A 50077-nucleotide genomic window follows, 5' to 3' on the forward strand; every position below is an offset into this window, starting at 1 on the left:
TGCAAAATAGCCAAATCGAAAAGTGAGGCGACCTTATCGGACATCGATTGGCACCGTCAGCCAGTACCATGTCAGAGCAGGAGGACCATCCTCTGACGAAATGGGAATATGACGCAAAAGGGCCGCATCAACGCGATGCGGCCCGCGAAAAACATTTCCCTGACAGAAATTTATTTACCGATCATGGAGAAAAATTCACGACGCGTATCAGGGTCATCCCGGAAAGAACCAAGCATACGGCTTGTGACCATCGAGACACCGGTTTTGTGAACCCCGCGCGTGCTCATGCACTGGTGATTGGCATCAATAACAACAGCAACACCCAGGGGATCAAGCTCTTCCTGAATGGTGTTGGCGATTTGCGAGGTCATTTTTTCCTGGATTTGCAAACGCTTGGCATAAACCTCGACCACACGGGCCAGTTTGGAAATACCGACAACACGCTTGCGCGGCAGATAGGCAACATGGGCAACCCCAATAATCGGCACCATGTGATGTTCGCAATAGGATTCAACGCGAATGTCGCGCAACAGGACAATTTCGTCATAGCCGTCGGTTTCTTCAAAGGTACGGCGTAATATTTCCGCCGGATCCTGCTGATAACCGGCAAAAAACTCGCCATAAGAGCGTACAACACGATCAGGCGTTCCCAGCAAACCTTCACGCTCCGGGTCATCTCCCGCCCAGCGCAGCAATGTCCTTACCGCTTCTTCAGCCTCTTCACGGCTGGGGCGGTTCACTGCCGTTTCCTCATTGCACATATTTGTTCCTCTTTATCTGTCCTGAACGGTTCTTTGCACCTGACCCTGGCAAAGGTTCCCTGTCTTTTTCAATCAGTTCAATGTCACGCTACTGTGCGGACTATCAAGTGAGAAAGCCGGAATTTCAATGTTAAACTGGTTTCCATCGCCGTCCTCCATCACATAATGCCCCACCATAAAACCACCTGGCGTCGAGAGCGGCGCACCGCTGGTATATTTGAAACTTTCCCCCGCCTCGATCACCGGCTGTTCGCCCACGACACCCTCACCATCGACGATTTGGGTCGTCCCGCGTGAATCGGTAATTTTCCAGTGTCGGCGCAGCAATTTTACCGCACGACTTCCCAAATTCTCGATCAGAACACGATAGGCCCAGACAAAACGATGCCGATCCGGGTCTGACTGTTCATCAAGAAAGCTCGGTGTCACCGACACTCTGATGTTATGTGTTACAGCCTTGTACATTCAGAACTCCAGACCGGATCACCCCGCAAAACGGATAATCCGGTTTTCCATTTTTCAGCATTTAGACAGTCACGGTTCAAATCGCTACCTTTCTAAACGCAAAGCGTCCAATATTTGTGCCATAAATCCTTAAAAAAGAAACGGCCCGCACATGGCGGGCCGAATGGATACCCTGTCAGGTTGTGCAATAGACTATACGTTCAACGCCGCGAACAGATCTTCTTTCAGATCATCAATATCTTCCAGCCCGACAGAAAGACGCAACATGCCCTCGGTAATGCCCATTGTCACCTTGTCTTCGGCCGGAACACGCTGGTGCGTTGTCGTCCAGGGATGGGTGGCAAGGCTTTTGGCATCGCCAAGATTGTTGGAAATATCAATAAGCTGAAGATTGTCGAGCAATGAAAAGGCAGCCGCTTTACCCCCGGCCAGTTCCAGTGCGATCAACCCGCCGCCACGTCCCGACATCTGCTTCATCGCCAGTTCATGCTGCGGATGGCTGGCAAGACCCGGATAGATCACATTGGAAATCTGCGGCTGTTCGGACAGGAAATTTGCCAGTTCTGTCGCATTGCGAATATGGGCATCCACGCGCAGGCTCAGGGTTTCAAGTCCCTTCAGCAAGGTCCAGGCATTAAACGGGCTCATGCTCGGCCCGGTATGACGCAAAAACTGGGTTAAATGGTTATCGTGCCATTCCTTGTCGTTAAACAGGATCGCCCCGCCCAGACACCGGCCCTGACCATCGATATGCTTGGTCGCCGAATAGACAACCACATCGGCACCGAGCTCAAACGGATGCTGCAAAATCGGTGTTGCAAAAACGTTATCGACAACAACCCTGGCACCGGCCTTGTGGGCCAGTTCGGAAACAAAGGCAATGTCGATCACTTCCAGTGTCGGATTGGACGGGGTTTCAAGAAAAACCGCATCGGCCGGTTTGGACAGCGCCTTTTCCCAGGCAGCATGGTCCGTGCCATCAACCAGTTCGGTTTCAACGCCAAAACGCGGCAACAGGGTGGTGAGAATAAATTCGCAAGAGCCAAAAAGGGCGCGTGAGCCCACAACACGCCCGCCTGCCTTGGTGCAGGCGGCCAGCGCATTCCAGACCGCCGACATGCCCGATGCGGTGGCGCGACAATGTTCTGCCCCTTCGAGCAGGGCAAGGCGTTCCTCGAACATGGCAACGGTGGGGTTGGCAAAACGCGAATAGACAAAACGTTCCGGCCCACTGCCATCAAACGAGGCTTCCGCCTCGGCAGCACTGTCATAGACATAGCCGGAATTCATGAAAATGGCTTCGGACGTTTCGTTAAAACCGCTGCGTTTGGTGCCACCGCGCACGGAACGGGTGGCAGGGCGCCATGTATCGGAAGCCTTTTTGTCGGTCGTCATCGTCTTGCTCCTGTGCCCGGCTGCGTTGCGTAAACCGGGCATAAAAAAACCCGACCGGCACATGATCAGGTCAGGGGGGCGATGCCATCCTGTCCTCTTTAGCGGTTTTTAACGTGGCCGCAAGCCGGTCAACAAATCCCACGCGCAGGCAGACTACGCCCGACACTTGCCAACGTCAAGACATCGGCAGGCGGAAAACCGCCCCAAAATACCCTTTGTTCGTTCAAGATCCTTTTTTTAAAGAACATTTTTATGGCATCGCGCCTGCCCGTAATGGCCGGGTCGACCAAGGGCCAAAACGCGATAATCCCCCTTCCATGCCCGAACAAAACCGCAAGTTTTCTTCACGCAATGGTGAAAGCAGTTCATGTGCCAAAGGGCAAATAAGGTTCTATTGTCAGAAAGATACGTGAGATGTTGTGAGACGGCTTTGCAACACACATCCTCAATATTGACGGCACATATCACCCCTGCCGAACGTTACATAATCAGAACCACCAACGAGCGCCTTGATGACAGCCAGTAACCGGCCCTTTTCAAACCGCACACCGCACAAAGGACGCCCTGCGGACACAGCGGAACGCGGATCATCGCGTTTTGCGCTGCACCGTCTGGTTCCGATCGGGGTTTTGATTGCCGGTCTGGTCATAGCCTATTGCCTGGGGGCAACCGATTTTCTGTCTTTTAAAACCCTGCATGTTCATCGCGACGAACTGGAAGGCCTGGTGGCGCAAAACCCGGTTTTAAGCGTTGCGGTCTTTATGCTGATTTATATTGTTGTTGTTGCCCTGTCGCTGCCTGCCGGGTCGATCCTGACAATTGTAGGCGGTTTTCTGTTCGGAGTGACAGCCGGCACCCTTTATGTTGTCACGGCCGCAACCCTTGGCGCGTTGATCGTTTATCTGGCCGCGCGATATGCGTTTTATGACTATATGCGCGCCAAAGCGGGAAATGCCCTTCGCAAAATGCAGGATGGCTTTGCCGAGGATGCCCTGTCCTATCTGATGGTGTTGCGCCTGGTCCCGCTTTTTCCGTTTTGGCTGGTTAATCTGGTCCCTGCTTTGCTGGGTGTAAAAATTCGCGCCTTTTTACTAGGCACGCTGATTGGCATTATCCCCGGTACATTTGTGTATGTGTCGATTGGCGATGGTTTGGGCGCGCTATTTGACCAGGGCAAAACACCGGATTTTGGCATTATCTTTGATCCGCGCATTTTAACCCCGATCATCGGGCTGGCGATATTGGCCCTGATCCCGGTTGCTTATAAAAAATACCGCAAACACAAGGCCGGAAGCCCGACATCATGACCAGCCATATTGACACCGACATTTGCATTATTGGTGGCGGATCGGCCGGGTTGTCTGTCGCGGCGGGGGCGGTGCAGATGGGCGCGCGCGTGGTTCTGGTTGAAAAGGGCCGCATGGGCGGCGACTGTCTTAATACCGGCTGTGTGCCCTCCAAGGCCTTGCTGGCCGCGGCACATCATGCCCATGCCATCACCCGCAGCCCCGAATTTGGCCTGCATACCAGCCCGCCCGACATTGATTTTGCCGCTGTGATGGCGCATGTGCGCGATGTGATTGCCGGTATTGCGCCCCATGACTCCGTCGAACGGTTTGAACGGCTGGGCTGCACCGTCATCAACGATCAGGCGCGCTTTACCGGCCCCAAAACTCTTGTTGCCGGGGGCACAACCGTGCGGGCGAAACGTTTTGTCATTGCCACAGGGTCACACGCCGCTATCCCGCCCATACCGGGGCTTCTGGATGTGCCGTTTCTGACCAATGAAACCATTTTTGACAATAATACCCGCCCCCGACACCTGATTATTGTCGGCGGCGGGCCGATTGGCATCGAAATGGCACAGGCCCATAAAAGACTGGGTGCCCGTGTGACCGTGACCGAACAGGGCCGGATCCTGCCCAAAGATGACCCGGAACTGGTGGCGATCGCCCGCCAGACGCTGGAAAATGAGGGCGTCAGCCTGTATGAAAACGCAATGGCAAAGCAGGTGGTGCGACATGGTACGGATTACCGCCTGACCATGATGCACAAGGGCGCGGAACTGACCCTTGAAGGCAGCCACCTGCTGATTGCCACCGGCCGCCACGCCAATATCGAGGATTTGGGCCTGGACGAGGCCGGGGTGGCGTGTCGCAATGGGGCAATACAGGTAGATGCCCGCCTGCGCACCAGCAACAAGCGCATTTTTGCCATTGGCGATGTCACGGGCGGCCTGCAATTTACCCATATGGCGTCCTATGATGCGGGCATTGTCATCCGCAATGCCCTGTTTCGCCTGCCTGCCAAAGTCAATTACCGCGCCGTACCGTGGGTGACATATATGGACCCGGAAATTGCCCAGGTCGGCCTGAACGAGGATGCCGCACGCAAAGCGCATGGCAATTGCATTCGCACCGCAAGCTGGCATTACGCGGACAATGACCGTGCCCGGACCGAACGGCGCACCGACGGACTGATCAAAATCGTCACCACCTCGTCCGGGCGCATTCTGGGGGCTGGCATTGCCGGGCCACAGGCAGGCGAACTGATTGGCCTGTGGTCGCTGGCGATTGACCGGAAACTGAAAATTGGTGCCGTGGCGGGCCATATTGCGCCCTACCCCACGCTGGGCGAAATTTCCAAGCGGGTGGCCGGGGCCTGGTACACGCCCAGCCTTTTTAGCAAAAAAACCCGTAAAATTGTGCGGTTCTTGCTGGCTTTGGGATAAACTGACAATTCCCGGTTTGCACCGGCAAACACGAACATGCAGCATGGTACGGCACATCGCGCCCCCACCGCCCACAACATGAAGCCGCCCTATGGACAGACCACATCTTCGTCTCCCCCCCTGGACCAAGTCGCTTTCGGCCCGGTTGCTGTTTTTGACGGTCGGTTTTGTGATGCTGGCCGAAATCTTCGTTTTTGCCCCGTCAGTCGCGCGCTTTCGTATTGACTGGCTGCGCGCCCATCTTGATTCGGCCTATCTGGCCGCCCTGGCGCTGGAAGCCACCCCCGACCTGATGGTGTCAAAGGACCTGGCCCGCGAATTACTGTCCAATGCCGGTGTCGAGGCGGTTGTCCTGCGTCGCGATGACCGCAAATTGCTGCTGCAACGTGACGATATGCCCGAAAAAGTCGATCACAATGTCGATCTCGGGCAGTTTTCCTTCGCCTCAGCCATCTCGGAAGCATTTGAAACCCTGATCCAGCCCAAAGACCGCATGTTGCGCGTGATGGGCATGCCGTCAATGGCACCGAATTTCAAAATTGAAATTCTGGTCCATGAAAGCAAACTGGCCCACGAAATGTACGAATTTGGCTGGCGGGTGCTGGGGCTGTCACTGGTGATTTCGTTTTGCACCGCTGCCCTGGTTTATTTTGCCCTGAACCTGTTGCTGGTCCGGCCCATGCGGCGCTTTACCCGTGAAATGATCCGGTTTCGCCGCAACCCGCAGGATAACGCCAACATCATCGTGCCCGACCAGCGCGAGGACGAAATCGGCATCGCCCAGCAGGAACTGGCCAATATGCAGCATGACTTGCAGGCCATGCTCAATCAGCGTCGCCGTCTTGCCGCCCTCGGCACGGCCGCGACCAAAATCAGCCATGATTTGCGCAATGCCCTTGCCACCTCGATGCTGATGACCGAACGCCTTGCCAGCAGCGAGGACAAAGAGGTCCGCGCCGTACTGCCACGCCTGCTCGCATCAATGGAGCGTGCGGTTTACATCAGCGAACAAACCCTGTCCTATGCCCGTGAAGCCCCGCCGGTACTTGATATTGCGCGTTTTACCCTGCGCGAACTGTTTGAAGAATGTAGCGAAACCATTCTGGAACAGATTGCCACCGAAAATCCTCCCCACCTTGAGGAGTCCGATCTCGCTGCCCGGCCCGTTGCCATGCCGGATTCTTCACGACACACACGTGATGTCACCCTTGATATTGCCGACGAACTGGTGATCGAGGCCGACTATGACCAGCTTTTGCGGGTTTTTGGCAACCTGGTCCGCAACGCGTTCGAGGCAGGGGCCAGCCATGTGACGGTACAGGCAACCCGTTGCGACAGTGGAGAACTGACACATAGTGCGGATATGGCCGGACCGCTTGATCTGGCAACACCATCCGCAGGCAACGATGACCTGGACGATATGTTGCCGCACCAACACCGTCAGACCATTCAGATTCTGATCACCGATAACGGACCCGGCCTGCCGGAAAAAACCATCAAGAACCTGTTTGTCCCCTTTGCCGGCACCGCACGCCAGGGCGGTACCGGGCTTGGCCTTGCCATTGCCCGCGAATTGATGATGGCACATGGCGGCACGCTTCGCCTGCGCGCCTCCGGACCGGACGGAACAACCTTTGCCGCGATCCTGCCGGTCAATGCCGCCATCGCCCATCCGGAATGACAGTCGCAGAGTTATAGTTTCTACCTATCAAAAATAACATTTTATTCGATTTAACCAACAGAAGCGCCTTTGGCATAGTTGTTTTCAGGCGATGCCGGGCTTTATCCCGAACCCCGATCCGCTCCTGACCCTGGGCCTGGTGTCGCCTTTTCTTCTTTTCGGACTTGCGAAAGACAAATCCGGTACTATTTCGAGAAAACAGGCCGCCACACAAAGTGGTCATGCCAATACAAAAAACCACAAAATCCTTATACCAGCCCCCCAACTGGTAACGGTATCTGTCCACTCCCTTGCAGATACCCCGTAAAACCCCGTCCTCCCCCGACGGGGTTTTATTTTTCAAATATAGCAATATGATTTCACTATTTGAAATCAGTCACGCCAGAATTGGGGCGAGAGCAGGATCAGCACGGTGAAGACCTCCAGCCGGCCGATCAGCATCCCAATCGCCATCATCCATTTTGCCCCGTCGGGCAAGGTGGCAAAATTACCCGACGGCCCCACAATCGGGCCAAGCCCCGGCCCGACATTGGCAATCGCGGTACCCGCGCTGGAAATGGCGGTAATGAAATCCAGCCCCATCGCCCCCAGGGCGGCGGCCAGCACCACAAAGCAGAACACAAACAAAAAGAAAAAGCTGAGAACCGATTCCGTCACATCCTCGGTCAGGGGCTTGCGGTTATAATAGGCAATGAAAACGCCATGCGGGCGCAGCATATGGTTCAGCTGGATTTTGGCAATTTCATAGAGCACCTGAAGACGGAAGATTTTCACCCCGCAGGTCGTGGACCCCGCACAACCGCCAATAAACATGACAAAAAAGAACACCGCCACCGCAAAAGCCCCCCACAAACCATAGTCGGTGGTGGCATAGCCCGTGCCGGTCATAACGGAAATGATATTAAAAGAGGCAAAGCGCAAAGCGGTCAGAAAGCTGACATCGTTCACCTCGCTATGCCACAGGGCAACACTAAGAATAATGGTAAGTGCAATGGTGACAAACCAGCGCACCTGGGAATCGCGAAACAGGACAAAGGGCTGGCCGCGCAGGCTTTGCAAATACAGCAAAAACGGCAAGGCACCGGTTGTCATACCAAGTGTGATGATCACGTCAATCAGCGGATTGTCGTAATACCCGATCGAGGCATCACGGGTGGAAAACCCGCCGGTGGCAATCGTTGTCATGGCGTGTGCGATCGCATCAAAGCCCGACATGCCCGCCCACCACAGCAAAAACGACCAGATAATGGTAAAAACGACATACAGGGTAAAAATGCCCATCGCAATTTGCGTCGCCCGGGGAAAGGCCTTGTCGGATTTATCGGAATTTTCCATGCGGAAAAGCTGCATCCCGCCCACGCGCAGCATCGGCATGACGGCAATCGCCATCACGATAATCCCGATCCCGCCCAGCCATTGCAGCAACGCCCGCCACAGCAAAATGCCCGGCGGGGCCGTATCCAGGCCCACCATCACCGTAGAGCCGGTGGTCGATATGCCCGACATCGCCTCGAAAAACGCGTCGGTATAGCTCATATTCAGGTTGGAAAAGGCAAAAGGCAGGGCGGAAACCGCTGTGAGCACCAGCCAGCTTGCGGTCGTCAGGATAAAGGCCTGGCGCGAGGTCATACGCAGGGTGTCGGTCCGGTTCATCATCACCAGGGCACCGCCAATAAACAGCGAAACCGCCGAGGCCGCCGAAAATACCAGCCAGTCCGGATGGCCGTAATACAGGTCCACCAGCCCCGGTACGATCATGCCAATGGCAAGGGTGCCGAGCAAAATGCCAATGATGAAAAGGATTGGTCGAAAATCGATCAATGAATAGCCCCGTCTTCCCCTGTCGGTAACTGACCGTCCTGCATGTGGTCTACGCCATATCATGGACGCCGTTTAATTGCATCCTGCTTTGATCCGTTGCATCCCAATGCGCCATCCTGAACCGCTTCACAGACAGGGATTCCCTGTGCGAACAACACACAGCACTGTTGGTAGCGGATTTTTGGGGAAAGTGCGGGCAATGTCCAGTTTTCCCGATCCTGTGAGGCCTATGAGGTCGCAAAGTCCGCAATATTACGTATTTTGCATAAAAAGCCCTTTGGTTCACCTGCCAACCCGCACGTTCTGGCAACAAGCGGGTTGGCAGCAGCCCGGCCAGCCTTTATATCGCAAGGTCACGTCACATTCCCAACTGAAAGCCGCAACGGAAATGTCCGAATTATCCAAAACCTTTATCCTGACCATCACCTGCCCGGATACCTTTGGCATTGTCGCAAGTGTCACCAGCTTTCTGGCGGATGAAGGGGCATTTGTGACCAAGCTTGAACAGTTTGGCGACCCGGAAAGCAACCGGTTTTTCATGCGGGTCAAGTTTGATGCCGGGCGCGCATTGCGCACCGAAGCCGAATTTGTCGAAAAATTCACGCCGATTGGCGAACGGTTTTCGATGGACTGGAAACTGCACGACTATTTCCGCAAACCGCGCGTGATTTTGATGGTGTCAAAATTCGGCCATTGCCTGCACGATATTCTGCACCGGGTAGCATCAAACAATTTGGGGATCGACATTCCCGCCGTGGTTTCCAACCACGAAGACATGCGCGGCATTGTCGAATGGAACGGCATTCCCTATTACCACCTGCCGGTTAATCGCGACAACAAAGCCGCCCAGGAAGGCAAACTTCTGGATCTGATTGGCGAACACAAGGCTGATCTGGTCGGGCTTGCGCGCTACATGCAGGTTCTTTCAACCGATCTGTGCCAGGAACTGGAAGGGCGTTGCATCAATATCCACCATTCCTTCCTGCCCAGTTTCAAAGGCGCAAAGCCCTATCACCAGGCGCACAAGCGCGGGGTAAAGCTGATTGGTGGCACGGCACATTATGTGACTGCCGATTTGGATGAAGGCCCGATCATTCATCAGGCTGTCGAACGGGTGGACCACACCATGACCGCCGAAGACATGGTGGAAATCGGTCGCGATATTGAATCGGTCGTGTTTTCCCGCGCCATCCAAATGCACTGCGAACACCGCGTTTTTCGCAATGGCAGCAAGACGGTTATTTTCCGGCGATAGTGAAATTCGTCACAAACACGGCTTAACGTTTAAAAATCCCGGTCATACCTGTATGTGACCGGGTTTTTTCGTGTAAAATATGGGAAAACCTATCATTACAGATAGTAAATGGAGCATGGTGTTACAGGCAATTTTCTCATAGATTGCATATTCACAAATGCAAATATCGCGTCCTTCGTCGGCGCAAGACTGTTTTAAAATGGAATCGAACGTGCCGGGAAAGAAGCTACATTTCGCCCTGATCCTGTGTATCCTGCTGGGAATAGGGTTTCTCACCACCAGCTTTGTCAGCTTTTATGTCGCACGTGATTCCCTGCAGGAACAGATTGCCGAAAGCACATTGCCGCTGACCAGCGACAATATCTATTCCGAAATCCAGCGTGACCTGCTTCAGCCGATTTTCATTTCCTCGCTGATGGCGCATGACACGTTTTTCCGTGACTGGACCCTGAATGGCGAAAAAGACACGCAACAGGTCACACGTTATTTAAGTGAAATCCAGAAACGTTACGGCACGGTGACAGCGTTTTTTGTCTCGGATAAAACCCGGAACTATTACCACACGGACGGGATTATCAAGCAGGTTTCGCCCGACGACCCCGATGATTCCTGGTATTTTCATTCCCGGGACATGAAAGAACCCTATGAAATCAATGTAGATCACGACACGGCTGACCGGTCCCGCCTGACGATTTTTGTCAATTACCAGGTTCGCGATTACGAAGGCAAAGTCATTGGCGTAACTGGCGTCGGCCTGGCGGTCAATTCCGTGACCAACCTGATCGAGACCTATCAGAAGCGATATGGCCGCACGATCTATTTTTCCGACCGCCAGGGTAATATTACCCTGCATGGCAGCGATTTTGGCGATGACAAAACCCTTCAGGCGCATGAAAGCATCAGCCCGCTGGCGACCCAGATTCTGACATCTCCCGGAACGTCGCTCAGTTACAATGACGGCAATGAAACCATTTTCGTCAATAGCCGCCTGGTCCCCGAATTCAACTGGTTGCTGCTGGTCGAACAGCACGAACATATCGGCGACCAGCGTATTGAAAATACGCTTCTGATCAATATCGCGATTTCACTGTTCATCACATTACTGGTCGGTTTTACCGCCTATTTCACCATACGCAGCTATCAGAAACGGCTTGAAGAACTGGCATCATTCGACAAGCTGACATCGGCGTGCAACCGCCAGGTTTTTGACCTGGTATTTGAAAAAGTCACCAAGGCCTGCCGACGCCGCAAGGAACCGCTGGCCATGATCTGCCTGGATCTGGACCAGTTCAAGGAAATCAACGACACCTATGGTCATCCCGGCGGGGATACGGCCCTGCGCGAGGTGGCATCCATGATCAGAAGCCAGATTTCCGATGAAGACACGCTCTGCCGTTGGGGCGGGGACGAATTTGTTATCCTGCTGCCGGGCCGCGACCGCAGCAATGCCATGCAAGTCGCCCGGCGCATTGCCGATATGATCCGTCAAAACGGCGTTCGTTTTGGCCGCGAAAACATCTCGCTGACCATCAGCGCCGGTGTCACCGAATATCGCGACAGTGAGATCCTGTCATCGATCATCAACCGGGTGGACCAGGCACTTTACAGTTCCAAAAATGCCGGACGCGACCAGATTTCGCAGGCCTGATACCAGTTTGCGCAGCCATTGTTTCATATTCAGAATTGGCAAACAGCACAGAAATACAGATAGGGCCGCTCCAAAGGAGCGGCCCTATCTGTTGGAAATAAAAAGCAATAAGGATCAAGCCAGCTCAAGCTTGATTTTACGACCAACGGCCTTTGCACCCCGTATAATCGTATCAAGCTGAACCTTGTCGTTAAGGGGATCAAGCAGTCGCTCAAGTTGGGTACGACTGGTCTGCATTCGTTCTGCCATCATCTTTTTGGAAAGATGCTGCTGCTGCATTTCCTGTTGAATCTGCCAAGCAATCACTCTCTTGACAGCAACGGCTTCGACCTCTTCAAGAATCCCCTCCTCGGAAAGGAAATCATCAAAAGAAGATCCAATATGTTCAGCTGCCATCACTGCAACTCCTTTTTGCGATGCTTTGCAAGATCGAGGTCGACCTTCGGCGTTTTTCGGTCTTTTTTGATAAAACCGTGCAACAAAATCATCTGACCATTTATGATACAAAAAATTATTCTGACGATCCGGCCATCCGAGATATTGCTCCGGACCTCCCAAAGACCCTCTCCAAGAGGCTTGCAGGTTGGCATTCCTATCGGCCAGCCAAACTCTACAGTCGCAATATCTGCTCCGACGATTCTTTTGTCCGGAGCACTGTGCTCCTTCAGGAATTCCCGAACAGGCTCAATACCACCTGTCGTTTTGTAGAAAACGGCCCGAATTTTCTTCATATTAACAAATGCACCTTGTGCGGTACAATCTACTCTGATTGACAGAAGTGTCAATAAACTTGTGGCAAACCCGATCTCTCACAGGGTAAGCAATCTGAAATGGCCCCGCCTGATAACGCAGACGGGGCCATTTTTATCAATCATGGATCTGCCCGATAAAAAGCAGAACAATCAGGTTCAGGCAATCGAGGCCTCGGCAATCTGGACGGCATTAAGGGCTGCACCCTTCAGCAACTGATCACCAGCAACAAACAGTTCCAGACCATGATCACCAAAGATCAGGTTGGTGCGGATACGGCCAACTTCGACATCATATTGACGGGTCGCGTTGATCGGCATCGGATATTCCAGCTTTTCAGGATTATCCACCAGCTTCACACCCTTGGCCTTGGCCAGCACATCGCGGGCTTCCTGCGGTGTGACGGCCTTTTCGGTTTCAACCACGATGGATTCCGAATGGGTCCGTTCCGTCGGAATCCGCACGGCAGTACAGGAAACCGGCAGATCCGGCGCCCCAAAGATTTTGCGGGTTTCCCACGTTACCTTCATTTCTTCACGGGTATAACCGTTATCCTGGAAGGTATCGATATGCGGAATAACGTTGAAAGCCAGCGGATGTGCAAATACTTCCGCCTTGATTTCCTCGCCCTTCAGGCCCGATGCCAGGCCTTCGCGCAGTTCGTTCATGCCCGGTTGACCGGCACCTGATGCCGCCTGATAGGTCGATACAAACACCTTTTTCAGACCAAAAGCCTGATGCAGCGGCCACAGGGCGACAGCGGCAATGGCCGTGGTGCAGTTCGGATTGGCAATCAGCTTGGCTTTCTTGGCAAGATCGCCATTGATTTCAGGCACAATCAGCGGCACATCGTCATTCAGACGGAAAGCCGACGAATTGTCGATCACAAGGGCACCCTCGGCAATTTGCGGGGCGTATTCCTTGGCAAAATCGCCAGATACGGCCAGAAACACGATGTCGCATTTCTTGGCATCTTCAACCGAGAACAGGGTCACGGTTTTAGTGCCGTATTTAGTCTCCACGGTTTTTCCTGCCGAACGTTCGGAGGCAAAAAGGGTCAGTTCACCCACAGGAAAATTACGATCAAACATAACATTGATCAGCTCGACGCCAACCGCACCGGTTGCGCCGATCACACCGACATGGAGATTTTCGGCACTCATAATATCTGACTATCCTCGTATATTGTTGTATCGTTTTCGACTGCCGCGATCATTCGCGGGTCGTGCATTATATTGATTTCCCGATATAACGCAAATCAGGCTTCGTGCGGGTTATCCCGCATAATGACAGCATCAAAAACGCACAAGCCCGCCAATTGTTCCCAATCACATGGGGAACATTGCGCAAAAAGGGGGCGTCATGCCCTCAGGACAGGCAATATTTGGCAAAATCGCTGGTCTGATTGGCCGTCCAGTCCGGTTTGGGCGTATGTTGCATGGTATTACACCAGTCCCGGCTGCCGATCTCGGGGGCGCAGGCCACCAGTGTCAGTGTTACCATCATGGCGGCCAGGGCGATCAGGAGTCTTTGCATCCATCCCATCGTGATCCTCCGTTCCGGTTTATTTCACCAGAACGATAAAATACCGATGGGGCAAAAACAGGGCAGTGTCCTGGTTGCCTCTAATCGCGCCAAAAAGCAGGCAGCAACAGCACCAGCAGCGTTTCAAATTCCAGCCGCCCCAAGATCATCGCTATATCCAGCACCCATTTGGCGGAATCGGGCAGACTTTGGAAATTGCCTGCCGGGCCGATGATCGGCCCCATACCCGGCCCCACATTGGCAAGGGCGGTTGCCGCCGCACTCATGGCGGTAATCAAATCCAGACCGGCAAGACCCAGCGCCACAGTGACCCCGATATAACTGATGGAGAGCAGAAAAACGAAAACCGTGACCGCATTATAGATGTCGCTGGTGATTTCATTGCGGTCAATATAACTGACAACCACGGCACTGGGGCTGCGCAAACGCAGAAAATGGGCGCGCAGGCCGCTAAACACCACATAAAGGCGGAACATTTTAAACCCGCCCGCCGTCGAGCCCGAACAACCGCCCACAAAGGTGGCAAAGAAAAACAGCATGACGGCCACCGGCCCCCATTGCAAATAATCGCCCGAGGCAAAGCCGGTGGTGGTAATGACCGACACCAGGTTAAACGATGCCAGGGTAAAGCTGGCCCACAATCCATCGTCAGAGATTTGCATCAGACGGACTGTGAGAAGGGCGATGAAAAAGCCCGATACCAGCAACAAAAGCCGGATTTGCTGGTTATCAAACAAAGCACGGATGCTGCGTTTGCGCACCATGACCGCATAGGCGGTAAAGGGAAGCCCGCCAGCAAACATGAACACCGTTCCCACCCAGTGCAAAGGCCAATTTCCGGCAAATTTGCCAAAGGACTGATCAGTCGTGGAATAACCGCCGGTCGCCAGTGTCGTCATGGCGTGATTGACGGCCTCAAACCAGGTCATGCCAAAAACACGGTACAAAACCATGCAGGTTAACGACAGCACGGCATAAATCACCACGATTTGCAGGCACATATCGCGCATGCGCGGGCTGAGTTTTTCCGACCTATCGGAACTTTCCATTTGAAAAAGCTGCATGCCGCCAACCCGCATCATGGGTAACAGGGCAAGGGCGGTAACGATAATGCCAATCCCGCCCAGCCATTGCATGATGGAACGCCACAAAAGCAGGCCCGGCGGCATCCGGTCCAGCCCGGAAAGCACCGTGGAGCCCGTTGTGGTCAGCCCGGAAATGGTTTCAAACACCGCATCGCAAAAACTGATGTCGAGCGAGGAAAACCACAGCGGCAAGGCCCCGGTAACACTCACGGCAATCCAGGAAAAGCCCGTTAAAACATAACCCTGCCGGGCGGTCACGCGCGGGCCAATATCGGAGCGGCAGGCGAGGCAGGTCATGCCGCCCACACCAATGCTGGTAAAGGATGCCTGGGTAAAAATCAGCCAGTCCGGATTGCCAAAATACAGATCAACACTTGCCGGAATCAGCATGGCTGCACCGATGATGATCACCATCAGCCCAACAACAAAGAAAATCGGTTGCAGTCGTAACAAGGCAGCATCCATGCAAGTTCGTACAATCGGCATTTACCATGCCGCGGCTTTGGCCCGGGAGAGGATTTGATATACCCGTTATCGCGCGGGCGACGCCTGCATGGCCCTATTTTCTGCCACGCCCTTTTCCCCGATCCTTCTTTTATCCTATGCTCTATAACCGCAAATAGCCTTGTGTGCATCCCGTTATCGCAAACTTGGCGTCAATCAGGCATCTTTTCGCCGTGTTTTCCCATCATGAATGCTATGGTCTGCATTATGGCCCGGTTCACTGGCCTGTCCCTGCCTTCCGGTCCCAAAAACATCATGCGCCCGATTATGCCCCCGGCACGATCAGATACATGATAAAGGATGCAGGCCACAACAAAGACAAAAGCAAAGAGAACATCCATGATCCTGCGTGCTGCATTCTGGCAAAAAATCCTGCACCGTCGCGTTTCTTTTGCGGTTCTGATCATCGCCCTACTGGCAACGGGTTTTGCCGCCAGCCCGCTTGCGGCCACCACCAAAACCACCGCCAAACCGGCCACCCCGCCCGATGTCAGCAACCAGACGGTGTTCAAAGCCGACGGGCACAAGGTTTTTGCCATTGATGGCGACACCATCCTGATTGACGGACATGTCTTTGACATTGCCGGGATCGATGCGCCCGAACTGGGCCAGCAATGTCTGCATGACGACAAATTGCAGGATTGTGGATTATCTGCCGGGATGCAGTTGCAGAAATATTTCACCATGTCGCCCTTTCCCGCCGAATGCGTCCTGGCCGATGACCAGCGCGACGATGGCAGCAAAAACAGCGGCCAAAATGGCAAAAGCTGGCTGCGCGTCGAATGCTCGATTGGGGATCGCGATGTCGGCACCGCCATGATCGCCGATGGCGAGGCGCTGCCAATTCCGGGCTTTTCACTGGATTATGACGACCAGGCCAAACAGGCCGCCAATGCCGGCATCGGCCTTTATGGTGCCAAAATGATTCCCCCAGCACAGTGGCGGGCGGGCAAACGCCTGCCCGGCGAAAAGAAACGCTGCCTGTTTGTCGGCGATGGCAAGGGCCATTACATCAGCTCGCTGGACCCGCGCTTTGTCAATTATGCCAGCGAAAACCCGCCGCAAACCGTCTGCAGCGACGAGGAAGCCCGCAAATTGGGGCTGGAATATTTACCCAAAGACTAAGTACCTTCTTCAACCGCCCTGAAGCTGTTTTCAGGCTTCTTGCCCTTATTCAAACGATAGCAGCACCAAAGCCAAATCAGCTTGATCGCGAATGTCAGCACAAGCCAGCATGCAACAAAGGCTGCAACGCCCAATGGCAGTTCGGCCATGTGCCGTTGGCCGTCGATCAACGGGCCGATGCGCAGCAGATACACCGCCATGATCGGCAAAGAAGCCAGGGGCAGGATGGTAAAAAATGCGGCCATGACAAATGTACCGCGCCATCCTGCACCAGTTTTGCCTGAACGTTGACGTTTTTTCAGATGCAGCCAGGCGCCACTCAACGCCAGACCGGATAAAACCAGGCCAAAGACAAACCATATAATTTTGCTTGTCACCCCGCCAAAGGTGCCAAAATGCAACGGATCGGCCATGTCGGACCAGCGCCAATAGGCCGATAAATCATCGGCATGCTGATTGAAAACAACCGCACCCGTTTGGGGATCAAGATAGATTTTATTGGCGCGGTCGCGCACCAGCACATCATCGGACTGCCCGATGACATAAAAATACCCGCCACGATTGGGATAAATGCCGGTAATGCGCATATCGGGCCGGGCGGATTGCGCGCGCACCAATAAGGTTTCAAATGGTAGTCGGTTCTGCGGTTTTATCTGGATTTTCGGCAGGACATGCACTGCCAAGGGAAAGGAATCCGTATAGGCAAACTTGCCATCGCCCAGTTTGTAGCGCCCTTCCTCGAACAGGTACCAAAAACCGGTCAGGGCGATCAGCACCACGAACCACAGGCTCCACAAACCGGCGAGTTTGTGCAGGCTGCTCCAGAAACTGACCCGGGTTTTGCCTGTACGCAATTCAAAAAACCGTCGCCACCAGCGCCGATAAAACAGCAGGGCACTGACCATTCCCAACATCAATGGCAGAGAAAACACGGTGATGATGAATTTACCCACCCCGTAAAAGCCAAACAGGGCTTCGTGATATTCGCGAAAGAACCGCTCGATCGTGAAAAGTGACTGGGTTCCCAGCACCGCCAGCGTTGCCGGATCAACCTGGACAATCCGCCGTTCTCCCTGCGCGGTGATAATATCAACGCTTGCCGGGAAAACGGCATAAAGCGGTTCTTGCAAAAATTCGACCCGGGCATGGGGGAACTGTTGCGTAACGGCAGCAAAAATACCCGAAAAATCAATATCCCCGGCAAAGGGGGGCAAATGTGCGGCAGGTGTGAATAACCAGTCCAGTTCCTGCGACAAAGCGGCAAAGGCGCCGCTCCAGCATATGGAAAACAACATCAGCCCCAAACAGACACCGATCCAGCTATGCCAGTCAAACCACCTGGGTTTAACTGGCTTGCCGGTCTGTTTCCTGCCAAGAGGCGCAGGATCAGAATTCAAATCGGATGCTCCCGTAGAATGTGCGCGGTGCGCCAACACTCACACGATAGGTTCCGCCCGATGCGACATAGTATTTTTCGTCCGTCACGTTTTTAACCCCAAGGTCAAACCGTACACGGGACTCGTTGCGCACCGGCAGGTAATACCACATGCCCAAATCCAGCAGGGTATAGTCACCCAGCTCAAAACTGTGCGCACTATCGCCATAACGATTACCCACATGATAAAGCCCGGCACCAAAGCCCAGCCCCTTCAGGCTGCTTGCGGCCTTTTGGAACTCGTAGCTGGCCCAAAGGCTGGTCGTAATATCAGGCGTGTTGGTGGGGGTATTGCCGTTATTGGCGTTCTCGCTTTCAATCTCGGCATCCAGCAGACCAACACCGGCCCGAAGGTTAAAACCCTGAACCGGATTGGCCGTGACAACCGCTTCGGCCCCGCGTGAACGAATACCACCGGTCAGTTCCGGGGTGCCATTCACCGTTTCGACGACATTTTTCTGGTGAATGTCAAACAGGGCACCACTTAACAAAATACGGTCATTCCAACCGGACCATTTTGCCCCGACTTCATATTGGCGGCCCTGCTCCGGAGAGAAAACCGCCGTGGTTTCATTGCCCGAATAAATATTCTGGGACTGGAACGTTTCCGCATAGGAGGCATAAAGCGACAGGTCTTCCACCGGTTTCCAGACCAGCCCTGCCGATTTGGTCAAATGCCCGTCCGACCCCGGATCAAAACCGCTGGCGGTATCCGTCAAACGGTCAATCTGGCTATATTCGTTGGCAACCACTTCATAACGTGCGCCCAATGTCAGGGTCACGGCATCGGTCAGGTGAATATACCCCTGGGCATAGGGGCCATAGGAAAGCTGTTTGACCTTGGTATAGCGCCGCAGAATCGGATTGCTGTCGGTATTATCCACCAAAGTAAATGAGGACGGGTTGGAAACGGTGCCGCCGGTTTGGTTGGCACCGGCAAAGTTGGTCCAGGATTCATCCTGATGGCGCAATTCAACCCCGGAAACCAGATCCACCGGCAACCCGGCATCAACTTCGCCGCGCATTTGCATGCGCATAAAGGCCGTGCCCAATTCACGATCATCATTGCCCTGCACACGGCGCGTCAAAACACCGGTATTGGAAACATTGACGACCTCATTACGGATTTCATCCACCTGTTCGTAGGCATAAAACAACTTGTTTTCAAACGTCCAGTTTTCATTGAAAACCGGTATCGCCGTATCAAGTTCAAAAATGTGGGTCGATACATCGCGATTGTTCAAGTTCGACTGATCAAAGCGGGTATCAACGGCTGTATTGACAATGCTGCGCTTTTCCCCGCCCGCCGGAACGGTAATCACACCCCGGTCAATCGGCCGTTCGTCATGGGTATATTCATAATTGAAGTTCACATTCGCACCCGTTTCCCCCTCCCAGTAAAAAGAGGAAGAAACGAACTGACGGTCAATATCGGCCTTGCGGAAATTGCGGCTGTTTTCCGCCGATGTCGTCAGGCGGTAGGCCATTGTTTTTTCATCATTCAGCGGCCCGGTAAAGTCCGCCTGAACCTGGCGTTCACCATATTCGTTAAAATCGGTCGCAACATGATTTTCGCGGGTGAATTTGGGCTTTTTGGTAATGATATTAACCAAACCGCCCGGCGTCATCTGCCCGATCTCGGCCACCGGCCCCTTGACGATCTGCACACTATCGACAGTATCGGGGTTCACGCGGCCATTGGTTTTCAGGCGCACGCCATTGCGGTAAATATCATCCCGGCGGCGAAACCCTCTGATCAGAAAATCTTCACGGCTGCCGCCATAGCCATCAACATTCACCACATTGGGGGACAGCCGGTAAACATCCTCGAGTTCGCTGGCATGCTGATCGAGCAAAAGCTGTTCCGGGATCACATCGACCGTACGGGGAATATCGGTCACATCCTTGGCAAGCAGTGTGCCGGTTTCGGAATAGCGGCTGTCATAGCGCGACTGCCGGGTGCCAATCACGGTAATCGCATTCAGCGTAATACCGTCATTCAGGCCGGATGCTGCCGGGCGTTTTTCAATCGTAACGGACTGATCCGCCGTATAACGATATTGAAGACCCGTTCCCGCCAGCAGGGTACGCAACCCGTCATTGGCGCCAAACGTGCCCTTCAGGGCCGCCGAGCGATGGGCATAAATGGATTTATCCGTATAAAGAACCTGAAGGCCGGTTATCGCCGAAAAAGCCGCCAATGCCTGGGGCAAAGGCTGTGATGCAATGTCAAAGGCATAGGCTGTCTGATCGCTGTTCTCCAACTTGCCATCGGCGACCGGTTTTTGCTGTGCCTCGTCCCCCCAGGCAGCATGGCTGCTCATCAGTGCCCCAAACGACACCATAAGGCATATCCCGAAGCCGATTTTTGGTCTTGCCAAGGTTCCCAATTCCGTCCCCCAAACTCTATACATCATCAAATTGCGAATACGGCGCATTCGCGACATATGAGTAAGACGGACCAGAAACAATCATCCCCTAGTCCCCTATCATTTTTTTAAAAATTCTTATTCACAGCAAAAAGGGAAAAGACGGCACACGCATCTACCGACAGGTTCAAGCCCCTGTTTTACAAACAAAATCAGGCATCATCCTGCCCGGCAAGGAATACCAGATAATCTGTCACCCGGATCACACGTACAGAAAGCGTATTTTCGATCGCATCCAAAACCCGGCCAATATTATCCGTGCGAAAGACACCGCTGATATGCAAATCAGCCAAATGGCGATTTGCGATGACGATTTTCCCCGGATAATAACGGTTCAATTCCCTGACCACCTCGGAAACCGGGGCGTCGTAAAAAACCATCTGGTCCTTTTGCCAGGCAGTGGTTGCAAAGGCATCAAACGAATGGGCCTTGCCAACTCCGGTCGGTGTTAAATCGGCCGCCATTCCCGGGGCCAGTAGGGTCGGTGCCTGCGACGCGGTGGCCTTATCCCGTAAGGCCACCTTGCCTTGCACCAGGCTGACAATAACGGAATCCGCCATTTTGCGCACATTAAACCGGGTTCCCAAAACCGTAATGGTCCCCTGCGCCGTTTCCACGACAAATGGCTTTTGGGCATTATGGGCCACATCAAACCACACTTCCCCCGCCTGCAATTTCACCAGCCGCTTATCCGCCCCAAAGGCGACCTCCAGCCGGCTATGCACATTCATCGTTATTTGGGACCCGTCCGGCAGGGTTTGAGTCATGGGCTGTTGGCTGGTGATGTACAGACCCGGATTAAAATATTGTTCGACATCATTTTTGAAATAACCGCCCGTTACAATGCACAGCAAGATAACGGCGGCAAGGGCGGCAATGCGCCATCCGTTAGAAGGTTTTTGCCTTCCAGCCTGTGATTGTGCTTCTTGTGCGTCGGGCATAACCGGGGAAACCTGGCCTTGCGCCCGCCATATCCGTTTAACGGGCAATTCCAGTTTGCCCCACAGAAGCTCAACCTCGCGAAAGGCGGCCGGGTGCAACGAAGATTGTTGCTGCCAGCTTTCAAATTCAGCCATTACCGTTTCCTGCGACCCGGCATGAAACGCGGCCTCGCGCAGGCGGCCATGCCAGATCACGGCTTCCTGAAACAGCTCGTAAGAAATCTCTGCGGTAAAATCCGCATCGCGTTCATTCATGCTAATCCGCCTCAGCCATCCTTTTGCGCGGCCAAACAACCGGGCCGGTTTGCCCCTTTACCGTCATCATGCCCGATATGATTTACGTGATGTTGTCTCACAATTCACGCCTCGCATCCTGCAGGCAACGCCGACATTCAACCATGGCCCGCGCAATATGGTTTTCCACCGTGCGGACCGAAATATCCAGCGTTTTGGCAATTTCCGACATCGAAAGCTCCTGCCCCCGATACATCAAAAAAACCTGTCGGCATTTTTGCGGCAGCCGTGTCACCACATCGGAAATCAAGGCAAGTTCCTGACGGGCCGAAACCATATCTTCATGCGACGGCACAGCAACATCATGCTGGGGCGCACAGTTTTCCCCCTCGCTGTTTTCATCATGTGGAACGGGAGAAAGTTCAACCATCTGGCGTACTGAATGATGACGATGATGATCAATGACCAGATTGCGCACCATACTATAAACATAAGCACGCGGATTTCCGGGCATGACCACACGGGTAATGCTGGCGCGGATCCAGGTTTCATGGACAATTTCTTCCGCCAGTGGGCGCGATCCAGTCCGACGAACCACAAAGCCCAGCAGCTCGTCGTAATATTCTTCAACAACTTGTGCCAAATTGGAGAAACGTCGCCTGGTCATATGGTTACGCTGCAAATACATTCCTGAACGCCTGCGATTACCAGGGACCCTGGCCGCGCGGAACAGGCACCATATAGATTATGATTATCATTCTCAAATTAATAATATGAAAAGCCCACAAATACAAATAAGGCGTGTGGAACCCTGGAACCACAACACGTCAACATATATGATTTTGGGGAAATTGGAGCGGGTGAAGGGAATCGAACCCTCGTCGTAAGCTTGGGAAGCTTCTGCTCTACCATTGAGCTACACCCGCTTTGCGGCACGCTTTATAGCCTGACTGCCCCGGCTGTGCAAGACAATCACGCAATTGCCTCCGCAAATATTTTCGCCCGCTCAGGAGCGCGGTGTCATCTTCCAAATCACCCCGGCATGGTCATCGGAAATCAGCACCGATCCATCATCGCCAAAGGGCTTGATATCCACCGGGCGGCCCAAAACCGCACCATTATCGCGCAGGAAGCCGGACAGGAAGGGCTTTGCGGTTTGTGGCTTGCCTGCGGCGAATTTCACCCGCACCACTTCGTACCCATCCGGCACCGTACGATTCCACGAGCCATGCAGGGCCACCAAAAGGTCGCCCTGATAAAAATGCAGGCCGAGCGGCGCGTTATGGGCGTTAAAGGTAAAGGCCGGGAAAGTTACCTTTTGCGGCACATCTTCGTTTTTGAAATCCGGCGCGCGTGTATCATTGCCCGCAAACCACGGATAGCCATAAAAACCGCCCGATGCGGTGGCATGGTTCAGTTCCTCGCGCGGGATATTGTCACCCAGGCCATCGCCGCCATTATCGGTAAACCACAAATCGCCACTATCGGGATCAAAGGTCAGCCCGACGGAATTACGAATGCCCGAGGCATAAATTTCCGGATCCCCACCCCCAACCGGCAGGGTGATGATGGTACCTTCCAGCCCCGAAACCTTGCAGATATTGCAAGGGGCCCCCACCGCAACAAACAGCTTTTCGCCATCGGGTGACAGGGTGGCATAACGCCAGCCATGATGGCTTTTATCCGGCAGGCCATCAAACAGGACATTTGACGGGGAACCAAGTTCTTTGCCGTTAAAATTGGCAAGATCAAACGAAACAACACGATCCTGATCGGCAATAAATAATGTGCCTTTTTGATAGGCCACCCCATTGGCCGAGGTAAAATCAGATGAAATGTTGCGGGCCTCGCCAGCCTTTCCCTGCCCGTCAACCGGCACGAAATAGAGGTTGCGTCCGCGTGTTCCGACAAACATCCCGCCCTGATCCGGGGCAAGGGCGATGGACCGGGCATTGGGCACCAGGGCAAAAACCGACAGCTTATAACCATCGGCAACGGTGAGCTGGGCCCCGATTTTTTCCAGCCGATCTGTTTGTTCATCGGCAAAAGCATGCGAGAATGGCGAGGTTGCCAGAACAATCATCAGAAGGGGCAAAGCAACCAATCCGGCGCCCCGCAACCTGCCGGACCCCGTTTTTTGCAGCAAGCGTGATAAAAAACACCCGCCTTCATGCCCCCCGTGACCAACATGCGGACGGAATGGGAATGAAAACGGGCGGAATTGCATCGTGCGGGGCATGGTTTTCTCCTTTGGGCGCGGGGCCCGGGGAAAAACACGGGCCGGTTAACGGGCGCGTTCGGAAATCGGTGCGTTGACCGACAGTTCCATATCCCAGGGGAAATAAATCCAGGTATCCTGGGAAACCTCGGTGACAAAGCTGTCTACCACTTCGCGGCCCTGCGGTTTGGCATAGACGGTGGCAAAATGCGCCTTGGGCAGCTTTTCACGCACGGCTTTGGCGGTTTTGCCGGTATCGACCAAATCATCGATAATCAGCATGTTTTCGCCATCACCTTCGACATCCTTGAGCCACTCCAGGTCGCCACGGCTTTTGTCAGAATAGCTGCGAACGCACACCGTATCAATCCAACGGATATCAAGTTCGCGTGCAATGATCGCAGCAGGCACAAGCCCGCCCCGGGTAATGGCGACGATGCCCTTATACGGGCCTTTTTCCAGCAAGCGCCACGCCAGGGCACGTGCATCACGGTGCATTTGCTCCCAGGAAACCGGGAATCCCTTGTTGTATGCGGCTTCGCTCACAACGTTTCTCCTGCAAAAACCACTGTGTCAGCCCTTGGCACACATCGCCAGGCAAACACCCAAAAATGACAAGGCGCTTTCCTACGCCTTGTCTGATTGAAACACAAGCCTTCGGAATTGTGGATAGCGCATTTCAGGCGGAATTTTCTCAATCCGCAGGCGAGGGAAGATTTTCTGTTGCTGCGCTGGCTTCTTCTGCATCGCGCCCCGCCGGCCGATGCCGGGACCGGACAGATTGCGAAAACAGCGCCCGAATATAAACCGGATAGGTTAAACCGGCGAGGCCAAGGATGGACAACCAGTTCGATGGCGCAATGCGCAACACACTGAATTCCAGCCAAAAGGCCACCGCAAACACAAACGCCACGACCACACAGGCTTCTACAACCAGAATCACAAAAACCGGCACCCGTTTTTGGCCAACAATATCAACCGTTTCGCGCGAAAAGGCCATAACTCGACCCGGCAGCCTGCGACACCAGCCCAGCAAATCAAACAGCACCGTGCGATAATACAGCATGGCGCCATCCGTTACGGTACAGAGTTTTTCATCAGGTTCGTCTGCCGCGTCCTCATGGGCGGCGGCATCGCGGCCCGGTATATCCGTATCCGTTTTTCCGCCCCAAAGGCGCACCAGAACAAGAAACACCAGCCGGATCAAAAACAGCCCCAGCATTGTCAGCAATTCAAGATTATTGGAATCAAGGAAGCCCAAAGACCGGGCGGTATCGGTCCTTGCTGTGTCGGATAAATAGGCCGGACCAAAATGTAACAGGTTTTCCAGCGCCATTGCATGCACATTGACCCCGGCAATATCGGCTTCAACGGTTGGCGGATGAACGATGTCCTGCAACCCCTGAAGGTTGAAGCTGTACATGATCACCCGGCCGCCCAATTGACCGATCCAGCTATTTTCGGCATCAGGCGTGCCTTTTTGCGCCTGACCGGCGGTGACAGTGTCAAACGGGCCACAAAAATTAGCCTCCCCGCGACGGCCCAGCATTGTTTTGATCACAAAGTCATGCACCAGACCGACCAGAAAAGAAAAATCCTTTTCCTGACCAGCAGGGCAGTTTGACGGGAAGTGATCGCGAATCACGTCCGTTCCGTCGCCTTTTCTGGCAACAGATTGCAAAACAGGCCAGCCGGCATAATCGGGCTGGCGGTCGGGCCAGATCAAATTCATTGGCCGTTCCCGGGCATAGCCGCGCCACAAATCAAGGTTCTGCTGCTGCCAGGCCGCCATCTGCGACGGAGCGGGGACATCGCCAACAAGGGCCTTGTCACAATTCCAGTTACGACCGGCAAAAGGAGATGTCTCCAGCTCTCCCCGGGCAATGGCTCCAGCACGGCGGGCACATAAATCCAGATAGATCTGCAAGGCCGCAGCCGGATAATAATCGGTCGAGCGGTTGTTTTCCGCTGTTATATCAGGTGTATCGGGCTTCTGCGCCAGATCCTTATCGTCATTCAGGCCCGGGCGATTGGGAAACAGGGCATAATTCAAACCGCGAATATCGGCACTGCTGCGCGCATCGCCCCATCCGGCCACCAGTTTGACCTTGTCTTTCAAATCAGCCAGCACTTCGGGAAAGCGATCATCATCATGCCGCCCGGCACTGACATAAACGGGAATGCCCAGCTTGCGATACCCCTCGATAATCCGCACCAGCTCGCTTAGGGTGTCGTCACGCAGGGTGAATTGCGGCGGCTTGTAAGCATCAACCGATGTCGTCACTTCGGTATTGCGCGCATCCTGCAAGGTAAAGTCGATAAAAACCGCCAGTGGCAGCGGCGTGTCCTTGCGCATGAAAGACCGTAGGACCATGCCGTGAGTCATAAAAAGCGGCGGCCAGCTTGTATCCAGGTCATACATGGATTTCTGGTCAAACAGAACAATGCCAATATCGTCTTTATGGGGCGCATCATAAACCGCCGCGCCAAAAAGACGATTGAATAGCTGATAGCTGTATTCATCAACCGGCTGGGTGAATTCCTCGGGCTCGAAAAAAACAATCAGCCCGGCCAACAGGAAAGTAATGACCGCCCAGTTCAAATAGGCCAGCCCCGGCCCCGCCCTGCCCCGTTGCCGGAGCGGTTTTTGTCCGGTGGCATCATCGGACTCGTCGATCTCGTCGGATTGTCCGCCCGTCAGGTCATCTGGTGACATGATTTTACCTGTCATGTGCCAAGCCGGAACGAAGGGGCTGCCCCCTTCGCTGCCCGGTCACGACATCCTAATTTGCCGTGGCACACAATTCACGCTGCTGCGGATAGGTTGCAACACAGCGCAGCTTAAGCTCGTTGACCCGGCCCTTGTCCCCGGCGCGTTCCAGAACCGGAATCAGGAAATGATAGGCCTCCACCGGCCAGTCATAATGGGCGGCAGCCATTTCCATGCCTTCAACAGCCTGCTTTTTCTGACCCATCCGGTTTTGCAGTTCCGCCCGTTCCAGCGCCAGTTGGAATGGCAGAATATCGCCTGCCTCGGGCGGGGAAACGAGATCGATATTCTTAAGCGCAAGACCATATTTTCCCTGATAGGCCCGCAATTTGGAAAAGGCATAACGGGTATAGGCATGATCGGCGGTTTCACCGCTGACAGCGGTGCGCGCCAATGCTTCGAGCTTGCGGAAATTGACCTTGTAGCCTTCCTCAAATTCCGCCTGCTGCAATTCGGCCACAACACGATGGGCGGCAATATAATGATCCAGCAACTCGGCATTGGCGTCCACGGTGCGCATATAATAGGCGTTATTGATGGGGCGGCGGCGCTCCATCGGATATTCGCGTTTCATATAACCCACCAGGGCCACCATGCGGTCCTGCGCATCTTCATGGCGACTGGCAAGCTGATCCTGGATTTTGCCAATCGCATCGCGAAACTCGCTGGTAAACTTGTCCCACAGCGCATTCTGCCCGGTTGGCTGGAACTGGGCAGAGAGCTGCTTTTCAAGCTGATTGCGGGTTGCGAGATGCAGCCTTTCAAAGCTGTCGTCATATTTGCCGACAATGGCAAGAAAACGCAATGATTCCGACGGGTTGTAGCCCGCCTTTGTCATCAGGTCGAGGCCGAGAAAATCGGCTTCCTTTTCAGCCGCACGGTCCCAGACCGGCAACAGAACATCGCGCGAGACAATATCGCTGCCATAAAGCTGGAAAGCCTTGCGAAGCTGGTCATCCCCGCCAGAGCGCGACACGGCATAATCCATTGCCGTAACAAGGTAGGGCCGCAACATGCGCAACAGATTATCGGGCGAATGTTGCAAGGCGACATGGCTGTATTCATGGGCCAGCAAAAACGCCAACTGGTCTTCGGATTGCAAATACTGAAAGGCGGAAAAGTGAATATAAATCGCGCCTTCGGGAACGGCCATCGCGCCCGGCCCGGCATTTGCCAGCAGGTAAACCCGCGCCTTGGGGGCGCCGGCCGGTGCGCCCTGAATGATGCGATCAAGAACCGACTGGGCATAGGCCTGCAATTGCGGAAAATCGGCAATACCAACCGATGATGCCATCACCTTGGTCCGGGCCTTTTTCAGGCCCTCGGTCGTGTCGGTTTTGGCGGCAGGCAGTTTCACCTGGTCGATATATTTGGCATCGTCCGGGATGCTGGACCATAATGGCAGATTGATACCCGTCTGGTTGGTCACACATCCGGCCAAAAACAGCATCGCCGCGCCCGGCCATGCCCATTTGAATTTTTTCATCATGTCCCTGCCCTATTTCTTGCGGCAGGTCGAACGACCGCCCGCCCCACGCCCGGTATTCCCCAATGCCCGGGTCTGATCGGCATCGCAAAAAACCTCGATCACGCCGTCATAGGCGGAAATCCACACTTCGTTGCCATCAACCCAGAAATCCCCCGGCTGGTTCGCAAAGCGAATATGGTGCATGCGCCCGGCAGAAATATCGGTGCCGATATATTCCACCTCGGCAGGAAATTCAGTGCCCGGAATGGATTTGACCATCTTGCGATCACGCCCGGGCGCGTCATATAGGTCAACATCAAGCATCGGCATTTGTACTTCGACGGCAGAACGAACGTTTCCGGCGGCATGTGCCGGTAGTGCCGGGGCCAAAACCCCGCCCGCAAAACAGACAAAAGCCGCCCCAAGCAGCATTCCGGCACGGCGCAAACGCCCGACCGGCAAAACACCGGTAGCAGATTTATTCATGCAGTCCCCCAATTCACATGATTGCCGTCCCAAGGCAATCTCGTTCAATTTTTGCATGAATTTTGGACTATTTCATACTATTCGTTTGCAGGGTTTTTCTTAACCATTAGCCAGCCTGTTGTGCTGCCTGCGCGCGTGCAGCCAGCAGATTTTCAAAATCCTGTTTCAGCGCGGCAAAGGGGGCATCCCAGTTATTGGGCTGTTGCTGGCGGTAAATACGCATGGTGGGGTACCAGGGGCTATCGGCCCGACCCACCATCCAGCGCCAGTCAGTGGTAAAAAGCTGCAACATCCACACCGGCAGTCCCAGGGCCCCGGCAAGATGGGCAGGCGCGCTATCGATGGTGATGATCAGGTCCATTTCCGCCATCAGGGCGGCACTGTCGCCAAAATCACCAATCCGGTCGCCCAGATCGTGGATAAAGGCCGAGGCACCAAGTTTGGCAATATCGCCCCGGCGGTCATCGATCTGGAAACTGAAAAAGGCCGCGCCGGGCTGGCCCATCAACCCCATGAATTTTTCCAGCGGGCAGGATCGATCCCGCGGATTAAGTTTGCCCGCCCAGATAATGCCAACCTTCAGCACAACTTCGCCGACAATACCGCCTAGCGCCATTTTGTGCGGCGGGGTCATATAGGGACTGGCAGAGGCCTGAAACAGCTCCCGTGCGCCAATATTTAACAAATATGGCAAACTCAGAAGCGGGGCGTGCAGGTCAAATTTTGGCGGCTTGGCCCCCTTTTCAATCACCTGGCCCACGCCGGGCACCGTTTGCATGATGCCCAGCATTTCCTTGCGGCATTCCACAATCACATGGGCGGCCTTTTTCGCAACCCGGGGAATGAAACGGGCAAACTGGATCATATCACCAAAGCCCTGTTCGGCCCGCAACAGCAGGGTTTTCCCGCGCAGGTCCGCTTTGCCATCCCATTCCACGGCATCGGGTAACGGGCGTATGGGGTTATCGGCCAGGCGACGGCGCACCTCATAGGCTTTCCAGCCTGCTTCATACTGCCCAAGCGCCAGATAAGCCAGGGAGCGATCCCACAGGGCTTCGGTATAATCGGGGTCAATGGCAAGGGCCTTGTTGAAATAATCAATCGCCTCGGCAAAGCGGTTAAGGTCGCGATAAACCAGCCCGGCATTAAACAGATGGGACTTATCGTTGGTATCACGCGCCAGCGATTGTTCATGCGCCGCCCGCGCTTCGTCAAAACGCATCATTTCGCGCAGGCAGTTACCCATATTGGACCACAGCCCGGCATTGTCAGGCCGCAAGGCAGCTGAGCGACGATAGGCCACCATCGCCGCATCAAACTGCTTGCTTCGCCGCAGGGCCACCCCCAGATTGTTCAAAATATCGGGCTGATCGGGCCGGTTTCGCAAAATCGCGCCATAAAGGGCAATCGCCTCGTCGAGCCGACCTGCACGATGCGCCGCCACGGCACGGGCAAAAATATTATCGCCCGCCACACCGCCACGATGCACCGTCAACTTGCGCGGCTGAGAGGAAATTGTGGTGGCCGCCGGGCTTTTCGCCACAGACGGGGTGTTCCCGTTAGGCGCAATGGCGGCCGCATCATCACCAGGGGCTGGCAATATACCGGTCCCTGCCGAAGCCTTCGGTGCCTGCACAGCGCCAGACGACAAGGATGTATCAGAAGCGGGTAACACCCCGTTGCCCGCCGGAGGCGGATTAACCGAAGATTCCGCCGCCTTGACCTTTATATCTGATGCGCCAGACGAAATACCGTCAGACTTGACATGATCCCGCGCACGCTTGCGCGCCTTTGATTTGGATTTCGCCATTCACCAATCCCCGTCACACCGGTGCCCCGGCTTCCCCCATCGATTTTCAACCGGGACAAAATACCCGGTCTGACGCGCAACGCAAATGGGATAACGCGACAAAACCATTATATCGAGTCGCCTGGCCCGGCTGTCTCCGCCGGTTTTACCGAATAATTATCGGTCCGAGGACCGAATTTCAGGGCAAAATCTCATGAAGTTCGCCTTTAAAACTATTTTCGGAAAGTTCGTTTTAAACAGTTCAGTTATTCGGAACCTTCGGATAGCCTTACTCACAAGGGTAAGCGAATTTGTAACTTTCACGCGATCCGAAAACCGTGATTGGGATATTCGCGCGCCGGTTTCACAACCGGCACAGACAAAAACCCCGATAACAGGGATTACAAAAAAACACCCCCGGAAGACGGATCCGAACCGGAAAAAAACAACCGGCATGATCTGATACCGGCCGGGAGGAAACAAAAACAGGCAAGGCTTAATGGACCGGGAGACATCTATGGCCACAAAGGGAAAGTCCGGCGCATCTGTCGGACGCAAAGTGATTGTGGTGCTTGTCGCATTGCTGGTAGTTGGATTTGCCGCAATGATGAGCATCCAGGCAGTATCGCAGCGCGATGCCATGATCGATTTGATGTATCGTGAATCTGTCAAAAAAACCGAAATGCTGTCCACTGCCGTTCAGGCGGGCTTCATTGCGATGGATGCCAATTCGATTGAAAAGGAATTTCGCAAGCTGACTGACAGTGCTGACAGCGAATTGGCCAGTTTGCAGGCCAACATGCCCGATGGCACCAATATTGCCCAGTTTCAGGCCGAAAACATGCAGACTTATGACCTGAAAGCTCTGATCGAACCGTATCTGCCCAAACTGGAAAACAAGGACGTTGTCAGCTTTGTCACGGATGGCGCGGTTATCGTTGCGGCCCCGATTACCAAATATTCCAAACGCAAAGACGAAGATGTTTATCGCGGTATGCTTCTAACCGCCTGGAGCCTGGAAAATGTCCGGGCCTCGGTAACGAAAGCCGTCATGATGCAGCTTGCCCTGGCGGCGATCATTCTGATCGTTTTGCTGGGGGCGACTTGGTTTGTTCTGCGCGGTCAGATATTGGTCCCCTTGCGCAAAATCAATGCCGTCATGACCGAACTGGCACATGGCAACCTGCAAATTGACATTCCGGGCCTGCAACGCCGCGATGAAATTGGCGAAATGGCGGGATCGGTTGAAGTTTTCAAAAAAAATGCCATTCGCGTCAGCCAGTTGGACCGCGAACGTGAAAACGAACGCCAGCGTGCCGAGCAACAGCGCCAGGAAACAATGCACAATCTGGCGGGCCGGTTTGAACATACCGTTCTGGGGGTTGTGGACGGGGTTTCAGGGGCATCCCATGAAATGCAACAGGTTGCCCAAAGCATGGTCGCCGCCGTTCACCAGAACGAGGCGGGCTCGCAAGCCGTTGTTTCGGCAGTAGACCAGGCCAATCGCAGTGTCGAAACCGTCGCCAGTGCGGCCGAGGAACTGGCGCGATCGATCCAGGAAATCAGCGCGCGGGTCAATGACACATCGACCATTACCGAACGCGCGGCGACCGAAGCCAGCCGCGCCAACGAAATGGTGCAGGGGCTGGATGTTTCGGCGCAAAAGGTGGGCGAAGTGGTTCAGATCATTCAGGCCATTGCCGAACAAACCAACCTTCTGGCCCTCAATGCCACCATCGAGGCCGCCCGTGCGGGCGATGCCGGCAAAGGTTTTGCCGTGGTTGCCAACGAGGTGAAAAACCTTGCCAACCAGACAGCAAGGGCAACCGAGGATATTTCAGCCCAGATTTCAGGCATTCAGGGGTCCACACAGGATACCGTCAGCGCCATTGACGGCATCACCCGCATCATCCATGACCTGAATGAAATTTCAGCCGAGGTCGCCGCTGCCGTGCAACAACAGGGCAGTGCCACCAGTGAAATTTCCAATTCGGTTCAGCAGGCCGTGACCAGCACCCAGGAAGTCACCGCCCATATCCAGGACATGCAGGATGCCGCCAGCCAGACCGGCCAGGCCGCCCGGCAGGTTCTGGATGCGTCGGAAAAACTGGGGTCGCAATCGGGTACATTGCGCAGCGAGGTCAGCAATTTCCTGCGTGATGTGCGCGAAAGCTGACCAGGATTTCGCAAGAAAACAAGGCAACGACACCAAAGGCATCCGCGCAAATGGCGGGTGCCTTTGCCTTATCGGACGGGCAAGTCCAAATACGTTATCGCAGCGGCGGCCGGGTCGCCGCATTTTCATCAAGACGCATCATGACTTTATCATCCAGCGCGACATAACCCAGCTTGCGATAAACCGGGTGCATATCGCGGGTTGCCAGCAACCAGCGGCGCACGCGGCGCATACCGGGGTGGTCATGCAGGGCGGAAACCAGTTTCACCGCAATGCCGCGACGGCGATAAGCTTCATCAACAAAAACATCGGCAATATAGGCCACCGAAATATTATCGCTGACAACGCGCGCGAAACCGACCTGGCGGCCATCACAAAAGGCACTGGCGCAAACAGATTTTTCCACCGAAGTCTCAAATTCGCCGCGCGAACGGTTCATCGCCCAGTAGGAATCTTTGATAAACCCGTAGCAATAATCGAGGTCAACCCGGTGGCGATCGCAGGTGATTTCAATCAAAGACTGGTCTTCCATGAATCAGGTCCAGACATGTCAAACAGGGAACAGGCCGGGCCGCATAAGACAGCCCGCGCCCCATCCTATTTCAAAACAAGCGCCACGGTAAGACCTATGATCGCCGCCCATAACAGCAGGCCATTCAGCGTCGCACCGACACCTTTACCGCGACGCGCCATCGACGCAACCGTTTCGGGATGCAGTTTAAGGCCCTGTTCGGTCAGAACGCCTGATGCACGTTCTGCCGCCTCGATCACACGGGGAAGACGGCGCAACATGGTACCCGCCTGGCGGGCGGCTTCGGCCATTTTGGCTTCGGGGCCCAGATTGTCGCGCATCCATTCCTCGATTAACGGACGTGACAGGTTCCACATATTTTCGTTGGGATTAAGAATACGCGACAACCCCTCGGCCACGATCATGGTTTTTTGCAGCATCAAAAGCTGGGGCTGGGTTTCCATGCCAAAGGTTTCCGTCACCTGAAACAACTGGCCCAGCAAACGCCCGACCGAAATATCGGCCAGTTCCTTGCCCAAAATCGGCTCGCCAATTGACCGGCACACCTGTTGAAAATTTTCCAGCGATTGATGACGCGGCACATAACCGGCCTCGAAATGGATTTCGGCCACCCGGCGATAATCGCGGGTTAAAAAGCCCAGCAGCATTTCGGCCAGATAAAGCCGCGTTTGCCGGTCCACCCGGCCCATAATGCCAAAATCAACAACACTGACGCGCCCGCTTTCATCAACAAACAGGTTGCCCGGGTGCATATCGGCATGGAAAAAACCATCGCGGAAAACCTGCTGAAAAAAGGCAGCCGCCGCCTTTGCCAGCAATTCGGTCCGGTTAATGCCCATATTGTCCAGCGCCTCGACATTGTCGATGCGCACACCACGCACCCGTTCCATTGTCAGAACATGCTGGGCGGTTCGCTCCCAATCAATTTCCGGAATGTAATAGGTCGGATCATCCTTGAAATTGTCGCGAAACTCGGATGCTGCGGCGGCCTCATAGCGGAAATCCATTTCCATCTTAACGCTGTCTTCCAGCGTTTTGATGGTTTCAATCGGCTTTAAGCGACGCAGGCGTGGCTGTGTCCATTCAACAATTTCGGCAAACCAGTAAAACAGGTCCAGATCGCGGCCAAAACGCCGTTCAATATCGGGGCGCAATACCTTGACCGCAACGTCGCGACCATCGGATGTGGTGGCAAAATGCACCTGTGCAATCGAGGCGGCGGCCACCGGCGTTTCGTCAAATTCGGCAAACAGAGTGTTAAACGGCGCTTCAAGCTGGCGCGAAATCAGCCGTTTGGCAATATCGGCGGAAAAAGGCGGCAAGCGGTCCTGAAGCGAGGAAAGGTCGGCTGCCACGTCCTCGCCAATCAGATCGGCACGGGTGGCAAGGGTTTGCCCCAGCTTGATAAAGGCCGGGCCCAGTTCTTCGAGTGCGCGGGCCAGTCTTTTGCCCGGCGGCAGGCTGGAGCCCCCCGAAAAGGGTGCCGTCAAACGCGCCAGAACCGCCAGAAATTTGCCCCCCGGCACCAGATCAAGCGGAAACAGGGCATCATGGCGCGCCAAAGTCCGCGCCATGCCAATCAGGCGGAAACTGTTACGAACAAAGCGAATCATTTAACCAGAACCTCAGATTCGCCAACCGGAATGAATGGCGGCGATCCCGCCGGACAAATTGCGATAGCGCACCCGGCCAAAGCCTGCTTCGCGGATCATGCCAGCAAACGTTTCCTGATCGGGAAACTGGCGGATACTTTCGGCCAGATACTGGTAAGCCTCGCGGTTGCCCGCCACAAACCGGCCAATTTCAGGCAGCAGCTTAAAGGAATACATATCGTAGATTTTATCGAAACCCGGCACAATCACCTTGGAAAATTCCAGGCACAGGAATCGGCCGCCCGGTTTAAGCACCCGGTAGGCTTCGTTCAAGGCTTCCTGAATGCGGGTCACATTGCGAATGCCAAAGGCAATGGTATAGGCATCCATCGACTGGTCGGGCAGCGGCAATTTCTGCGCATCGCCCACCATCCAGTCGATATTTTTAAGCAGGCCATGATTGGCCGCGCGGTCCCGACCGACATGCAACATTTCATAATTGATGTCGCATACCGTAACAGCACCCCCGCCATTTTTCAGGAATCGAAAAGCAATATCACCCGTGCCACCGGCCACATCAATCAGGTGCATGTCGGGGCGCGGCTTCAGTTCGTTGATAAAACTGTCTTTCCACAAGCGATGGATGCCACCGCTCATAAGATCGTTCATCACATCATATTTGGACGCGACCGTGTCAAACACCTCGCGCACCATGGATGCCTTTTGGTTTTCCGGCACATCGCGGAAACCAAAGTGGGTTGTTTTTTCGCCGGTTTCGCCCGCGGCTGGGCCTTGATGCTTGCTCATGGCCGGAAAATAGCGCAGCCGCCGCCCGCCCGCCAGTGGAAAGCGGCACTTTTTAGAAATATCCTGTTGAAGGGCGGATGTTTCTGCTAAGGAAAAATAACGTCACCCTGATATCTAAAATCACCACAAACAGGATCTGCCATGAGCTGTATGGTCAAAATATGCGGAATCAACACTGAGGATGCGGTTATTGCAGCCATGAGTGCCGGGGCGGATGCCCTGGGTTATGTGTTTTTCCCGCCCAGCCCCCGGCACATTTCGCTTAAGGGTGCTGCCACCCTGACCGAACGTGTGCCCGACAGCATTTTGAAAGTTGGCCTGTTTGTCGATGCGGGCAACGAAGCCATTGCCAATGCAGTAAAAGCGGGCCACCTGGATGTGATCCAGCTTCATGGCAGCGAAACACCGGACCGCGTGAAGGAAGTGCAGGACGTTTTGGGCCTGCGCGTGATGAAGGCCATTTCCGTTAGCACCGCCGAAGACCTGGACCGCGCGGCTGAAACCTATGACGGCGTGGCCGACTTCCTGCTGTTTGATGCCAAACCGCCCAAAGACAGCACCCTGCCCGGTGGCAATGCCGTCAGCTTTGACTGGACGCTTCTGGCCGGGCGTGACTGGAAAAGCAACTGGATGCTGGCCGGTGGCCTGACCCCCGACAATGTGGCCGAAGCCGTTGAAATTTCCAACGCCCCGTGGGTGGATGTTTCATCCGGGGTGGAGCGCACGCGCGGCGTAAAGGATGCACGCAAGATCAATGCCTTTATTCGGGCCGCCAAAGGATATTGATGGCCAAAGCAGATAAAACCGCCCCCTGACCGAGATAAATGTCCGGGGGCGGTTTTTTGTTGATCCCGTCTCGCAATGATTGCCATCATCCATAAATTATTGTTTTCTCAAGTACGCCCTTCCCACCTTAACGTTCTGGGCGCATTTTTGATGCGACATCAATGCCATAGCCGGAGTTTTCCTGAATGAATGCGCCATTGCGCCAACGCTGTTCGGATATATTGCGTGCCAGGGTGCGCAACGAACCGGTCACGATGGTGGTACATGTGGCGTTGTCGCTGCTGATTGTCATCAATGTCGCATCGGTGGTGATGGACACTGTCGAACCCTTTGCCCGCAACCATATCGACTGGTTCTGGGGCATTGAAATTATTTGTAGCGCAGCCTTTAGCGTCGAATATCTGCTCAGAATCTGGAGCGCACCGGAGGATGACCGTTTTAGCGGGCGATTTGGTCGCTTGCGCTATATCGCAAGCCCGATGGCCCTGGTTGATCTGATCTCGATTTTACCGGTTTTTCTGCTGTTGCTGACCAGCATTGATTTGCGTTTTATCCGCATCATGCGGTTGCTGCGCCTGTTGAAATTTACCCGTTATTCCCACGGAATGGACCTGCTGACAACGGTTCTGCGCCAGCAACTGGGCATGTTGGGGGCTGCCAGTTCCGCCCTGGCCTGCTTTCTGATTTTAAGTTCCGGGGCGATTTATCTGCTTGAACACCAGGTGCAGCCCGAAACCTTCGGCAATTTGCCCAAAACCCTGTACTGGTCAATCATTACCCTATCCACCGTGGGCTATGGCGATGTTGTGCCCGTTACGGCTGGCGGCAAAGTTCTGGCTGCCATCATCGCCCTGAGCGGCATTGGCATGGTTGCCGTGCCAGCCGGTATTCTGGCATCGGCATTCAGCAGCGAATTGCGCCGCCGCGAGGAAACCTATCGCCAGACCGCCACCCAGCATATGCAAGGCGGACTGCACCTGACCGATGCCATGCGCGAACGGTTGCAAAACCACCAGGAAGAACTGGGTTTAACCGATGAACAGGCCGAAATGATTATTAATGATGTGCGCGAAGTGCATCGCGGGCATATCGTCGATGATACGCTGTTTTGCCCGCATTGCCGCAAACCGCTGCGCATCGAGGTTTCGGACCGTTCACGCAACCGTTAAACGGCTTTTTGCAATAACGGGTTCAAAAGCCTTGACGTTATAAAAAAGCCCGCGCATAGTTTGCCCATGAAAACACAGGACATGACCCAAAACCGCATTGCAAATCGTTGGTGGTGGCGCGCTTAAAGCGGGCGGCCAACCCATGTCTTGATCATTTTACCGGCCGCCTGATTTTGCAGGCGGTTTTTTGTTTTCAGTCATCTTCCATGTCTTTCTGAAAAACGATCTCCGTCTGTGGCAGTGCCCCACAACAGGAGACAACCCGTGACCACCCCGACCCAGCCAGCCCGCCTCTCGCAGCCTTCACGTCAGGATGATGAAGCTCCGCGCGATTATCACTATGTCACCGATGGCGGCATTCGCATTGCGCGCCGTGAAACCAACATTATGTATGAAAACGCCACCGCCGGACTGATTGACAGTCTTGATAGCGCCAAGGGTGTTTTGCTGTCATCGTCTTACGAATTTCCCGGGCGTTATTCACGGTGGGACATGGGGTTTTCCCAACCCCCGCTGGAACTGACCGGGCGGGACCGGGGCTTTGCCATTCATGCCCTTAATGAACGCGGTCAGGTATTGCTGCCTGCCATTGCCCCGATTTTGGAAAATCATCCGCATATCGAAGGTTTCACGCTGGGCGATGAGGGTATTTTTGGCACCGTGGGCCAGCCTGCCAAATGGTTTGCCGAGGAAGAACGCAGCCAGCAGCCCAGCCTGTTTTCGGTGGTGCGGATTTTGCGCGACCTGTTTGCCCATGCGGGCGACGAACGGCTGGGGCTGTATGGCAGCTTTGGCTATGACCTGGCCCTGCAATTTGAACAGATCGCCCTGAAACAGGACCGGCCCGCCGACCATAAAGACCTGCATTTATACCTGCCCGACAGCATCATCACCGTGGATCACGCGGCCCGCCGTGCCGTGCGCCTGGATTACGATTTCACCATCACCCGCGGCGAAACCACCCAAAGCACCCAGGGGCTGGACCGCAAGGGTGCCGCGCATCCGCCCTCACGCGGGGCCAACCATACGGCCCGAAACGACATGGCCGAGGGCGAATATGCCGCCATTGTCGATGATGCCAAACCGCGTTTTGCGCGCGGCGAGCTGTTTGAAGTGGTGCCATCACGGGTGTTTCGTACCGCCTGCACCACGCCCCCATCGGAAATTTTCCGCCGTCTGAAACGGCGCAACCCGGCCCCTTATGGCTTTTTGATCAATCTGGGGCATGGCGAACATTTAATTGGGGCATCGCCGGAAATGTATGTGCGCGTTACCGGCAAACGCGTTGAAACCTGCCCGATTTCGGGCACCATTGCGCGCGGCCGCGATGCGATCGAGGATGCGGAAAATATCCGGACCCTGCTGAATTCGGCCAAGGAAGAATCCGAACTGACGATGTGCACCGATGTGGACCGCAACGACAAGGCACGCGTGTGCAACCCCGGTTCGATCCGTATTATTGGCCGCCGCCAGATTGAAATGTATTCCCGGCTGATCCATACCGTGGACCATGTGGAAGGCAGGCTTCGCGACGGATTTGATGCGCTGGATGCGTTTTTGACCCATTGCTGGGCCGTCACCGTAACCGGTGCCCCCAAACGGGCGGCCATGACCCATATTGAAAATGTCGAACGCAGCCCGCGCGCCTGGTATGGCGGGGCAATTGGCGCTGTTTTGTGCAATGGCGACCTTAATACCGGCCTGACATTGCGTACCGTGCGCTTGAAACAGGGCATTGCCGAAGTGCGCGCCGGGGCAACGTTGCTGTATGATTCAGAATCCGCCGCCGAAGAAGCCGAAACCGTGCTAAAGGCATCGGCGATGATTGATGCCATCACCCGCCCGGATACTGATCACGTCAGCGATGACCCCACCCGGTCGGGCATTGGCAAACGGGTTTTGCTGATTGATCACGAAGACAGCTTTGTACAAAATCTTGCCAGCTATATCCGTGCAACCGGGGCCGAAACCCTGACCATGCGACCTGGCTTCCCTGATGAAGTGTTTGATGATTTCCAGCCCGACCTGGTGTTTTTATCGCCCGGTCCGGGCCGACCGGATGATTATGGCCTGCGCGGCAATATTGAACGCGCCCTGGCACATGGCCTGCCGGTCTTTGGCGTGTGCCTTGGCCTACAGGGGATTGTCGAATTTTTTGGCGGGTCGCTGGGGCAGTTGGATACGCCGATGCACGGCAAACCCTCCAAGGTGCATTTGCAAACCGGCGACCCGCTATTTGCCGGACTACCGGAACATGTCGTTGTCGGGCGCTATCATTCGCTGTTTGCCAACCCGGAAACCCTGCCCTCCGACCTGATCGTGACGGCCAAAAGCAGCGATGGCGTGATTATGGGCATTCGTCATAAATCCCTGCCCATCAGCGCAGTGCAGTTCCACCCCGAAAGTCTTTTGACCCTTCAGGGCGAAGCCGGGATGCACATGATTGCCAATCTGTTGCGCCATCCAATGGGCCGCCCCGGCGACAAAGAAATTGATGAAACCGATAAAGCAGACAAAGCCGCATAACACAGACATGTGCCGTTTAGCACCCTGCCAAGCGGCATCATACGCCAGCCTCCCCCACCACCGGTCCCCCCTGAGACCCCGGTGGTTCCCTCCAGCGACCATGCGGCACTTTGCATGGTCGTTTTTTTTATCCCGGCTATCCTTTTTCGGCTCAGTCCTCGTCATCGCCAAGGGTACCGTCCACCACGCTGTAATCGGGCGGCGGGGTGCGGCGGAAGGCATCGGGATTGCCTTTCTTTTTATCGCGGATGGTGCGGAAAAGCTGACGACCGTGAAACGGCACCGGCTTTTCTTCGGTCGGGCCACCAGCGCGCACCGGGCGCGGGGCAAAACGGCCCAGGGTGATCAGGCGGTCATACATCACGATATTGGCGGCAATGGCGACATTGATGCAAAATTTCATCGGGATTTTCAGGATGAATTCACAATGTTCCTGGGTTTCAGGCGACAGATCGCCCCGTTCCGGACCAAAAACATAGGCTGCGCGCGCCGGGTGTTTAAAACTGGGCAGTTCGATGGCGTCAGGTGTCAGTTCCACCCCCACCAGCGTGCAGCCTGTCGGCAACATCATATTATCCAGGTTGGGGAAATGGTAATAGGGCATCTGTTCGGATGCCTTGGAGGTATCCGTTCCGTGCGGGGACTCCGTTTCAAAATCCGCATCGACGGTAAAGGCAAAGCTGGCACCAAAGGCATGGGCGGACCGAAACAGCGTGCCAACATTCAAGGGTTTGCTGGCCCCCTCAATCCCGATTCCAAAATAACCGCGCATCATATTCCTCCGTGCTGCACGCCTTGTGCGCTTTCACACACTCCAAAATAAAAAATTGCCCCCCGGCTATAGCCCGAAGCCCCCGACGGATCAAGCAAAGGCGGCAAACATGACAAAACAGCCCGCAACACCAAGATGTCGGAACATATGGCATGCCACATCGTTACATGACCAGTTAACGAGGTGGAAATAACACCCTTTGGTGTGAAAGTCCCGTTATCCGAGACGAAAAACGCACACTCCCAAATGACAGGAGATCCACAATGAATTGGGATCAAATCGAAGGTAAATGGAAACAGTTGCGCGGCAATGTCAAAGAACAATGGGGCAAACTGACAGAAGACGATATTGATTTCATTGATGGCAACCGCGACCAGCTTGTCGGTAAAATTCAGGAAGCCTATGGCATTGAACGCGAAGAAGCCGATCGTCAGGTCAGTGATTGGTTTGATCGCCTTTAACACGGTTTTCATCCGGCCCGATCCCCCAGGCCCGACATCCTGTGGGCCGGAAACCAAAGACCGCAATAATTTTTGCGGCATCCCCCTAACCCCTTTTTGCGCATCCCCCTGCGCGAAAAGGGGTTTTCATATCTGGCAAGGATGTTAAAAATCACTGGCAACGGAATAATAGGATTTCAGGTTGGAAAATGGCAGTTTCATCGCCCTGTATCGGCATCTGCGAACTGGATTCAGAAAAACAGGTCTGCACCGGGTGTTTTCGTCACATCGATGAAATCGGCGCGTGGCGCACAGCCAGCGACGGCCAGAAAAAACGCATTATACAACAGGCACGCACGCGCAAAAAACAGTTTGAAAAGAACTGAGAAAATTCGCCCTGCACACCGACATCACATAATCAGACTTAATCCGAATTGTAATGCAGATCGGTATCGACAGAGGCCAGGGGTGCTGTGGTCGGGATCACAATGCGAAACGTCGTTCCCTCGCCTTCAACACTATTGACCGTGATCTCGCCCATCAAAACCCGGTTCACAACATTTGCCACCACGCTCAGGCCAAGGCCACTGCCACCCTTGTTCCATTTGGTGGACCAAAAAGGTTCAAAGATACGGTCTGAATATTCCGCCGGAATTCCCACCCCGTCATCCACAATCTCGATACAAATCGTATCGCGGGTCAGGGGAAAGGCCCGGACCGAAACCAACCCCGACTTGCGCCCGGCAAAGGCATGAATTTTGGCATTTTGCAAAAGATTCAAAATGACCTGGTCAATCGCGCTGGGATAGCTCTCCAGTATCAGGCCACTCGGGCAGCTTTTGCGTACGATGATGCCGGATTTCCGAAATTCAGGCCGGACGGTTTCAAGCAGCGAGTTTAACACACTTGCCAGGTCAAACTTGCGGCGGCTTTGGGTGCTCTGGTCAACGGCGGTGCGTTTGAAATGACCAATCAGGGCAACCGCGCGCTCGATATTGGACTGCGCAATCCGGCACCCGCCCTTAAGATGTTCCAGATGTTCCTCGACCGTGCTGCGCCTGATTTGCGATGACCGGAAGGCCGTTCCCAATTCGTCCACATCTTCGGAAAGGGCGGAAACCGTGGTGAGCGCATTGCCAATCGGCGTGCGCAATTCATGGGCGACACCAGCCACAATCCGGCCCAGTGACGCCATCCGCTGAACTTCCAGCAATTGCGCATCAATACGTTTTTGCACATTGCGGGTTTGCCGCCATTTGACAAAATAATGCGCCCCGACCCAGGATAACAGACCGCTTAACAGCACCCAGATCGCGACAAAAATGAAATCGCGTTTTTCAAAGGCTGTCAGACGACTGTCCAAACTGACCGAGCCTAAAATCAACAGGCCATTATCCTCGATCTGGCGTGCAATCAGCGCCCCGCCCGCGATAATGCCCGACAGCGGCAAATGACGTACCGTATAAAGCGTGCCGTCATATTCAAAAACGGCGTTGCCTTTTTCACCTTGCAGTTTTTGCCACAATACAGGGTCACTTTTTGCCAGGGTGTTCCCGTTTTCCTTCATAAAGCCCCAAAGTTCCGACCTTGGTTTACCGGCCAGCCAGTAGCCATCATTATTCAAAAGAGTCGTTTGAACATTGCGGGGCGCAAAATAACCAAATTCACCCAATATGTTTGACACATCGACATTAAAAACCAGATAACCTTCCTTCTGGCCCGACTTGCCAAGTATTTGCGAGATCAAACGCACCGTTGGCCGCCACGGCACTTCGACCTTGCCATTTTCAACATTGAGATCCAGCGCCGAGATATAAACCTCGTCTGCCGTAATTTTTGTGGCCCGCTGGTAATAATAACGGTCGGACTTGTCCTGCAAATCCTGGTCGGGAATGCGCACAACGCCATCGGCTGTGTGGTCCACCCGCACAACCTCCCGGCCATTGGTACCAAGAATACGGGCCTGGAAAATATCGGGAAGCTGTTTGACGATCACCGAAAGGTGCTGAGCTGCTGACTGATCATCGGTTAAATAATTCCGGATGTCTTCGGTTTCCGCAGCGATCAGCAATTGTTGCTCGAAACTGATAAAGGCGTTGTAAAGAACATTCTCGCGACGGTTTGTAAAACGTTCCAGCACCAGTTCACGATCTTCACGCACGGATTTCTGTTCTGCCTGATACCAGCCCAGAAGGCCGGCCCCCAAAAGCAGCGAACAGAACAAAAAAATCAGCCCGAAAACCCACCAGAAACGCAAAGATAACAAGGTATTGTGCAAAGTTCCGGCGCGAGAACGCAAACCTTCCTGTGCCCGTCTGATCATGGCACGACGGGCCGTTGTCATGAGGCGAATACCCTGGAAAGATCCCAGTCTTTTTCCCAGGATAGAAAATCATCTTCCGGCATCGGGCGAGCATATAAAAAGCCCTGCACGTATTTTACGCCGATAAAGCGCAAAATCTGATGCTGTTCGACCGTTTCCACCCCTTCAGCCAGGACTTCCAGCCCCAGATTATCGGCAATGGTCTGGGTGGAGGCCGCAATACTTTGCCGTGCTGTCACCACCTGCAGGGGGCTGACAAAGGAACGGTCAATTTTTACCTCGTCAATCGGCAGGCGATCCAGATAACTCAGCGAGGAAAAACCGGTGCCAAAATCATCCAGCGACAGGCGGAAACCGGCTTCTTTCAGGGTGGAAATAACCGTAATGCCCTCGCGCGCGCTTTGCATGGCAAAGCTTTCGGTAATTTCAAATTGAAGGTTTTCCGGCCCCAGTTGCGCATCACGCACACGGGACAATAACCGGGGGACAAACCCGTTCTGATTGATATCGGAAACCGAAAGATTAAGCGAAACCCGCACTTCGGACAGACCAAGCTGTTGGCGACGTTGTACAAAGCGCCCCGCCGCCGCCACCGCCTGAAAGGTCAGTTCCGAAATAAGGCCGCTTTTTTCCGCCAGGGGAATAAAATGTGCCGGTGAAACCGGTTCGCCTTCAAATGTCCAGCGGGCCAGAATTTCCATACCCGAGAGGCCGCCGTTTGCCAGTTCGATTTGTGGCTGAAAATGAAAAGTGATCTCGCCATTGCGCAGGGCATCGTGCAGACCGCTGCGCAATTGAACCGACCGGGCAATATTGTCTTGCAGGTCCGGGGTATACAGCATGGCTTTGCCGGGTGTTTTTTGTGCCGCACGCAGCAATGTTGTCCGCACCGCACGGTCCACGGCAACGGATTCATGGTTTTCAACACCCTCCCGCACCACGCCAATGGTCGCGGAAAGAGTAATGCTGTTTCCATCAATTAAAATGGGTTTTTCAAAAACCGACAACAGGCTGGTTTCGTCAATGCTGCAATTTTCATCAATCACGGCAAGGCGAAATTCCCCCAGACGGGCGACAAAAACATCATCGCCAATCATGTCTTTCATCCGCGCATGAACCGCCATGATCAGCCGGTCGACAAATTCCGTGCCAAAGGCCACGGCAAATTGCGGGGCTTCGTCAATCAAAACCAGGGCGACATGGCAATGCCGGTCATCCATATCGATAATATCGTACAGCTTGCGAAAATAGGCATTCTGATTGGGAATACCGAGTTTCTGATCAACAAAGGCCAGTTCATCAAGACGCTTGAGCAAGGCAAGATTTTCAAAACATAGCGCCAGATTGCCCGAAAACAGCCTTAACAGCGAGATGGCATCATTATTGACCCGGCCCGCATGTTCAAAATAAACCAGCAATTCCCGGTCACGATTGGCTGCAAAGCGCATGGCAACGCTGTTACCAATCAAAACGGGTTCGTGACTGTCAAAGGGCAACGTGCATAGCGAAGCGATATCAATACCGGGGATACTGGAAATATCCAGCCCCACCTGATCACGAAACCGTCCCAGCCCGGCAATGATCGGCAGGCGCATCAATGTATCACTGCCTTCCTGCGCCGGGCCGATGGCACAAATGGCCCCTTCGGGTTCCAGATGCAACAGGGCGGCAAGCTGCACAAGCACCCCCTGCGCAAACAGATCAAAGCTGCGGCGACTATAAAGATCGCGCGTGCTTTTAATGATCAGTTCCAGCCCGTTGCGCGTTTGTTCAAGAGTATTGATGTAATCATAAGCACGGATAGAGGCGGTCAGGGTTGTGATCAGTCTTGTGCGCGTCAGTTCGTCCTTGGTGCGGTAATCATTAATGTCATAATCCCGGATGATCCGGCTTTCGGGGGCATAACCGGGATGACCGGTGCGCAAAATAATCCGGGTTTTGATATGCCCCTGTTCACGCAATTTGCGCACCAGATGCAGCCCGGCATGTTCCTCTTCCATCACGACATCCAGAAGAATCACCGCAATACCCGACACGGAATTGAAAATCCGTTCCGCCTCGGCACCGGAATGGGCATGGATCAGTTCAAGCGGGCGATCCAGAATGGCAACTTTGCGCAAGGCAAATTCGGTCGCCTCGTGGACATCAGGATCGTCATCCACCACCAGAATTTTCCAGGACGAAATCGTCGAGGGCAGCAGGGAATCATCTATAAAATCGTGTTGACCCGCACCATTTTCAGCCCCCTCATCGGCGCCGTCGAAAATTTCAATAAAATCATTTTCGTTGTTATCCACTTTATCCCGATCCCCTTAAAGCCTTCAAATGCCTGCCAACGGGACGTCCCTCCCCAGGGAATAAAAATCGGCCTCCATCAGCCTGCCTTGTATGTTCGATCTGCAAATTGGAATCAGGGCGTCAAACCTGCTATGTCCGAAACACGGCTTTTCCCTTAACCAATTGATTATCAATCAACAGATTTAGTGCATAAACGAGACTTGGTCCTTTCAAGCCATCCACCCCCTTTACCCTTTATGCCCCGTTTGCCCCTGGAAAAGCCCGTTGTGTCATCAATCAGCCCCAATCATCCCCTGCCAACACTGTCTGTCCATTTCGTAATTCAGGCTTATCTGATATTACATTGGGACGATCGACACGCTTAACAACCACTGGCCGAGTAAAACACCTGCAGCGTCTCCTTATAGGCAAGGTTACTGCAAAAACTTTCAACTTCAAGAGGTAAAATGGAACAGGATCCCGTTGCGCCCGCCAATGATGCCGCCAGTTTGCGTCGCCTGATGCGCAGAGCCCCCGAAGCAACCCTGGCGACCCTTGCCCATGACCACAGCCAGGTTGCCAATGGTTGGCCTGTGACCTCGATGGTGCAACCGGTGATCGATATGGACGGCACGCCGGTTATGCTGATTTCGGAACTGGCCGATCATACCCGACACATTCAAAATAACCCGCGTGTTTCGCTGTTATTTCGCCCCTTTTCATCTTGGGACACCCGGGACGAAGCATCGGAAACAGGCCGCGATAAACCGGTGACAGATACCCAGCGCCTGACGGTTTTTGGGACGGCGCGCAAAATGGAAGATCACAGGATCAAACGACGCTACCTTGCCATTCAACCCGCAGCCGCCCTTTATGCCGGTTTCGCCGATTTTGCCTTTTACCGGATCGACATTGAAGCCGCCTATTGGGTCGGCGGATTTGGCAAACAGCGCCGCCTGCGTGGCGACCAATTGCGATGCCCCGTCGCAGACAGCCTGATTGCGAACCATGACACACTAATCGATATGCTGCAGGGAAAGCAGCCGGAACTTACCGGACAAATCGTGCCGTTGCATGGCCCGGAAAATTGCGACTGCGAAACAAACTGGAAACCGGTTACAATCGACTGTGACGGCGCGCATTTCGCTTGTAACGATACAATACTGCGAATCGAATTTCCTCATACAATTTTCAGCGTGGAAGATGCGCAAAACATTCTGGTGAAAATGGGCCAGAAAAAGAACGAAATCCAGACATAAAACGGCGGTTTTCCGGCAGTTTCAGCATATGTGAACATGCCATTTTCATATTCGACAAAAGCGGGAAAAATGCGGGTTATTTGACCAAAGCAGCGGTTGCTTTTGCCATGCCATTGTAACAATATGTCGCAATGTCAGGGACCCACCCCACGGGTTACTTTCATATTTGCTCTTTTAAACCCCAGACTTTCGTTCCCACTAGGAGAGATCCGTGCTGCAATCAGGACCCGTTGTCAGCCGTGTAGGCCTTGAAAAACATGGCCTCAAAAACCTTGGCGCCGTTCACTGGAATTTGGACGCTGCCGGCCTTTATGAACATGCCATCCGCCGTTCGGAGGGCAAAATTGCCAAAGGGGGTGCCTTTGTCGCCCTGACCGGCGAACATACCGGTCGCTCCCCGCAGGACCGTTATATTGTCGAAGAGGAATCGGTTAAGGCCGACATTGACTGGGGCGATGTGAACCGCCCGGTTTCCCCGGAAGTATTTGAGCGCATGTATCAGAAAATTCGCGCCTATTTTCAGGGAACCGAATTGTTCGTGCAGGATTGTTATGCCGGTTCCGACCCGCAATTCCGCCTGCCGGTGCGCATTGTCAATGAAAATGCCTGGCACAACCTGTTTGTGCGCAACATGTTCATTCAGCCGCCCAAAGAAGACCTGCGCGATTTTGACCCCGGCTTTACCATTCTCCATGCGCCGGGCCTTCAGTCCGACCCGGAAACGGACGGCACCCGCTCCGATGTTTTCGTCATGGTCAGCTTTGAGCGTAAAATGGTGCTGATCGGTGGCACCTGGTATGCGGGCGAAATGAAGAAATCGATCTTCTCTGTCCTCAACCACATCCTGCCAGCCAAAAACGTTTTGCCCATGCACTGCTCGGCCAATATTGGCCCGAACGGCGATACCGCTGTATTCTTTGGCCTGTCTGGCACCGGTAAAACCACCCTCTCGGCCGATGCGTCGCGCACCCTGATCGGCGATGACGAACATGGCTGGGGCGAGGATGGCGTCTTCAATTTTGAAGGCGGCTGCTATGCCAAGGTGATCAAACTGTCCAAAGAGGCAGAACCGGAAATTTACGCCACCACCCAGACCTTCGGGACGGTTCTGGAAAATGTTGTCATGAACAAGCAAACCCGCGAGCTTGATCTTGATGACCAGCGCCATACCGAAAATACCCGCTCAAGCTATCCGATCGAATTCATTCCCAATGCGTCGAAAAGTGGCCGGGGCGGGCATCCGAAAAACATCGTCATGCTGACCTGTGATGCCTTTGGCGTTTTGCCGCCAATTGCCAAGCTCAGTTCGGCCCAGGCAATGTATCACTTCCTGTCGGGTTATACCGCCAAGGTTGCCGGTACCGAAAAAGGTGTCAAGGAACCAACCGCAGCATTTTCCGCCTGCTTTGGCGCACCTTTCATGCCGCGTCATCCCTCGGTTTACGCCAAACTGCTGGGTGAGCTGATTGAAAAGCACGGTTCGGACTGCTGGCTGGTCAATACCGGCTGGTCCGGTGGCGGTTTTGGTGAAGGGGCACGCATGAAAATCGGCTATACCCGTGCGCTTCTCAATGCCGCACTGAATGGCGATTTGAAAAACGTTCCGTTCGCAACCGATCCGTTCTTTGGCCTGTCCTATCCGACCGAATGTGGCGATGTTCCGGCAAGTGTTCTTAACCCGCGTGAAAGCTGGGCCAACAAGGCAGCCTATGACAAAGCCGCTGCCAACCTGACGGCACGTTTTGAAAAGAACTTTGCCAAGTTTGAAGAACATGTCGATGACGCGGTGAAGGAAATCGCCATTCGCAACAGCGCCGAAATCAAAGCTGCCGAATAAAATCTGGTTTATTTAGCACTAAGAGGGCCGACCCCATTCGGGTCGGTCTTTTTTTATGGTATAAAGTTGCCACAAAAAAATTCGTAAAAAATGACCCCGGGATTCGAATATTGTCGCAAGAAAAACCGAACATAAAGGGAGAACGGGGATGGCACGGTTGCGCAACTGGAATCTCGTTATCGGATTTTGGGTGGCGATCCTGTTGTGTCATACCGGTTTTGTCGCCGATGCCCACGAAAATCAGCGCCGTACCGTAACCCTGGCCTGTAACCCGTTTCCACCGTCAAAAATTGCCGATCACCAGGACATGCCGGGCTATGACGTCGAAATTCTGCGCGCGGCCTTTGCCGTTAGCAATATTGATGTCAAAACACCTTTTTACCCTTGGAAACGGGCCTACCTTCTGGCATCGGAAGGACGGCTTGACGGGCTGTGCTCCTGTTCATATTCGATCGAACGTGAAAGCGACCTGCTTTATTCCGCAGAGCTTGGCCAGGTGCGTATCGGCCTGTTTTCCATCGTTGGTCACGTGCCGCAATACATAACCCGGCTGGAGGATGTGCGCAATTTACGCATTGGTGTGGTTTCAGGCTATAGCCTTGAAAAATCGGCCGAAAATTCGGGTCTGAACATCATTACGGCGACCAGCGAACAAAATTTGCTGGGCATGTTATATACCAACCAGATCGATATGATTTATTCCTTTCGTGCCCCGGTTCTTGTGGCACAAAAAAAACACGACATTCCCATTTCGCTGCAATATCACGAACTGAGCCGCGCCCCCTATTACGGCTGCATTTCGCGACGTCTCGATGATGCTTACGCGCTGCTTGAAACCCTCAATTACGGGCTTCAAACCATTCGCATCAATGGTCTTTATGATGACATCCTGGAAAAATACGGCGTCAGCGAAACGCGCCTGCCCAAACCGATGGCCTGGACCAACTAAAGGCCTTTGCCGCTAACGCGCCTTATCGCCCCTGCGCCCACGCCGCGACCGCAATTTGCGCCAATAGCTGGACACCCGCAAAAACCTATCGCGTCA

Annotated in this window: 40 protein-coding genes, 1 tRNA gene and 1 riboswitch; of the genes, 15 read left to right on the top strand and 26 right to left on the bottom strand. The window is 54.2% G+C overall.

The window, feature by feature from the left end; translation table 11 throughout:
• Positions 1 to 170 precede the first annotated feature (170 nt).
• From folE to metZ, 3 genes are all read right to left on the bottom strand, one after another.
• Positions 171 to 761, bottom strand: coding sequence for a GTP cyclohydrolase I FolE (gene folE, locus TH25_RS22345; RefSeq protein WP_114090475.1), 591 nt, complete (start codon positions 759 to 761; stop codon positions 171 to 173).
• Positions 762 to 833: 72 nt separating this feature from the next.
• Positions 834 to 1226 (bottom strand): Co2+/Mg2+ efflux protein ApaG, encoded by a 393-nt coding sequence (gene apaG, locus TH25_RS22350; RefSeq protein WP_114090476.1) that lies wholly within the window; start codon positions 1224 to 1226, stop codon positions 834 to 836.
• Between the two features lie 192 nt (positions 1227 to 1418).
• Entirely contained in the window at positions 1419 to 2621 is a 1203-nt protein-coding gene (gene metZ / locus TH25_RS22355) for an O-succinylhomoserine sulfhydrylase (protein ID WP_114090477.1), read from the bottom strand.
• A gap of 77 nt (positions 2622 to 2698) precedes the next feature.
• Positions 2699 to 2773: riboswitch (SAM riboswitch) on the bottom strand.
• A 360-nt stretch (positions 2774 to 3133) separates the two neighbouring features.
• Here metZ and TH25_RS22360 point away from each other — a divergent pair.
• The 3 genes from TH25_RS22360 (at position 3134) to TH25_RS22370 (ending at position 7033) form a co-directional block, all read left to right on the top strand.
• A complete protein-coding gene (locus tag TH25_RS22360) occupies positions 3134 to 3928 on the top strand; it encodes a TVP38/TMEM64 family protein (protein ID WP_114090478.1) in 795 nt (264 codons plus the stop codon).
• The gene (locus tag TH25_RS22365) at positions 3925 to 5352 is read left to right on the top strand and encodes a dihydrolipoyl dehydrogenase family protein (RefSeq protein ID WP_114090479.1); all 1428 of its coding nucleotides are present in this window, start codon (positions 3925 to 3927) and stop codon (positions 5350 to 5352) included. Before TH25_RS22360 ends, TH25_RS22365 begins: the two co-directional genes overlap by 4 nt.
• 91 nt (positions 5353 to 5443) lie before the next feature.
• A complete protein-coding gene (locus TH25_RS22370; protein ID WP_114090480.1) occupies positions 5444 to 7033 on the top strand; it encodes a sensor histidine kinase in 1590 nt (529 codons plus the stop codon).
• A 372-nt stretch (positions 7034 to 7405) separates the two neighbouring features.
• On the opposite strand, the gene TH25_RS22380 is transcribed toward TH25_RS22370, so the two are convergent.
• Entirely contained in the window at positions 7406 to 8854 is a 1449-nt protein-coding gene (locus TH25_RS22380) for a TrkH family potassium uptake protein (protein WP_114090482.1), read from the bottom strand.
• Between the two features lie 388 nt (positions 8855 to 9242).
• On the opposite strand from TH25_RS22380, the gene purU reads away from it, so the two are divergent.
• Positions 9243 to 10109, top strand: coding sequence for a formyltetrahydrofolate deformylase (gene purU, locus TH25_RS22385; RefSeq protein ID WP_114090483.1), 867 nt, complete (start codon positions 9243 to 9245; stop codon positions 10107 to 10109).
• A gap of 199 nt (positions 10110 to 10308) precedes the next feature.
• Entirely contained in the window at positions 10309 to 11757 is a 1449-nt protein-coding gene (locus TH25_RS22390) for a sensor domain-containing diguanylate cyclase (RefSeq protein ID WP_114090484.1), read from the top strand.
• Between the two features lie 114 nt (positions 11758 to 11871).
• Here TH25_RS22390 and TH25_RS22395 read toward each other — a convergent pair whose 3' ends face one another.
• The 5 genes from TH25_RS22395 to TH25_RS22415 all read right to left on the bottom strand — a co-directional run bounded on the left by TH25_RS22395 (position 11872) and on the right by TH25_RS22415 (position 15590).
• Positions 11872 to 12153 carry an XRE family transcriptional regulator gene (locus TH25_RS22395; protein WP_114090485.1) on the bottom strand — a complete coding sequence of 94 codons (282 nt, stop codon included), beginning with the start codon at positions 12151 to 12153 and terminating at the stop codon, positions 11872 to 11874.
• Entirely contained in the window at positions 12153 to 12488 is a 336-nt protein-coding gene (locus TH25_RS22400; protein ID WP_114090486.1) for a type II toxin-antitoxin system RelE/ParE family toxin, read from the bottom strand. The genes TH25_RS22395 and TH25_RS22400 overlap by 1 nt, the downstream gene beginning before the upstream one ends.
• A 177-nt stretch (positions 12489 to 12665) precedes the next feature.
• The gene (locus tag TH25_RS22405) at positions 12666 to 13670 is read right to left on the bottom strand and encodes an aspartate-semialdehyde dehydrogenase (RefSeq protein WP_114090487.1); all 1005 of its coding nucleotides are present in this window, start codon (positions 13668 to 13670) and stop codon (positions 12666 to 12668) included.
• A 205-nt stretch (positions 13671 to 13875) separates the two neighbouring features.
• On the bottom strand, positions 13876 to 14052 hold the full coding sequence (locus TH25_RS22410; RefSeq protein ID WP_258549276.1) for a DUF3012 domain-containing protein: 177 nt from the start codon (positions 14050 to 14052) through the stop codon (positions 13876 to 13878).
• A gap of 80 nt (positions 14053 to 14132) precedes the next feature.
• Positions 14133 to 15590 carry a TrkH family potassium uptake protein gene (locus TH25_RS22415; protein ID WP_258549277.1) on the bottom strand — a complete coding sequence of 486 codons (1458 nt, stop codon included), beginning with the start codon at positions 15588 to 15590 and terminating at the stop codon, positions 14133 to 14135.
• Positions 15591 to 15980: 390 nt separating this feature from the next.
• Here TH25_RS22415 and TH25_RS22425 point away from each other — a divergent pair, with 390 nt between their 5' ends.
• On the top strand, positions 15981 to 16766 hold the full coding sequence (locus tag TH25_RS22425; RefSeq protein ID WP_114090489.1) for a thermonuclease family protein: 786 nt from the start codon (positions 15981 to 15983) through the stop codon (positions 16764 to 16766).
• Here the strand turns inward: TH25_RS22425 and TH25_RS22430 are convergent.
• From TH25_RS22430 to TH25_RS22480, 11 genes are all read right to left on the bottom strand, one after another.
• A complete protein-coding gene (locus TH25_RS22430) occupies positions 16763 to 18163 on the bottom strand; it encodes a PepSY-associated TM helix domain-containing protein (RefSeq protein WP_147253071.1) in 1401 nt (466 codons plus the stop codon). The genes TH25_RS22425 and TH25_RS22430 overlap by 4 nt on opposite strands.
• Positions 18153 to 20525: a TonB-dependent receptor gene (locus TH25_RS22435; RefSeq protein ID WP_181847787.1), complete on the bottom strand. Its 2373-nt coding sequence runs from the start codon at positions 20523 to 20525 to the stop codon at positions 18153 to 18155. Before TH25_RS22435 ends, TH25_RS22430 begins: the two co-directional genes overlap by 11 nt.
• 257 nt (positions 20526 to 20782) lie before the next feature.
• Positions 20783 to 21826, bottom strand: a complete 1044-nt coding sequence (locus TH25_RS22440) for a FecR family protein (protein ID WP_114090492.1) — start codon at positions 21824 to 21826, stop codon at positions 20783 to 20785.
• Positions 21827 to 21923: 97 nt separating this feature from the next.
• Positions 21924 to 22493, bottom strand: coding sequence for an RNA polymerase sigma factor (locus tag TH25_RS22445; protein WP_258549278.1), 570 nt, complete (start codon positions 22491 to 22493; stop codon positions 21924 to 21926).
• 164 nt (positions 22494 to 22657) lie between these two features.
• Positions 22658 to 22731: transfer RNA gene (locus tag TH25_RS22450), tRNA-Gly, on the bottom strand.
• A gap of 80 nt (positions 22732 to 22811) precedes the next feature.
• Positions 22812 to 23909: a PQQ-dependent sugar dehydrogenase gene (locus TH25_RS22455; protein ID WP_258549279.1), complete on the bottom strand. Its 1098-nt coding sequence runs from the start codon at positions 23907 to 23909 to the stop codon at positions 22812 to 22814.
• 180 nt (positions 23910 to 24089) lie between these two features.
• Positions 24090 to 24569: a xanthine phosphoribosyltransferase gene (gene gpt / locus TH25_RS22460; protein ID WP_114090493.1), complete on the bottom strand. Its 480-nt coding sequence runs from the start codon at positions 24567 to 24569 to the stop codon at positions 24090 to 24092.
• A 148-nt stretch (positions 24570 to 24717) separates the two neighbouring features.
• A complete protein-coding gene (locus TH25_RS22465) occupies positions 24718 to 26739 on the bottom strand; it encodes a CHASE2 domain-containing protein (protein WP_181847789.1) in 2022 nt (673 codons plus the stop codon).
• Between the two features lie 67 nt (positions 26740 to 26806).
• Positions 26807 to 28282 carry a M48 family metallopeptidase gene (locus TH25_RS22470; RefSeq protein ID WP_114090495.1) on the bottom strand — a complete coding sequence of 492 codons (1476 nt, stop codon included), beginning with the start codon at positions 28280 to 28282 and terminating at the stop codon, positions 26807 to 26809.
• Between the two features lie 9 nt (positions 28283 to 28291).
• The gene (locus TH25_RS22475) at positions 28292 to 28747 is read right to left on the bottom strand and encodes a hypothetical protein (protein WP_114090496.1); all 456 of its coding nucleotides are present in this window, start codon (positions 28745 to 28747) and stop codon (positions 28292 to 28294) included.
• A 106-nt stretch (positions 28748 to 28853) separates the two neighbouring features.
• Complete coding sequence (locus TH25_RS22480) at positions 28854 to 30557, bottom strand: tetratricopeptide repeat protein (protein ID WP_114090497.1); 1704 nt, start codon at positions 30555 to 30557, stop codon at positions 28854 to 28856.
• Between the two features lie 496 nt (positions 30558 to 31053).
• Here TH25_RS22480 and TH25_RS22490 point away from each other — a divergent pair, with 496 nt between their 5' ends.
• Positions 31054 to 32712, top strand: a complete 1659-nt coding sequence (locus TH25_RS22490) for a methyl-accepting chemotaxis protein (protein WP_114090499.1) — start codon at positions 31054 to 31056, stop codon at positions 32710 to 32712.
• Between the two features lie 94 nt (positions 32713 to 32806).
• Here TH25_RS22490 and TH25_RS22495 read toward each other — a convergent pair whose 3' ends face one another.
• The 3 genes from TH25_RS22495 to ubiE form a co-directional block, all read right to left on the bottom strand.
• Entirely contained in the window at positions 32807 to 33244 is a 438-nt protein-coding gene (locus tag TH25_RS22495; protein ID WP_114090500.1) for a GNAT family N-acetyltransferase, read from the bottom strand.
• A 65-nt stretch (positions 33245 to 33309) separates the two neighbouring features.
• A complete protein-coding gene (ubiB, locus tag TH25_RS22500) occupies positions 33310 to 34857 on the bottom strand; it encodes a 2-polyprenylphenol 6-hydroxylase (protein WP_114090501.1) in 1548 nt (515 codons plus the stop codon).
• 12 nt (positions 34858 to 34869) lie between these two features.
• Positions 34870 to 35643, bottom strand: a complete 774-nt coding sequence (ubiE, locus tag TH25_RS22505; protein WP_114090502.1) for a bifunctional demethylmenaquinone methyltransferase/2-methoxy-6-polyprenyl-1,4-benzoquinol methylase UbiE — start codon at positions 35641 to 35643, stop codon at positions 34870 to 34872.
• 141 nt (positions 35644 to 35784) lie between these two features.
• Between ubiE and TH25_RS22510 the strand changes: the two genes are divergently transcribed.
• From TH25_RS22510 to TH25_RS22520, 3 genes are all read left to right on the top strand, one after another.
• Positions 35785 to 36429, top strand: coding sequence for a phosphoribosylanthranilate isomerase (locus TH25_RS22510; RefSeq protein WP_114090503.1), 645 nt, complete (start codon positions 35785 to 35787; stop codon positions 36427 to 36429).
• Between the two features lie 185 nt (positions 36430 to 36614).
• Complete coding sequence (locus TH25_RS22515) at positions 36615 to 37598, top strand: ion transporter (RefSeq protein ID WP_114090504.1); 984 nt, start codon at positions 36615 to 36617, stop codon at positions 37596 to 37598.
• A 264-nt stretch (positions 37599 to 37862) separates the two neighbouring features.
• Entirely contained in the window at positions 37863 to 40124 is a 2262-nt protein-coding gene (locus tag TH25_RS22520) for an anthranilate synthase component I (protein ID WP_114090505.1), read from the top strand.
• Positions 40125 to 40275: 151 nt separating this feature from the next.
• Here TH25_RS22520 and TH25_RS22525 read toward each other — a convergent pair whose 3' ends face one another.
• Positions 40276 to 40896 (bottom strand): RNA methyltransferase, encoded by a 621-nt coding sequence (locus TH25_RS22525; RefSeq protein ID WP_114090506.1) that lies wholly within the window; start codon positions 40894 to 40896, stop codon positions 40276 to 40278.
• Positions 40897 to 41159: 263 nt separating this feature from the next.
• On the opposite strand from TH25_RS22525, the gene TH25_RS22530 reads away from it, so the two are divergent.
• Both TH25_RS22530 and TH25_RS22535 read left to right on the top strand, forming a co-directional pair.
• On the top strand, positions 41160 to 41357 hold the full coding sequence (locus tag TH25_RS22530) for a CsbD family protein (protein ID WP_114090507.1): 198 nt from the start codon (positions 41160 to 41162) through the stop codon (positions 41355 to 41357).
• Between the two features lie 188 nt (positions 41358 to 41545).
• Positions 41546 to 41722 (top strand): DUF1289 domain-containing protein, encoded by a 177-nt coding sequence (locus tag TH25_RS22535; RefSeq protein WP_114090508.1) that lies wholly within the window; start codon positions 41546 to 41548, stop codon positions 41720 to 41722.
• Positions 41723 to 41760: 38 nt separating this feature from the next.
• On the opposite strand, the gene TH25_RS22540 is transcribed toward TH25_RS22535, so the two are convergent.
• On the bottom strand, positions 41761 to 43680 hold the full coding sequence (locus tag TH25_RS22540; protein ID WP_114090509.1) for a sensor histidine kinase: 1920 nt from the start codon (positions 43678 to 43680) through the stop codon (positions 41761 to 41763).
• Positions 43677 to 45956, bottom strand: a complete 2280-nt coding sequence (locus tag TH25_RS22545) for a putative bifunctional diguanylate cyclase/phosphodiesterase (RefSeq protein ID WP_114090510.1) — start codon at positions 45954 to 45956, stop codon at positions 43677 to 43679. The genes TH25_RS22540 and TH25_RS22545 overlap by 4 nt, the downstream gene beginning before the upstream one ends.
• A 447-nt stretch (positions 45957 to 46403) precedes the next feature.
• Here TH25_RS22545 and TH25_RS22550 point away from each other — a divergent pair, with 447 nt between their 5' ends.
• From TH25_RS22550 to TH25_RS22560, 3 genes are all read left to right on the top strand, one after another.
• A complete protein-coding gene (locus TH25_RS22550; RefSeq protein ID WP_114090511.1) occupies positions 46404 to 47195 on the top strand; it encodes a HugZ family pyridoxamine 5'-phosphate oxidase in 792 nt (263 codons plus the stop codon).
• Between the two features lie 211 nt (positions 47196 to 47406).
• Positions 47407 to 49032: a phosphoenolpyruvate carboxykinase gene (locus TH25_RS22555; protein ID WP_114090512.1), complete on the top strand. Its 1626-nt coding sequence runs from the start codon at positions 47407 to 47409 to the stop codon at positions 49030 to 49032.
• A gap of 148 nt (positions 49033 to 49180) precedes the next feature.
• Positions 49181 to 49981, top strand: coding sequence for a substrate-binding periplasmic protein (locus TH25_RS22560; protein ID WP_114090513.1), 801 nt, complete (start codon positions 49181 to 49183; stop codon positions 49979 to 49981).
• Positions 49982 to 50077 lie beyond the last annotated feature (96 nt).

Source organism: Thalassospira profundimaris (assembly GCF_003326755.1).
Classification (GTDB): Bacteria; Pseudomonadota; Alphaproteobacteria; order Rhodospirillales; family Thalassospiraceae; genus Thalassospira; species Thalassospira profundimaris_B.

What these genes read in the sequence shown, in the direction of transcription:
- TH25_RS22370 (WP_114090480.1), top strand. Translation starts at nt 5,444, where the DNA reads ATGGACAGACCACATCTTCGTCTCCCCCCCTGGACCAAGTCGCTTTCG.
- TH25_RS22540 (WP_114090509.1), bottom strand. Translation starts at nt 43,680, where the DNA reads ATGACAACGGCCCGTCGTGCCATGATCAGACGGGCACAGGAAGGTTTG.
- TH25_RS22365 (WP_114090479.1), top strand. Translation starts at nt 3,925, where the DNA reads ATGACCAGCCATATTGACACCGACATTTGCATTATTGGTGGCGGATCG.
- TH25_RS22535 (WP_114090508.1), top strand. Translation starts at nt 41,546, where the DNA reads ATGGCAGTTTCATCGCCCTGTATCGGCATCTGCGAACTGGATTCAGAA.
- TH25_RS22405 (WP_114090487.1), bottom strand. Translation starts at nt 13,670, where the DNA reads ATGAGTGCCGAAAATCTCCATGTCGGTGTGATCGGCGCAACCGGTGCG.
- TH25_RS22560 (WP_114090513.1), top strand. Translation starts at nt 49,181, where the DNA reads ATGGCACGGTTGCGCAACTGGAATCTCGTTATCGGATTTTGGGTGGCG.
- TH25_RS22400 (WP_114090486.1), bottom strand. Translation starts at nt 12,488, where the DNA reads ATGAAGAAAATTCGGGCCGTTTTCTACAAAACGACAGGTGGTATTGAG.
- purU (WP_114090483.1), top strand. Translation starts at nt 9,243, where the DNA reads ATGTCCGAATTATCCAAAACCTTTATCCTGACCATCACCTGCCCGGAT.
- ubiE (WP_114090502.1), bottom strand. Translation starts at nt 35,643, where the DNA reads ATGAGCAAGCATCAAGGCCCAGCCGCGGGCGAAACCGGCGAAAAAACA.
- TH25_RS22390 (WP_114090484.1), top strand. Translation starts at nt 10,309, where the DNA reads ATGGAATCGAACGTGCCGGGAAAGAAGCTACATTTCGCCCTGATCCTG.
- TH25_RS22475 (WP_114090496.1), bottom strand. Translation starts at nt 28,747, where the DNA reads ATGAATAAATCTGCTACCGGTGTTTTGCCGGTCGGGCGTTTGCGCCGT.
- TH25_RS22495 (WP_114090500.1), bottom strand. Translation starts at nt 33,244, where the DNA reads ATGGAAGACCAGTCTTTGATTGAAATCACCTGCGATCGCCACCGGGTT.
- TH25_RS22445 (WP_258549278.1), bottom strand. Translation starts at nt 22,493, where the DNA reads ATGTATTTGCAGCGTAACCATATGACCAGGCGACGTTTCTCCAATTTG.
- TH25_RS22465 (WP_181847789.1), bottom strand. Translation starts at nt 26,739, where the DNA reads ATGTCACCAGATGACCTGACGGGCGGACAATCCGACGAGATCGACGAG.
- TH25_RS22470 (WP_114090495.1), bottom strand. Translation starts at nt 28,282, where the DNA reads ATGATGAAAAAATTCAAATGGGCATGGCCGGGCGCGGCGATGCTGTTT.
- TH25_RS22510 (WP_114090503.1), top strand. Translation starts at nt 35,785, where the DNA reads ATGAGCTGTATGGTCAAAATATGCGGAATCAACACTGAGGATGCGGTT.
- TH25_RS22360 (WP_114090478.1), top strand. Translation starts at nt 3,134, where the DNA reads ATGACAGCCAGTAACCGGCCCTTTTCAAACCGCACACCGCACAAAGGA.
- TH25_RS22395 (WP_114090485.1), bottom strand. Translation starts at nt 12,153, where the DNA reads ATGGCAGCTGAACATATTGGATCTTCTTTTGATGATTTCCTTTCCGAG.
- TH25_RS22425 (WP_114090489.1), top strand. Translation starts at nt 15,981, where the DNA reads ATGATCCTGCGTGCTGCATTCTGGCAAAAAATCCTGCACCGTCGCGTT.
- TH25_RS22490 (WP_114090499.1), top strand. Translation starts at nt 31,054, where the DNA reads ATGGCCACAAAGGGAAAGTCCGGCGCATCTGTCGGACGCAAAGTGATT.
- ubiB (WP_114090501.1), bottom strand. Translation starts at nt 34,857, where the DNA reads ATGATTCGCTTTGTTCGTAACAGTTTCCGCCTGATTGGCATGGCGCGG.
- TH25_RS22515 (WP_114090504.1), top strand. Translation starts at nt 36,615, where the DNA reads ATGAATGCGCCATTGCGCCAACGCTGTTCGGATATATTGCGTGCCAGG.
- folE (WP_114090475.1), bottom strand. Translation starts at nt 761, where the DNA reads ATGTGCAATGAGGAAACGGCAGTGAACCGCCCCAGCCGTGAAGAGGCT.
- TH25_RS22525 (WP_114090506.1), bottom strand. Translation starts at nt 40,896, where the DNA reads ATGCGCGGTTATTTTGGAATCGGGATTGAGGGGGCCAGCAAACCCTTG.
- TH25_RS22550 (WP_114090511.1), top strand. Translation starts at nt 46,404, where the DNA reads ATGGAACAGGATCCCGTTGCGCCCGCCAATGATGCCGCCAGTTTGCGT.
- TH25_RS22410 (WP_258549276.1), bottom strand. Translation starts at nt 14,052, where the DNA reads ATGGGATGGATGCAAAGACTCCTGATCGCCCTGGCCGCCATGATGGTA.
- TH25_RS22530 (WP_114090507.1), top strand. Translation starts at nt 41,160, where the DNA reads ATGAATTGGGATCAAATCGAAGGTAAATGGAAACAGTTGCGCGGCAAT.
- TH25_RS22440 (WP_114090492.1), bottom strand. Translation starts at nt 21,826, where the DNA reads ATGAATGAACGCGATGCGGATTTTACCGCAGAGATTTCTTACGAGCTG.
- metZ (WP_114090477.1), bottom strand. Translation starts at nt 2,621, where the DNA reads ATGACGACCGACAAAAAGGCTTCCGATACATGGCGCCCTGCCACCCGT.
- TH25_RS22435 (WP_181847787.1), bottom strand. Translation starts at nt 20,525, where the DNA reads ATGAGCAGCCATGCTGCCTGGGGGGACGAGGCACAGCAAAAACCGGTC.
- apaG (WP_114090476.1), bottom strand. Translation starts at nt 1,226, where the DNA reads ATGTACAAGGCTGTAACACATAACATCAGAGTGTCGGTGACACCGAGC.
- TH25_RS22480 (WP_114090497.1), bottom strand. Translation starts at nt 30,557, where the DNA reads ATGGCGAAATCCAAATCAAAGGCGCGCAAGCGTGCGCGGGATCATGTC.